At 72.2% G+C, this 57,671-nt stretch carries 45 protein-coding genes and 1 pseudogene (1 of these 46 only partly in view); 10 read left to right on the top strand and 36 right to left on the bottom strand.

Going from position 1 to position 57,671, the window contains the following annotated elements:
• Window positions 1-43: 43 nt before the first annotated feature.
• Entirely contained in the window at window positions 44-667 is a 624-nt protein-coding gene (locus ACWGJ2_RS24190) for a TetR/AcrR family transcriptional regulator (RefSeq protein WP_453348282.1), read from the top strand.
• Window positions 664-1,848 carry an FAD-dependent oxidoreductase gene (locus tag ACWGJ2_RS24185; RefSeq protein ID WP_453348281.1) on the top strand — a complete coding sequence of 395 codons (1,185 nt, stop codon included), beginning with the start codon at window positions 664-666 and terminating at the stop codon, window positions 1,846-1,848. The genes ACWGJ2_RS24190 and ACWGJ2_RS24185 overlap by 4 nt, the downstream gene beginning before the upstream one ends.
• Window positions 1,849-2,009: 161 nt before the next feature.
• Here ACWGJ2_RS24185 and ACWGJ2_RS24180 read toward each other — a convergent pair whose 3' ends face one another.
• On the bottom strand, window positions 2,010-2,948 hold the full coding sequence (locus tag ACWGJ2_RS24180; RefSeq protein ID WP_453348280.1) for an alpha/beta fold hydrolase: 939 nt from the start codon (window positions 2,946-2,948) through the stop codon (window positions 2,010-2,012).
• A 133-nt stretch (window positions 2,949-3,081) separates the two neighbouring features.
• Here ACWGJ2_RS24180 and ACWGJ2_RS24175 point away from each other — a divergent pair, with 133 nt between their 5' ends.
• A complete protein-coding gene (locus tag ACWGJ2_RS24175; protein ID WP_453348279.1) occupies window positions 3,082-3,696 on the top strand; it encodes a TetR/AcrR family transcriptional regulator in 615 nt (204 codons plus the stop codon).
• Window positions 3,697-3,717: 21 nt separating this feature from the next.
• On the top strand, window positions 3,718-4,389 hold the full coding sequence (locus ACWGJ2_RS24170; RefSeq protein ID WP_453348278.1) for a phosphatase PAP2 family protein: 672 nt from the start codon (window positions 3,718-3,720) through the stop codon (window positions 4,387-4,389).
• 52 nt (window positions 4,390-4,441) lie between these two features.
• Here ACWGJ2_RS24170 and ACWGJ2_RS24165 read toward each other — a convergent pair whose 3' ends face one another.
• The 22 genes from ACWGJ2_RS24165 to ACWGJ2_RS24060 form a co-directional block, all read right to left on the bottom strand.
• A complete protein-coding gene (locus tag ACWGJ2_RS24165) occupies window positions 4,442-5,776 on the bottom strand; it encodes a glutamate-1-semialdehyde 2,1-aminomutase (protein WP_453348277.1) in 1,335 nt (444 codons plus the stop codon).
• Between the two features lie 7 nt (window positions 5,777-5,783).
• Window positions 5,784-6,335 (bottom strand): dTDP-4-dehydrorhamnose 3,5-epimerase, encoded by a 552-nt coding sequence (gene rfbC / locus ACWGJ2_RS24160; protein WP_453348276.1) that lies wholly within the window; start codon window positions 6,333-6,335, stop codon window positions 5,784-5,786.
• Window positions 6,332-7,594: a polysaccharide pyruvyl transferase family protein gene (locus ACWGJ2_RS24155; protein ID WP_453348275.1), complete on the bottom strand. Its 1,263-nt coding sequence runs from the start codon at window positions 7,592-7,594 to the stop codon at window positions 6,332-6,334. Before ACWGJ2_RS24155 ends, rfbC begins: the two co-directional genes overlap by 4 nt.
• Window positions 7,591-8,547 carry a glycosyltransferase family 2 protein gene (locus ACWGJ2_RS24150; protein ID WP_453348274.1) on the bottom strand — a complete coding sequence of 319 codons (957 nt, stop codon included), beginning with the start codon at window positions 8,545-8,547 and terminating at the stop codon, window positions 7,591-7,593. Before ACWGJ2_RS24150 ends, ACWGJ2_RS24155 begins: the two co-directional genes overlap by 4 nt.
• The gene (locus tag ACWGJ2_RS24145) at window positions 8,544-9,845 is read right to left on the bottom strand and encodes a hypothetical protein (protein ID WP_453348273.1); all 1,302 of its coding nucleotides are present in this window, start codon (window positions 9,843-9,845) and stop codon (window positions 8,544-8,546) included. Before ACWGJ2_RS24145 ends, ACWGJ2_RS24150 begins: the two co-directional genes overlap by 4 nt.
• Window positions 9,842-11,125: a DUF4910 domain-containing protein gene (locus ACWGJ2_RS24140; protein ID WP_453348272.1), complete on the bottom strand. Its 1,284-nt coding sequence runs from the start codon at window positions 11,123-11,125 to the stop codon at window positions 9,842-9,844. The genes ACWGJ2_RS24145 and ACWGJ2_RS24140 overlap by 4 nt, the downstream gene beginning before the upstream one ends.
• Window positions 11,113-12,138, bottom strand: coding sequence for an NAD-dependent epimerase/dehydratase family protein (locus ACWGJ2_RS24135; RefSeq protein ID WP_453348271.1), 1,026 nt, complete (start codon window positions 12,136-12,138; stop codon window positions 11,113-11,115). The genes ACWGJ2_RS24140 and ACWGJ2_RS24135 overlap by 13 nt, the downstream gene beginning before the upstream one ends.
• A gap of 3 nt (window positions 12,139-12,141) precedes the next feature.
• A complete protein-coding gene (locus ACWGJ2_RS24130; RefSeq protein WP_453348270.1) occupies window positions 12,142-12,789 on the bottom strand; it encodes a PIG-L deacetylase family protein in 648 nt (215 codons plus the stop codon).
• Window positions 12,786-13,607: a glucose-1-phosphate cytidylyltransferase gene (locus ACWGJ2_RS24125; RefSeq protein WP_453348269.1), complete on the bottom strand. Its 822-nt coding sequence runs from the start codon at window positions 13,605-13,607 to the stop codon at window positions 12,786-12,788. The genes ACWGJ2_RS24130 and ACWGJ2_RS24125 overlap by 4 nt, the downstream gene beginning before the upstream one ends.
• Complete coding sequence (locus tag ACWGJ2_RS24120; RefSeq protein WP_453348268.1) at window positions 13,604-14,866, bottom strand: methyltransferase domain-containing protein; 1,263 nt, start codon at window positions 14,864-14,866, stop codon at window positions 13,604-13,606. The genes ACWGJ2_RS24125 and ACWGJ2_RS24120 overlap by 4 nt, the downstream gene beginning before the upstream one ends.
• Window positions 14,863-16,149, bottom strand: coding sequence for a glycosyltransferase (locus ACWGJ2_RS24115; protein WP_453348267.1), 1,287 nt, complete (start codon window positions 16,147-16,149; stop codon window positions 14,863-14,865). Before ACWGJ2_RS24115 ends, ACWGJ2_RS24120 begins: the two co-directional genes overlap by 4 nt.
• A 2-nt stretch (window positions 16,150-16,151) precedes the next feature.
• Window positions 16,152-17,426: an O-antigen ligase domain-containing protein gene (locus ACWGJ2_RS24110; protein WP_453348266.1), complete on the bottom strand. Its 1,275-nt coding sequence runs from the start codon at window positions 17,424-17,426 to the stop codon at window positions 16,152-16,154.
• A 1-nt stretch (window position 17,427) separates the two neighbouring features.
• Window positions 17,428-18,993 (bottom strand): right-handed parallel beta-helix repeat-containing protein, encoded by a 1,566-nt coding sequence (locus tag ACWGJ2_RS24105; RefSeq protein ID WP_453348289.1) that lies wholly within the window; start codon window positions 18,991-18,993, stop codon window positions 17,428-17,430.
• Window positions 18,994-19,010: 17 nt separating this feature from the next.
• Entirely contained in the window at window positions 19,011-21,035 is a 2,025-nt protein-coding gene (locus tag ACWGJ2_RS24100; protein WP_453348265.1) for an alginate lyase family protein, read from the bottom strand.
• Window positions 21,032-23,311: a bi-domain-containing oxidoreductase gene (locus tag ACWGJ2_RS24095; protein WP_453348264.1), complete on the bottom strand. Its 2,280-nt coding sequence runs from the start codon at window positions 23,309-23,311 to the stop codon at window positions 21,032-21,034. The genes ACWGJ2_RS24100 and ACWGJ2_RS24095 overlap by 4 nt, the downstream gene beginning before the upstream one ends.
• Before the next feature lie 25 nt (window positions 23,312-23,336).
• Window positions 23,337-25,265 carry an asparagine synthase (glutamine-hydrolyzing) gene (asnB, locus tag ACWGJ2_RS24090; RefSeq protein WP_453348263.1) on the bottom strand — a complete coding sequence of 643 codons (1,929 nt, stop codon included), beginning with the start codon at window positions 25,263-25,265 and terminating at the stop codon, window positions 23,337-23,339.
• A 3-nt stretch (window positions 25,266-25,268) separates the two neighbouring features.
• Window positions 25,269-26,810 carry a Wzz/FepE/Etk N-terminal domain-containing protein gene (locus ACWGJ2_RS24085; protein WP_453348262.1) on the bottom strand — a complete coding sequence of 514 codons (1,542 nt, stop codon included), beginning with the start codon at window positions 26,808-26,810 and terminating at the stop codon, window positions 25,269-25,271.
• On the bottom strand, window positions 26,807-28,201 hold the full coding sequence (locus ACWGJ2_RS24080) for a Wzz/FepE/Etk N-terminal domain-containing protein (RefSeq protein ID WP_453348261.1): 1,395 nt from the start codon (window positions 28,199-28,201) through the stop codon (window positions 26,807-26,809). Before ACWGJ2_RS24080 ends, ACWGJ2_RS24085 begins: the two co-directional genes overlap by 4 nt.
• On the bottom strand, window positions 28,198-29,472 hold the full coding sequence (locus ACWGJ2_RS24075; RefSeq protein ID WP_453348260.1) for a glycosyltransferase family 4 protein: 1,275 nt from the start codon (window positions 29,470-29,472) through the stop codon (window positions 28,198-28,200). The genes ACWGJ2_RS24080 and ACWGJ2_RS24075 overlap by 4 nt, the downstream gene beginning before the upstream one ends.
• A complete protein-coding gene (locus ACWGJ2_RS24070; RefSeq protein ID WP_453348259.1) occupies window positions 29,465-30,829 on the bottom strand; it encodes a nucleotide sugar dehydrogenase in 1,365 nt (454 codons plus the stop codon). The genes ACWGJ2_RS24075 and ACWGJ2_RS24070 overlap by 8 nt, the downstream gene beginning before the upstream one ends.
• 73 nt (window positions 30,830-30,902) lie before the next feature.
• Entirely contained in the window at window positions 30,903-32,336 is a 1,434-nt protein-coding gene (locus ACWGJ2_RS24065; protein WP_453348258.1) for a sugar transferase, read from the bottom strand.
• Between the two features lie 709 nt (window positions 32,337-33,045).
• Window positions 33,046-35,496, bottom strand: a complete 2,451-nt coding sequence (locus ACWGJ2_RS24060; RefSeq protein WP_453348257.1) for a HelD family protein — start codon at window positions 35,494-35,496, stop codon at window positions 33,046-33,048.
• A 484-nt stretch (window positions 35,497-35,980) separates the two neighbouring features.
• Here ACWGJ2_RS24060 and ACWGJ2_RS24055 point away from each other — a divergent pair, with 484 nt between their 5' ends.
• Window positions 35,981-36,694 carry a class I SAM-dependent methyltransferase gene (locus ACWGJ2_RS24055; protein WP_453348256.1) on the top strand — a complete coding sequence of 238 codons (714 nt, stop codon included), beginning with the start codon at window positions 35,981-35,983 and terminating at the stop codon, window positions 36,692-36,694.
• 126 nt (window positions 36,695-36,820) lie between these two features.
• Here the strand turns inward: ACWGJ2_RS24055 and ACWGJ2_RS24050 are convergent, their stop codons facing one another.
• Window positions 36,821-37,462, bottom strand: a complete 642-nt coding sequence (locus ACWGJ2_RS24050) for an SDR family NAD(P)-dependent oxidoreductase (RefSeq protein ID WP_453348288.1) — start codon at window positions 37,460-37,462, stop codon at window positions 36,821-36,823.
• A 110-nt stretch (window positions 37,463-37,572) separates the two neighbouring features.
• Window positions 37,573-37,716, bottom strand: coding sequence for a hypothetical protein (locus tag ACWGJ2_RS24045; RefSeq protein ID WP_453348290.1), 144 nt, complete (start codon window positions 37,714-37,716; stop codon window positions 37,573-37,575).
• Here ACWGJ2_RS24045 and ACWGJ2_RS24040 point away from each other — a divergent pair.
• Window positions 37,708-38,139: pseudogene (locus ACWGJ2_RS24040) on the top strand (class II aldolase/adducin family protein); the annotation flags it as partial. The gene ACWGJ2_RS24045 and the pseudogene ACWGJ2_RS24040 overlap by 9 nt on opposite strands.
• Window positions 38,140-38,331: 192 nt before the next feature.
• Entirely contained in the window at window positions 38,332-39,024 is a 693-nt protein-coding gene (locus tag ACWGJ2_RS24035; protein ID WP_453348255.1) for a nuclease-related domain-containing protein, read from the top strand.
• Between the two features lie 66 nt (window positions 39,025-39,090).
• Here ACWGJ2_RS24035 and ACWGJ2_RS24030 read toward each other — a convergent pair whose 3' ends face one another.
• On the bottom strand, window positions 39,091-40,410 hold the full coding sequence (locus tag ACWGJ2_RS24030; RefSeq protein WP_453348254.1) for an exo-beta-N-acetylmuramidase NamZ family protein: 1,320 nt from the start codon (window positions 40,408-40,410) through the stop codon (window positions 39,091-39,093).
• Between the two features lie 150 nt (window positions 40,411-40,560).
• Between ACWGJ2_RS24030 and ACWGJ2_RS24025 the strand changes: the two genes are divergently transcribed.
• A complete protein-coding gene (locus ACWGJ2_RS24025; protein ID WP_453348253.1) occupies window positions 40,561-41,070 on the top strand; it encodes an O-acetyl-ADP-ribose deacetylase in 510 nt (169 codons plus the stop codon).
• 22 nt (window positions 41,071-41,092) lie between these two features.
• Here the strand turns inward: ACWGJ2_RS24025 and ACWGJ2_RS24020 are convergent, their stop codons facing one another.
• On the bottom strand, window positions 41,093-42,274 hold the full coding sequence (locus ACWGJ2_RS24020; protein ID WP_453348252.1) for a questin oxidase family protein: 1,182 nt from the start codon (window positions 42,272-42,274) through the stop codon (window positions 41,093-41,095).
• 104 nt (window positions 42,275-42,378) lie between these two features.
• Window positions 42,379-43,437 carry a multicopper oxidase domain-containing protein gene (locus ACWGJ2_RS24015; RefSeq protein ID WP_453348251.1) on the bottom strand — a complete coding sequence of 353 codons (1,059 nt, stop codon included), beginning with the start codon at window positions 43,435-43,437 and terminating at the stop codon, window positions 42,379-42,381.
• A 209-nt stretch (window positions 43,438-43,646) separates the two neighbouring features.
• Here ACWGJ2_RS24015 and ACWGJ2_RS24010 point away from each other — a divergent pair, with 209 nt between their 5' ends.
• Together ACWGJ2_RS24010 and ACWGJ2_RS24005 are read left to right on the top strand one after the other, a co-directional pair.
• Complete coding sequence (locus ACWGJ2_RS24010) at window positions 43,647-46,088, top strand: ThuA domain-containing protein (protein WP_453348250.1); 2,442 nt, start codon at window positions 43,647-43,649, stop codon at window positions 46,086-46,088.
• 251 nt (window positions 46,089-46,339) lie between these two features.
• On the top strand, window positions 46,340-48,226 hold the full coding sequence (locus ACWGJ2_RS24005; protein WP_453348287.1) for an OmpL47-type beta-barrel domain-containing protein: 1,887 nt from the start codon (window positions 46,340-46,342) through the stop codon (window positions 48,224-48,226).
• Window positions 48,227-48,323: 97 nt separating this feature from the next.
• On the opposite strand, the gene ACWGJ2_RS24000 is transcribed toward ACWGJ2_RS24005, so the two are convergent.
• The 8 genes from ACWGJ2_RS24000 to ACWGJ2_RS23965 form a co-directional block, all read right to left on the bottom strand.
• On the bottom strand, window positions 48,324-49,160 hold the full coding sequence (locus ACWGJ2_RS24000) for an ABC transporter ATP-binding protein (RefSeq protein ID WP_453348249.1): 837 nt from the start codon (window positions 49,158-49,160) through the stop codon (window positions 48,324-48,326).
• A gap of 137 nt (window positions 49,161-49,297) precedes the next feature.
• A complete protein-coding gene (locus ACWGJ2_RS23995) occupies window positions 49,298-49,942 on the bottom strand; it encodes a LutC/YkgG family protein (protein ID WP_453348248.1) in 645 nt (214 codons plus the stop codon).
• Window positions 49,939-51,558: a lactate utilization protein B gene (locus ACWGJ2_RS23990; protein WP_453348247.1), complete on the bottom strand. Its 1,620-nt coding sequence runs from the start codon at window positions 51,556-51,558 to the stop codon at window positions 49,939-49,941. Before ACWGJ2_RS23990 ends, ACWGJ2_RS23995 begins: the two co-directional genes overlap by 4 nt.
• Window positions 51,555-52,280, bottom strand: coding sequence for a (Fe-S)-binding protein (locus ACWGJ2_RS23985; RefSeq protein ID WP_453348246.1), 726 nt, complete (start codon window positions 52,278-52,280; stop codon window positions 51,555-51,557). Before ACWGJ2_RS23985 ends, ACWGJ2_RS23990 begins: the two co-directional genes overlap by 4 nt.
• On the bottom strand, window positions 52,271-53,713 hold the full coding sequence (locus ACWGJ2_RS23980; protein ID WP_453348286.1) for a rhamnulokinase: 1,443 nt from the start codon (window positions 53,711-53,713) through the stop codon (window positions 52,271-52,273). The genes ACWGJ2_RS23985 and ACWGJ2_RS23980 overlap by 10 nt, the downstream gene beginning before the upstream one ends.
• Window positions 53,714-53,942: 229 nt before the next feature.
• Window positions 53,943-56,012 (bottom strand): bifunctional aldolase/short-chain dehydrogenase, encoded by a 2,070-nt coding sequence (locus ACWGJ2_RS23975; RefSeq protein WP_453348245.1) that lies wholly within the window; start codon window positions 56,010-56,012, stop codon window positions 53,943-53,945.
• A gap of 8 nt (window positions 56,013-56,020) precedes the next feature.
• On the bottom strand, window positions 56,021-57,211 hold the full coding sequence (gene rhaI, locus ACWGJ2_RS23970; RefSeq protein WP_453348244.1) for an L-rhamnose isomerase: 1,191 nt from the start codon (window positions 57,209-57,211) through the stop codon (window positions 56,021-56,023).
• Window positions 57,212-57,348: 137 nt separating this feature from the next.
• Window positions 57,349-57,671, bottom strand: the end of a protein-coding gene (locus ACWGJ2_RS23965) for an alpha-L-rhamnosidase (protein ID WP_453348243.1). 2,926 nt of this gene lie beyond the right edge of the window; 323 of the gene's 3,249 nt are visible here — the last part of the coding sequence; the start codon falls outside the window, past its right edge; it ends in the stop codon at window positions 57,349-57,351.

Genomic DNA, 57,671 nt, shown 5'->3' with positions numbered 1-57,671 from the left:
CCAAACACCATGCGACAAAAACACCATGCGACAAGGAGCCGACATGACACCGCCCGCCGCGCCCCGTACGAGCCAGGAGGTGCGCCGACGGCTGCTGGAGGCCGCGGCCGGGCTGATCGCCGAGCGCGGCTGGGGCGCGGTCAGCACCCGCACGGTGGCCGCCCGCGCCGGGGTGGGCCCCGGGCTGGTGCACTACCACTTCGATTCACTCCAAGCCCTGTTGAGGGAGGCGGCGGTCGGGGTGATGCGCGCGCTGACGGGCGAGCTGACCACCCTGCTCGACGACGCAGGGACACCCGAGGAGGGGCTGGAGCTGATCGTCAGCTCGCTGTTCCGCTACGCGCCCGAGGACCCCACCTCGCTGCTGTTCGTCGAGGTGTATCTGGCCGCCACCCGTGACGAGGTGCTGCGCCGCACGATCGGCGAGGTCATGGGCGAGGCCGACGCGCCGCTGGCGCGGTGGCTCGCCGGGCACGGCATCCCCGCCGCCGAACGGACATCGACGGTGCTGCTCGCCGCGCTCGACGGGCTGATGCTGCACCGCGCCCTGCGCCCCGGCCTCACCGCCGAGGACGTTCTGCCCGTCCTCGCCCGCACCCTCCACTCCTCGGCCGGGGAGCCGCCCGGAATGCAGCACTCGACAGCAGAAGGAAGGCACCGCGCATGAAGGCCGTGATATGCGGGGCCGGGATCACCGGACTCGCCCTCGCACACCGTCTCGACGCCCTGGGCTGGGAGGTGACCGTTCTGGAGAAGGCGCCGGGACCCCGCACCCAGGGCTACATGATCGACTTCTTTGGCCCCGGCTACGACGCGGTGGAGGCGATGGGCCTGCTGCCGCGGATCCAGGAGCGCGGCTACCGCGTCGAGGAGGCCGACTTCCTCGACGCGACGGGGCGGCGCCGCGCCGGGCTGAGCTACGGCCAGTTCGCGAAGGTCGCGGGCGGCAGGATGCTCAGCGTCATGCGCCCCGACCTTGAGCAGGCCCTGCGCGAACAGCTTCCCGACAGTGTGGAGTTGCGCTTCGGCACCGGGCCCGTCGCCCTCGCCGAGACCGGCGAGGGCGTACAGGTGGAGCTGAGCGACGGCACCGTACTGCGGTCGGATCTCCTGGTGGGCGCCGACGGTATCCACTCCACGGTGCGCGATCTGGCCTTCGGGCCCGAGGAGCGCTATCTGCGCCATCTGGGCTTCCACACCGCCGCGTTCACCTTCCGGGACCCGGAGCTGCACGCCCGGGTGCGGGGCGGTTTCTGCCTCACCGACACCATCGGCCGGCAGATGGGCTTCTACGGTCTGCGCGACGGACGTGTGGCCGCCTTCGCCGTACACCGCACGCGGGAGACCACCCTGCCCCGCGACGCACGCGAGGGCCTGCGGCACGCATACGGCTCCCTGGAATGGGCCGTCCCCCGCGCCCTGGCCAACTGCCCGCCGCACGAGGAGATCTACTACGACCACGTCGCCCAGACCTCGGTGCCCCAATGGAGCCACGGCCGCACGGTCCTGGTCGGCGACGCCTGCCACGCGGTCTCCCTGCTCGCCGGGCAGGGCGCCTCCCTCGGCATCGCCGGCGCCTACGTCCTGGGCGAGCACCTCACCCGCAGCGACACCCTCGCCCAGGGCCTGGAGGCGTACGAGCGTATGTGGCGCCCCGTGGTGGAGGAGAAACAGCGCATTGCCCGGAGCGGAGCCCACTGGTTCCTGCCTTCCTCCCCGCTCCAGCTGCGCGCCCGCCACGTCATGATGAAGCTCTCCCGCATCCCCGGCGTCGACCGCCGCATCGCCTCCGCACTGATCGGAAAGACCACGGGGGTGATCACCCAACTCGCCGCCGCACACCGGTGACCGCTCTTCCTCCCGGCGGCGGCCTGCGGGCCCGGCGGGCTGGAGGACCGCGAAGGCGCGCGCCGTGTGACGCTTACCCGGCCCTGTCGCCCTACGACGTGGTGCCCGGCCCCTGCGGTGGGCGCTTGTCCGTCAGGGCCAGGGCCAGGGCCAGGACGGTGTCACATGTGCTGGCGGGTCAGGAAGGCCGTCAATGTGGTCAGCGTCTCGTCGGGGGCCTCCTCCGCCGGGTAGTGCCCGCTGGGGAGGGAGACGCTCTCGACGTCGTCCGCGGCCAGGCGCATCGTCGCGCCGACGCGCTCGCCCAGGTTCGCCGCTCCTCCGATGGCCAGGACGGGCAGTCGCAGGCGCCGGGTCATGCGGCGCTGGTTCTGGGCGGTGGTGGTGTCGAGGGCGCGGTAGGGAGCGAAGCTCGCGCGGAGGGCGTCGGGGTCCCCGGTGAGGGTGTCGATGTAGTGCCGGACGGCGTGGTCGGGCAGTGGTGTGGCCGCCTTCGTCGCGAACTGGCCGCCGAAGAAGAGGTGTTCGCGGCCCTGGACGAGTTGTTCGTTGAGTTCGGGGAGCCGGTTGAACGCGAAGTGCCACAGGCTGTCGTTGGCCGTGGCGCCGCCGAACAGGGGCGGTGGCGGGGTGAGCCCCGGTATGAGGGCTTCGGCGACGGCGAGGCGGTCGACGCGGTCGGTGTGGTCGGCGGCCAGCGCGTAGCCGACCCACGTGCCCACGTCGTGTCCGGCGACGTGGAAGCGGTCGTGTCCGAGTGCCGTCATCACGGCCGCCGCGTCGTGCGCGAGGGTGCCGGTGTCGTAGCCCTCCAGTGGCTTGTCGGACAGGCCGACTCCGCGTGCGTCGAGCGCGACGACCTGGAAGTCACGGGCGAGGGCCGGCATCAGCAGACGCCAGGCGTACCAGGTCTGGGGCCACCCGGACAGGAGCAGCAGCGCCGGTCCCGCGCCGCCGGTGACGGCATGCAGGCGGACCTCGCCGGTGTCGACGTAGCGGCTGGTGAAGGTGCGGGCGAAGCCGTCCGGGAGGTGTGGCGCGCGGGAGACGGAGCCGGGGCCTTCGGCGGTGAGCGGTTCGGCGGGAAGGGGGGTCATCATCGGTCGCTTTCGCTGGAACGGGACGGCGGGCGCGACGCCCATCATCTTGGAACGGTTAGTCAAACATAGTTGGACCGAACGGTCCAGCATTGGGTAGGCTCGGAGCGGAACCCCGCGAGGAGAGGTGGACGGTATGTCCGGCCGGAAGCAGTTCGACGTCACGGCTGCCCTGGACCAGGCCATGCGCGTGTTCTGGCAGCAGGGGTACGAGGGTGCCTCGCTCGACGCGCTGGGCTCCGCCACCGGCCTCGGGCGCGGCTCGCTGTACGGCACCTTCGGCAACAAGGACGCCCTCTTCCGGCAGTGCCTCGACCGGTACGTCTCGATCTACGGCGCCCACCAGGAGGAGGCGTTCGCGGCACACGCCGGGAACCCCGTGCGCGCCGTGGAGGCGTTCTTCGACGTGACCCTGGCCCGGATCGCCGATCCGGCGGTGCCGGACGGCTGCCTCATGGTCCAGTCCGCCGCACAGGCACCGGCTCTCAACGAGGAGAACGGCGCGCATGTGCGCGCTCTGGTGGAAGCCCAGCGCGCACGGGTGCGCGGGGCACTGGACGGTGCGATGGTCGGGCCCCGCCTGCTGGACGAACTCGCCCTGTATGTCGTCGGCGTCAACCAGTCCCTGGCCGTACTCAGCCGGGCCGGTGTGCCGGAGAGGGAACTGCGCGGCGTGGCACGGCTGGCGTGTGCGACGGTGGCGGACACGCTGGCCCTGGCGCCCGGACGGGGCGCCGACGACACCCACTAGGAGGGCATTTTGCCGCCGCGAATGACGGATACTCCCGTGCTGCCCCCGCCGCTGCGCGCGTGGCTCGGGCTGATCGCGGCCCTGGCCGCGCTGGTGGTCGTCGTGCTCGGGGTGCTGTACGCGGGTCACAGCGAGCCCGGAACGGCGGACACGTGGGTCGCGCCGGAGGTGGGGGGCGTGGGGCCGCCGTGGCGGGACGTCGCGCTGGCAACGGACTTCCTGGGGGAGCCGGTGGGAGCGGCGGCGCTAGCGGTTGCCGCCGTCGCGGGCTGCCTGCTGCTGCGGTGTCCTCGCGCTGCGGTGCTCGTCGTCGTGGGCGCCACGCTGACCGTGGGGGTGGCGACGCTGCTCAAGCCCGTGGTGGGACGCACCATCCACGACGGCCATCTGTCCTACCCGAGCGGGCACACCGCGTTCGTCACCGCGCTCGCCCTCGTGGTGGCGCTGCTCGCGACGAACCGGCTCGGCCTCGGCAGGACGGGCGGCACGCTGCTCGTACTCGCCGCCGCGCTGGTCGTCGGCGCGGCCATGGGCTGGGCGCAGGTCGGGCTGGGGGCGCACTATCCGACCGACGTGCTCGGCGGCTGGTGCACCGCGCTGGCGGTGATACCGGCGACCGCGTGGCTGGTCGACGAGGTGGCCGACCGGCTGTTCGACGGGGTGGCCGGAGCTGGTCGGCGACAGCACCGCTGACGCTGCGTCACATCACGTCACGCCGCAGCACCTCACCGCACCTCATGTCACCTCACACCAAGCGGCGGAACACGGGCTTGACCGGCCGCCCGCCCAGCCAGGGGGAGGGGTCGGTCGCGTCCAGTGCCTTCCGGTACACCGCACATGCCTGGGCCACCACATCGACGGTGTGGTCGATGTCCTCGTCGCTGAGCGCGGCGCTCACCACGAACGACGGGGCCAGCACCCCGCCCGTGAGGAGACGGCGCAGGAACAGGGTGCGGTACCGCTGCGACGGCCGTCCGTCCTCGTCGAGGGTGGCGAAGACCAGGTTGCTGGCCCTGCCCCGTACCACGACATGGTCGCCGACACCCATGCTCGCCGCGGCGTCGCGGACACCGGCGGCCAGCCGCTCGCCGAGGGTGTGCAGCCGCGCGGTGACACCCTCCTCGACGTAGGCGGCCTGCACGGCCATCGCCGCTGCCAGCGAGTGCGTCTCCGCACCGTGCGTGGTGGACAGCAGGAACACCCGCTCGCCTGAGTGCCGCAGCCCGCCCCACTCCATCAGCTCGCGGCGCCCGGCCAGCGCGGAGACGGCGAACCCGTTGCCCAGCGCCTTGCCGAACGTGGACAGGTCGGGGACGACGCCGTACAGGCCCTGGGCGCCCGCCTCGGACCAGCGGAAGCCGGTGATCATCTCATCGAAGACCAGCACACAGCCGTGCCGGTCGGCCAGCTCGCGCAGCCCCGCGAGGTACCCGGGCGGGGGCTCGGTGTGTGCGGCGGCTTCGAGGATCAGGCAGGCGACCTCGCCCCGGTACCGGGTGAGCAGCTCCTCCGTCGAGGCCAGGTCCCCGTACGGGAACGCCACGGTCAGCTCGTTGGTGGCCGCCGGAATTCCGGCGGACATCGGCGTGGTGCCGATGAACCAGTCGTCGACGGAGAAGAACGGGTGGTCGCCGCAGACGGCCACCCTCGGGCGCCCGGTGACGGCGCGGGCGAGGCGCACCGCCGCGGTGGTGGCGTCGGAGCCGTTCTTCGCGAACTTCACCATCTCGGCGGTCGGCACCGTGGCCAGGAAGCGTTCCGCGGCCTCGGCCTCCACGATGGACGGCCGGACGAAGTTGCTGCCCCGGTCGATCTCCCGGCGCACCGCCTCGGTCACACGGGGGTGGGCGTGGCCGAGGCTGACCGACCGCAGCCCTGACCCGTATTCGATGTAGCGGTTGCCGTCGACGTCCCACACATGGGCACCGTGGCCGTGGCTGATGACCGGGGCCAGGTTCTCGGGGTACTGGTCGTCGCCCTTGGCGTAGGTGTGCGCGCCCCCGGGGATCATGGCGTGCAGCTTCTCGTTCGCCGCCCGCGACCGGGGTAGGTCGAACTCTTCCGCGTCTTGTGTGGTCACGCCGGGGTCATCCTTCCTTCTGCTTCAGGACCTCGGCGAGGCTCGGCGCCTCCCGGTCCCGCTGGGACATCGACGTGGCGGGCAGCGGCCAGGGTATGGCCAGCTCCGGGTCGTCGAAGGCGATCGTCACGTCCTCGGCGGGATCGTGCGGGCGGTCGATCCGGTACGAGGTGTCAGCGGTCCCGGTCAGCGCCTGGAATCCGTGCGCGCACCCCGCCGGTATATAGAGGGTCACCTGTGTCTCGTCGGACAGCTCGAAGAAGGCACGGGCCAGGTACGTCGGCGAGTCAGGGCGCAGGTCCACGACGACGTCGAAGATCCTCCCGTACGAGCACCGCACCAGCTTCGCCTCACCCGCGCCGGAACGCAGATGCAGGCCGCGCAGCACACCCCGGGCCGAGCGGGACACACTGTCCTGGACGAACGCGTACGGGTCCAGGCCCACCGAGCGGATCACGTCGGTGTCGAAGGTGCGGCAGAAGAAGCCGCGTTCGTCGGCGTACGGTGTCGGCTCGAAGAGGTACGCGCCCGCGATCTCCGGGACTTCGGTCGCTTTCATGGTGTCTCCTGCCGTACGTGGGCTCGCGCGTGGCCGGTCGTCGGGAACGCCGTCGGGAACACGGCATCGGTCAATTCGGTGAACTGGTCCCGGAGTTGGCGCGCCGCGTCCAGGTTCCGCTCGGCGAGGGTGCGCCGCAGCTCAGCCGACCGCCGCTCCAGTTCACGGAACTGCTCCAGCAGCCGGTCGGTGTCGGTCTCGCGGGCCGGGTGGCAGTAGGCGCCGAGGCCCATCCGGTCCATGAGCGTGTCGCTCTTCGCCGCGTAGCTGAGTGCGAGCGTCGGTGTGCCCGCCTTCAGCGCGCAGACCAGGTTGTGGTAGCGGGTCGCCACCACGGTGTCGGCGGCCGCCGTCTCCCTCATGAGGTCGGCCAGTGAGGCCGCCTCGGCCGCGGTGACCAGCGGCGAGTCCACCGCGTCGAGGATCGCGTCGGCCACCGGCGCGTCGCACTCGTCACCGGTGAGCAGCCGGACCCGCCTGCCGTCCTCGGCCAGCGCGCGGACGAACCGGGTCGTCCCGTCGAGATAGCGCCGGTGGATCTCCTCGGCCCGCGCGCGGTCGTCGTCGCCGCCGTGGAAGGCCATGACGCCGACGCAGACCGTGCCCGTGCCCGAGGACGCCCCCGCAGGCGGCGGTGGCGTCGGCGGTGTCGGCAGGGCGAACGCCAGGTCCGGGTAGACCCCGTCGCGCGATGTGTCCACACCCATCGCCCGCATCGCGTCACGGGACAGGGCGTCCCGGTACGACCGGTACGTGGCCAGCCGCGCCGACCGGCGCACCAGCGCCCGCGTCAGCCGGTTGCCGATCGGCGCCGCGCCGACGCTGACCAGCGCGACCCGGGTGCGCAGCAGCCGCCCGCTCGCGCACAGCAGGAACAGCGCGTAAGGGAAACCCCAGGGGCGCAGCGGCAGTGTGGCCTCCAGAACACCCATGCCCGGCACGATCACCACATCGTGACGGCGCACCCAGGCGGCGGTGCGGAAGGCGTCGACGAGTTTGCCCAGGCCCTTGCCCGCGACCGCGCCCGCACGTGACGCGGTCCGGTACTCGCCCCGGTACCAGTGCAGCCGCGTCGCGGGGATCCCGTAGCGGGCCGCGACGGTCTCGGGCCCGCCGCACAGCGCGTCCACGACCGCCTCCGGGTGCTCGGCGCGGAGATACCCGAGCACGGCTTCGAGCGACCCGTCGTTGCCGAGGTTGCCGGAGCCGAGCAGGCCGAACACCCCGACACGCACCGGGGTTACGCGCGCCGGCGTCATGCCCGCCGCCCCTCGCGCCCGGCGACGAGCGCGTCCACGGAGACGGACTGTGCGCCCTCTCCGCCCTGCCCTGCCGGGACCCGGTCCTCGACCCGCTCGCCCGCGCCGGGCCGGGCCCGGCTGGCCATCCACGCGGCCAGATGGCCGTAGCAGGCGCGCCGGTCGGCCGCGGACAGCGGCGCCCGCCGGATCGCCGAGACGAAGCCCCAGACGTACTCGGCGAGCAGCCGCGGCGTCGGGTGCAGCACGCCCGCGCGGCGCGGGTCCAGGTTGACGCACCGGGAGCGCTTCGACGGGTTGGCGCGTTCGGCGCGGGTCGGGTGGTCGCGGCGGAAGTACAGCAGCTCCGGCACCTGGTGGAAGGGCCCGTGCAGGGCGATCTCGGCGACGAACGTGCGGTCCGCGTGGTGGTAGCTGTCGTGCGGCTTCACGCGGCGCAGCACGTCGGCCCGCAGCACCCCGTAGAAGTCGTCGCCTCCGGGCTCGAACAGCATGCTGCGGAACCGCTCGGGCGCCCTCGGCGAGTCGGTGGCGAGCGTGTACTCGTACGGGACCTTCACCTTGCCTTCGCCGTCGATGACCGCCTGGCCGCTGTGCGCGAGGACCACGTCGGGGCGTTCGTCGAGCGCCTCCACGCAGCGCCGCAGCAGGTCCCGGGCGTACAGGTCGTCGTGCGAGGCCCACTTGAACAGCTCGCCGCGGCACTGGGTGAACACGTAGTTGTGGTTCGGTGCCGCGCCGATGTTCCGGGGCAGCCGGAGGTACCGGATGCGCGGGTCACGCGCGGCGTACTCGCGGCAGATGTCCTGGGTCTTGTCGGTCGAGGCGTTGTCGGAGATGACCAGCTCGAAGTCCTCGTAGGTCTGGCCGAGCAGCGCTTCGAGAGCCTCGGCGAGATACTCCTCGCCGTTGTACACGGGCAGGCCGATGCTCAGCCGGGGTTGCGCTGTCATGTGGTCCTCACTTCGGGAATGGGGTTCAGGGGGCGGCGCTCGCGCAGCGCAGAGCGCAGGTGCAGCCACCACACCGCCGAGCCGCAGCCGGTCGCGGCGGCGACGCCCCACGCCGAACCGGCCGTACCGGCCATGACGGCGCCGCCGAGCCCGCCGACGACGTAGCAGACGGAGGCGAACAGTTGGCTGCGCAGACTGCGCCTGGCCGCGCCGAGCGCGCGCAGCCCGGCCGCAGCGCCGGTGCCGAGCCCCGCGCCCGCGACGCCGAGCGTGACCGGCACGATGAGCTGCGCGGCGGAGTGCCAGACGTCGCCGAGCACCAGCTCACCGGCCCGCCCCGGCACCAGCAGCAGCGCCCCGCCCCACAGCAGCGCGGCGGCGGCCTGCCCGCCGCCCAGCACGAGGCAGAACACGCCGAGCCGGTGCGGGGCCCGCCGCAGCACCCGTGCCGCCTCCGCGACGGTGACCAGCGAGAGCCCCATCAGCAGCGCGAGGAACGGTCCGAGCAGCAGCTCGGCGCCCCGGATCACACCCACCGCGCCGACCCCGACGATCGCGCCGAGCCCGTATGCCCGGAGCTGGCTCGCGCCGCTGTTGCTGACGTTCTCGACCAGATACCGGTAGCCGAGGTCGCGGTGCTCGCGGAGCCACGCGCGCGCTCCGGTCAGCCGGGGCCAGATGCCGGACTGGAGGCAGCCGTACGCGGCGGCCACCGCCGCGGACCCGCCCCACGCGAGCACGAAGGCGGGCACGCTGCCCACGTGGGTCGCCACCACCATGGCCGGGACGAGCGCGACGCCCCACACCATGTCGTTGACGAACGCCTTGCGCCCGGTGCCCGCGGCGAAGAACGCGAACCGCCAGGCGTCCTGCAACAGCAGCGCCGGCAGCACGACGCCGAGGCAGGCGAACGCGGGCCCCACCCGGCCGCCGAGGGCCAGCCCGGCCACCAGACACGCCCCGCCGAGCGCCGCGCCCACACCGAGCGCGGTGCCCGAGGCGCGGGCCACCGCCGCGCGCCAGGACGCGTCCGGCACCCCGCTGAAACGCACCATGAGCGGGTCGGTGGCCAGCCCTCGGGAGACGTTGAGCACCACGCCGTAGGTCACCCAGGCCAGGCTGAACACACCGAAAGCGGCCAGCCCGAGCGAGCGTGCCACGTAGATGCCCACCGCGAAGTTGGTCAGGCTGGAGGCCGCCTGGTCGGCCAGTCCCCAGGACAGCCGCCCGACCATGGCGCGCTTCGCGGCCCCCGCCTTCGGCGTCGTCTTCTCCTCCTGGGCGGTCATGGGCGTCATGCCTTGATCAGCCCGGCGCCGTGCAGCGCCTCGGCCGCGGCGGCGACGGTGTCGAAGGGCAGCCCGGCCCGCTCGGCGATGTCCAGCAGACTGTGCTCGCCCTCGGAGAGGCTGAGCACCCAGAGCATGGCCATCTCGGTCTGCTTCGCGTCGCTGCGTCCGCCGAGCGCGTCGTACAGCCCGCGTCGGCCCAACTGCGGCTCGCCGTAAGGGCTGAGGTTGACGTACCGCCGGTTGCGGTCCAGCACGGCGAACGCCTCGCGGCAGACGGCGAGCGTGTCCGCCATCGCCTCCGGGGAGACGAAGTCCAGGTTGTCCGCCGACGTGTGGTACTCCGGGTAGCGGGCGTACGGGGTCCTGCTGAGCGAGCCCACGCCAAGGTCGAAGCCCGGCGAGCAGAACTGCCGCTCGTCGTAGCCGTACGGGGTGAACTCGGCGATGTGGTGCGGCCGTTCGGAGGCGGCCAGCACATGCCGCAGCACCCGGTCGATGTCCGCGTCGCCGCGCCTGCTCCGCTTGTACGTCAGTTGGCCGGGGTCGCCCGCGCAGGCCAGCACGAGGCCGTGCTTGACCTGGCCGATCCGCTCCCTGTTGCGGGCCAGCCACGTAATGGCGCCGATGGTGCCGGGCGCGAAGATGAACCGGTAGGTGTAGTACGGCGTCCGCTCAGCCAGCGCCCGGGCCAGGAACGCCGCCACCGCGATGCCCGCCAGGTTGTCGTTGGCGAGCGACGGGTGGCACACATGGCAGGAGACGATCACCTCGTCGGGGACCTGCCCGGGGACGACGTGCTCGGCGTAGGTGAGGTGGCCGTCCGCGAGTGTGGAGTCGATACGGACCTCGTACTCGCCGTCCGGCAGCGCGTCCAACGTCTCCTGGGCCAGGCAGAACCCCCAGTCCGGCTTGTAGTAGCTGGTGCGGTACGGCACCCAGGACGGGTGCTCCGGCAGGGTGTGCAGGTGTGCGCGCAGCTCGGCCAGCGGCATGGTCCGCGCCACCGGGACGCTGTAGCCGAGCACGTGCAGGCTGGACGCGGCGAAGTCGACGACGCGGTTGCCCGAGGCGTCGGCGATGTACGCGTCCCGGATGTTCCACTCCTGCGGCACCGTCCAGTCGAGCACCTGGGTCCCCGTCGGCACCTCGTGCGTCCGCAGCGGAACGTACTCGCCGACGATCTCCAGGGTGGCGCGCACACCGTCCCCCGTGATGCTCCGGCAGAGCGGGTACAGCCGCTCCACCAGTGCGTACATCTCCTCGCCCGCCGTGGTCACCGTCGCCACCGCAGGGTGTCGTCGACGGCACCGGTGTCCGACGCCGCGCGCAGCACGGCCAGCCGGGTGAAGCGCTGCTCGAAGTCCTCCCGGGTCAGGCCGTGTTCGCGGTAGGCGTCGGCGAGTTCGAGCGCGCCCTGCTTCACCGTCCACTCGCAGTCGAAGCCGTCGGCGGCGGCGCGGAACCGGGAGAAGTCCACCCGGTACGAGCGCGGATCGGCGCCCGTCTCCCCGGTGATGTTCACCTTCGAGCCGGTCACCGCTGCGGCGACCTGCTCGGCGATCTCGGCGACGGTGACGTTGTTGACCTCGCTGCCGATGTTGAACGCCTGGTCGTGCACCGCTTCACGCGGCGCGGTCAGCGCCGCCGTGAAGGCACGTGCGATGTCGGCGGCGTGCACCAGCGGGCGCCAGGGCGTGCCGTCGGAGAGCACCAGCACCTCGCCGGACAGGAGGGCGTGGCCCACCAGGTTGTTCAGCACGATGTCGGCGCGCAGCCGGGGCGAGTAGCCGAAGGCGGTGGCGTTGCGCATGAACACGGGGCTGAAGTCGCCGTCGGCCAGCGCGTGCAGATCGTCCTCCACCCGCACTTTGGACTCCGCGTACGGGGTCACAGGGCGCAGCGGTGCCTCCTCGGTCACCAGCTCGTCCCCGCCCGCGGCGCCGTAGACCGAGCACGTCGACGCGTACAGGAAGCGCCGCACCCCGGCGTCGCGGGCCAGCCGGGCCAGGCGCACGGAGGCGTGATGGTTGATGTCATAGGTGAGCTGGGGGGCCAGCGAGCCCAGCGGGTCGTTGGAGAGCGCGGCCAGGTGGATCACGGCGTCCACCCCGGCCACGTGCTCGGCCGTGACATCGCGCAGGTCCACCCGGTGGCCCTGGGGTTCCTCGGGTATGGGGCCCAGCACACAGTCGGCGAACAGGCCGGAGTCGAGGCCGACGACCTCGTGTCCGGCGGCCGTGAGGACCGGGGCCATCACGGTGCCAAGGTAGCCCTGGTGTCCGGTCAGCAGTACGCGCAAGGTTCAGTCCCCCAGGTCGAGAGTGAGTTTGGTGACGGCGAACGCCTCGGCGTAGCGCGCGTGGCATTCGATCCCGCGGATGCGGGCGAGCCCGAGGAATGCCTCCCGGTCGTACCAGGGCCTGTGCCGCTGCGAGGGGTAGTGCTCCTGCAACAGCCGCACCTTCTGTTCGGCGACCTCCGGCGACAGCGGCTGGTACGCCGCCATCCGGCCGAGATCGCCGTCCCACTTGACGATCTCGTAGCCGAGCACGAGGTGGTCGCGGAACGCGGTGGGCACCAGTCGCGCCAGGCCGCGGTGGTCCTGGTGCGCGTCGTCGGTGCGCGGGGCCAGCACCAGATCGGGCTCTGTGCGCTCGCGCAGCTCCTCGACGGCGGCCTTGGCCTCCTCCCAGTGCGCGGGCATGCGGCCGTCCGGCAGCTTGAGGACCGTCAGCCGCAGATCGGCGCCGGGGCAGAAGGCGGCGAGCGCGGCCCGCTCCTCCTGCTCCCGCTCGCCGCCACCGCCGGAGAGCACCAGCGCGTCGACGCGGATGCCGGGGCGTGCGAGGCACATCGCGAGCAGCGTGCCCCCGGCGCCGATGGCGATGTCGTCGCAGTGCGCGCCCATCGCGGCGACCCGGTCCAGGCGCGCGCTCCCGAGCGGGATCACGCCCGCACCCCCGCTGCTTCCTTGCCACCGGCCTTGCCACCGGCGGCCCGCTCCCACACGGCCCACGGGCGGTCGCCCCGGGTGTAGGCGTCGTCGAGCGCGGCCCGCTCCTTCACGGTGTCGGTCGGCTTCCAGAAGCCTCGGTGCTGATGCGCCACCAGCCGCCCCCGCTTGGCGAGTTGGGCGCATCCGTCGGCGACCAGGTCCCCGCCCTCCGGTATGTGGTCGAAGACCTCCTGACGGAGCACGAAGTAGCCGCCGTTCTCCCACAGCGGCAGTTCGCTCACCGCGGTGATGCCTCCCACCAGGCCGTCCTCGCCCAGGTCCACGCAGTGGAACGAGGACTGCGGCGGCACCACCATCATCGACGCACCCGCGTCGCGCCGGGCGAAGTTCTCGACCATCTGGGGCAGCGGGGCGTCGGTGAGCACGTCGGCGTAGTTGGCGAGGAACATCTCGTCGCCGTCCAGATGGTGCCGCACCCTGCGCAGCCGCTCACCGATCGGCGACTCGACGCCGGTCTGCACGAAGGTGATCGTCCAGTCCGAGATGTCGGTGGAGAGCAGCTCGGTGCGCCCGCCGCGCAGCACGAAGTCGTTGGACGTCGTCTCCTCGTAGTTGAGGAAGAAGTCCTTGATGTGGTGTGCACCGTAGCCGAGGCACAGGATGAACTCGGTGTGCCCGTAGTGCGCGTAGTAGCGCATGACGTGCCAGATCAGCGGTCGTGGGCCGACCATCGCCATCGGCTTGGGCACGTCGTCGGCGGCACCGCTGCGCATCCGCATCCCGTAGCCGCCGCAGAACAGTACGACCTTCATTCTGTGCCCTCTTCCAAAGACGTGGCCTCGACGATGCTCAGTTCGGGGACGGGGAAGACCAGCCGTCCGCCCCAGTCGTGCACGAAGGAAAGCTGCTCGATCAGCTCCTCCCGCAGGTTCCACGGCAGGACGAGCACGTAGTCCGGCTTGTCGGCGGCGATCCGCTCGGGCGGCAGGATCGGGATGCGGGTGCCCGGGGTGAACCTGCCGTGCTTGTACGGGTTGCGGTCGACCGTGTACGCGAGCAGGTCGGGCCGGATGCCGCAGTGGTTGAGCAGGGTGTTGCCCTTGCCGGGGGCGCCGTAGCCGACGACCGTCTCACCGCGCTCGGCGGCCTCGATGAGGAACCGCAGAAGGTCCCGGCGCACCTTGGCCACCCGCGTCGAGAACTCGGTGTACCCGGACAGTTCCTGGAGCCCGGCGGCCTTCTCCCTGTCCAGCACCTCGGCCACCCGTCGGCCCGGCTCACCGGCCACCTCTGCGGGCCGGGCCCACAGCCGGATGGAGCCGCCGTGCGTGGGCAGCAGCTCGACGTCCACGAGCGCGAGCCCGCCGCTCGCCAGCGCCCGGATCGCGGACGCGACGGTGTAGTACTGGAAGTGCTCGTGGTAGATCGTGTCGTACTGGTTCTCCTCGATCAGTGTCAGCAGGTGCTGGACCTCGATGGAGACCCAGCCGTCGTCGGCGACCAGCGCGCGCAGACCCTGGGTGAACCCGACCACGTCGGGGATGTGCGCGTACACGTTGTTGGCCACGACGAGGTCCGCCGGGCCGTGTTCGGCGCGGACGGCCGAGCCGGTGTCCTGGCTCAGGAACTCCGTGAGCGTGGGCACACCCGCCTCGCGCGCGGCTGCGCCGACGTTCACCGACGGCTCGATGCCGAGGCAGCGGATCCCCCGGTCCACCACATGCTTCAGCAGATACCCGTCGTTGCTCGCGACCTCGACGACGAAGGCGTCCTGCCCCTTGGTTTCGAGCCCCACCCGCGCCGCCGCTTCGTCGACGAACGTGCGCGCGTGCTCCACCCACGAGGTCGAGTACGAGGAGAAGTACGCGTACTCCTTGAACGTGTCCTCCGGCGTGATCAGCGGCGGTATCTGCGCCAGCCAGCACTCCGTGCAGACCCGCAGATGCAGCGGGTACGCCGGTTCCGGCTGGTCGAGTTGGTCAGCGGCGAGGAAGCTCTCGCACGGCGGTGTCGCCCCGAGATCGACGACGCTCGCCATCGCTTCCGAGCCGCAGAGTCGGCATCGTGTCATCTGATGTCCCCATCCCCCCTGCTCGCGCGGGCCCCCCGCCGCGAGTCAGCGCTTTCGTTTCCCGTCGGCGGCGGGCCGTCCCCGCCGCCGGACCGACCCGCGATCGCGGTGCGGTACTCCTCCACCAGGCGCTCCAGGCCGACGGCCGGGCTGAACCCCAGCTCGTACCGGCGCCGGGCCGCCCGGCCCATCTCCCGGTTGCGGCCCGGATCGGCCGCCGCCCGGCGTATGTGCGCCGCGAGCGAGGCGGGCTCGCCCGGCTCGTGCAGCAGCCCGGTCACCCCGTCCTCGACGAGTTCGACGAAGGCACCGTGACCGGCGGCGACGGCCGGGACCCCGGCCGCCATCGCCTCCACGACCACCAGGCCGAACGCCTCCAGCCACGTCGAGGGGGCCACCACGGCGACCGACCGCGCGATGGCCTCCCGGCTCTGCGCCGCGTCGTACAGGCCGACGTACCGCACGTCGTCCCGGCCCGCCGCCCACTCGGTCACCTCCCGCTCCAGCGGCCCCGTACCGGCGATCACGAGCGGCACGCCCACACCGCCGCCCGCCGTGATCTCGTCCCACGCGGCCATGAGCAGCCGCACACCCTTGGCCTCGGCGAGACGGCCGAGGTAGAGCAGATGCTCGCCGTCGCCCGTCCGGCGTGCGCCCGGCTCCGGCACGAAGTTGTGCTTCACCACCAGCCGCTCGGGCGGCATGCCGGACCGCACCAGGACGTCGCGCTGCGCGGCGGAGATGCACAGGAACCGCTCCACCCCCGACCACCACAGCCGCCGGTTGGCCGACAGGCTGACCGCGAGCGGCACCGTCGCCAGTCGGGAGCCGCGGTAGCAGCCGTGCCGGACGGCGGGCAGCGGTGCGAGCGGCGCGGAGCCGACGCAGTCGGTGCACGGGCGACCGTCCCGTTGCAGCGTGCCGGGCGGGCAGACCTGCGTGTAGTTGTGGAGCGTCGCGACGGCGGGCACCCCCGCGTCGGCGCAGGCGGCGAGCACCGCGGGCGACAGGAGCGGGAAGACGTTGTGGACGTGCACCACGTCGGGGCGCGAGGCGCGGAGCAGGGCGGCGAGTTCCTTGCGGACCGCCGGATTCCACGGCACCAGCAGCGGAATCGCGGCCTTGCTCAGCAGGTTCCGCGCCGCGATGTCGTCGCTGCGCCGCTCGAACATCTCGACCCGGTGGCCTGCCGCGCGCAGCAGCGCCACCTCCTGGTCGACGACCTTGTTCTCCCCGCTCGGCTGCGCCGAGGCGTAGCGGTTGTGCACCACGAGAATGTGCATGCTCAAGGAACCTCTGATCTCTGGGCCCATCGCGGGACACGTCGTCGTGGGACTGCGGGCTTCGGGAGGGTCGTGGCCGGGGCAGGCGCGGCGGGCGCCGCCAACAGCGAGGCGGCCAGGGCCAGATGCAGCAGGTACGGCGAGGCGTCGCCGAGACCTGCCTCGGTGTACGACGCGATCGCGCAGTAGCTGATCAGGAAGATCGCGCAGGCCCTCGACAGCGACGGCGGCCGCAGCAGCGCGACACCGCCGAGCACGAGGAAGACGGCCGCCACGAGCGTGACGCCGGTCAGGCCCTGTTCGTGGTAGACGGCCAGCCAGCTGTTGTCGATCGGCAGCCCGCCGAACGACTTGTCGCCCAGGCCCACGCCGAACAACTGCTCCCCGGCCGCCCGGGGCGCCGCCAGCAGGGCGTCCCATACCTTGGCCCGCCCTGTCAGGCTGGTGAGGTTCTCCTGGCTCTGCCCGCGCAGGAACCAGTCCTGGAGCAGGGAGGCGAACCCCACCGCGGCCACCGCCGCGATCAGCACCGCCCAGGTGAAGAACCGGCGCGCGGCGGCGCTGGTCAGGACGAGCGAGCCGATCGCCAGCGCCAGCCCGATGAGCAGGCCGAGGGTGGCTGTGCGGGTGTGGGTGAGCGCGAGCAGGACGAGGGAGGGCACGATGACCACCGCCGCACTGGCCCTGTCGGTCCTGCGGCCCAGTACGAGCAGCACGGCGAGCCCGATGATCACCGCGGCGTACTGTCCGATCTGCGGCGGGGTGAGCGGCCACAGCGCGCCGACCAGCCGCCCGCCGTACAGCTCGGGCATGGCGGCGCCGGGTGAGATGAGCAGGCCGGCGGCCACCGAGCCGAGCACCGCGAAGTACATCCGGATGTGGTGCCGGACGAACGTCAGGCCGCCGTCCCACCAGCGGCTGAGCAGCCACAGCGTGCTGACGAAGAGGGCCAGCCGGGTGCAGCGGAACAGCGCCCCGAACCCGGACTCCAGGTGTGCGCTGGAGACCACGCTCGGCACCAGCAGCATGGTCAGCAGGAACAGGAAGGCACTGGCCCGGATGCGCAGCGGGAGGTTGAGCGCGAGCGCCAGCGCGAACGCGGCGACGAGCGCGCCCATGGTGACCAACTGGATGAGGGAGCGGGGGAGCGGGATGATGGTCACCGCCCCGGCGGAGCCGAGGGTGTTGAGGATCAGCAGCCCCCAGACGATCCCGACGGCCTTCGGTGTCCCGGTCCTCGGTATGCCGGTGGCCTTCGACGTGTCGGCGGAACCCATCTCAACCACCTGCCTGCGGCTGGAAGGTGCTGCCCGCGTCCTGCTCGTACGGCGTGCCCTGCCACTGCCCGGAGTCGAGCACCTTGCTCGGGTCGTGGGCGACGAACTTCCACGGTCCGAGGTAGACGTTGTCGTGCCAGCGGTTGTGCTGCTTGTGGGTGATCGCCTCGGCCACCCGCTCGCCCTTGTACGGCGACCAGTCCGGATAGGTGCCGTAGTTGGCCAGCACCGCCATGCGGTCGCACTGCTCCGTGCACTCGACGACGGACGTGTCCAGCACGAAGCGGTTGCCGTGGATGTCCACGCGCTGGGTCTTCCACCGGCAGTCGGCGTAGAGCGGCGCGGTGGCGATCCCGGGCCGCTCGCAGCGGTCTGCCTCCCGCACCAGCAACGTGCAGTCACCGGAGGAGGTGTTGGCCGGGCTGTTGCAGAACCGGTCGGCGTTCTCCCACAGGGTGATGCCGTTCCAGTTGTTCTCCAGCACGTTCTGGTAGATCTCGATCTTGTCGGTGCGGGCGGAGATGCGTGGCTCGCCGCCGGACTCGGACAGATAGACGGTCGCGAACGGGAAGTTGTCGCCACGGTCGGCGTATCTGCGGCCCTCGGCCCAGTTGTTCCGCCGGATGGTGTTCTTGCGGATGACCGCGTTGTAGCTGGTCTCGTAGATCAGCGCCGCACCGTCGTTGGTCTCGATCACGTTGTTCTCGACGCGGAAGTCGTTGTTGTTGGTGTCCGCCCACAGCCCGGTTCCACGGTTGTCGTGTACCCAGTTGCCGCGCACGTCGGCGCCGTCGACGGCCCAGAACTTGATGCCACCGGTGCAGCCGCAGCCCTTGCGCCGCCGCTCCCAGTCGTCGGTGTTGTTGCCCGTGATCTCGTTGCCCTCGACGACCAGATCACTGACCCCGCCGTCGGCCTTGTACGCGTTCATGCCGTACTGGCCGTTGTCGCGCAGGCAGCTCGCGCGCACCCGCTGGCGGGCACCGGCCATCAGACCGGCACCGGAGTTCTTCTGGATCGTCGCGTGCTCGATCACCCACCCGTCGGCCGAGTCATGGTTGACCACACCCTCGTTCTGCGGCGCGACGAAGCCCTGCACGGTCAGATGGCGGATGGTGACGTCGCGGGCGCCGCCGCCGAACGCGTACTGGTTGGTCTTCCGGCCGTCGAGCACCGCGCCCGGCGCGCCGAGGTAGCGGTTCCCCTTCTTCGGGACGACCTGGGAGTAGCGGTCCGGATCGAGCCGGTGCTTGCCGGGGCGGAGCCAGAACGTGGTGCCCGGGGGGTTGCTCTTCGTCTTCGCCGCCAGGTCACCGACCTTCGCGGGATCGACGGTCACCGCGCCCGCCGGTGCCGTCGCGAGCCCGCTCGCGGGCTTGTCGCACACCCGGGCCACGGGCCGGGCCACGGACGTGGACGGCGCGGCGGTCGGCTCCGCCGCCGGGGCGTCCGGTGTGCTCACACAGCCCGCCGTCGCCAGCAGGGCAAGCGCCAGCAGGGCCAACGCCAGAGGCGCCGTCGGCAGCGGTGCCGCCGGCGACGTCGAGTGCCGCCGCTTGATCCCCACGATCCCCACGCGTCCTCCTAACCCCGGAACCTGAGTACGGTGGTGAACTCCCCCGCCGACGCGGTGCCGTCGGTGAATCCGGTGCCGACGAGCGTGGTGGAGGGTTCCTTGCGTCCGAAGCCGGGGGAGTACCAGCCCAGCGGAGGATCGGTCTCGCCGCGATGCGCCCGCCAGCTCAGTTGTCCTGGCAGGTCGAGCACCGCGAAGCGGTCCTCGCCGTCCCGCGTCCAGGTGAGCACTGCCCAGTTGCCCACCAGGTCAGCGGCGATCGCCGGGCCGAGGTGGAACGCCAGGTGCACGGCACGGCGCGGGCCGCGTACCTCGTCGGTCACCCTCAGCTCCTGCTCGGCGGCCGTCAGCTCCACCCGGCGACGGTGCACGGAGCGCCCGTAGCCGTCGTGCTCGGCGCACCAGCGGGCCACGCCCCTGCCGGAGGCGCCGGAGGTGTCCGCGGTCCCGGGGGTGTCCGGGGCGGCGCCGGAGGTGTCCGCGGTCAGGACGCGGCTGCGGGCATGCCGGGTCCAGAGGAACGGGCCGCCGGAGACGGACTGGTCGGCGCCGTCCAGTTGCAGGGTGTTGTGTCCGAGCGTCGACCGGAAGTACCGCCGCCACTCGGGCTGCCCGTGGTAGCAGAACGTGCCCGGGTCGGCGAGCACGTCGACCCCGTCGTGCCGGACCTCCACGGACAGCGCGTCCGCGTGGGCGTGCGCGGCGATGGACAGGAAGCCGTGCGGTCCGCCGTCGCAGCGGCACCAGATCTCCCCGGTCTTCCCCGGACCGCGCAGGATGGTCATGCCCGCGTCGGCGAAGTGCGCCGGGCGGGTCGCCGGACGCGCCACGTCAGGTGCGCTGCCGTCCTTCGGGTACGGCCGGATGAGCGCGGCCAGCAGCGGGGTGCGCACATCGGTGCCGGTCACCGTCGGCCACCAGGGGCGAGAGCCGAACACGGCTTCCCCGGTGGCCAGCAGCGAGGCCCAGCGGTCGGTGCCCGCGCCGTCGACGATCAGACCGTGCCCGTCGTCCGCGTCCCCCTGGCGCGGTGGCCGCGTCCGGCTGTCCACGACGGCCGCGAGCGCGTCGGTCATCCGCAGCAGCACCAGCCGGACCGGAGCGGGGACCGGCACGTCGGCGGCGTCCGCCTCGGCCACCGCGGCGAGGCCCAGCTCCAGCACCAGACCGTGGTACTCGGTCGCCAGCTCGCGGTTGAGCCCCGAAGCGAAGGTGTTGCCCCGCAGATGCCGCTCCAGCGACCGCAGCGCGTCGGCCCGCCAGCGCGCGGAGGAGGGGAACCAGCCGAACGCGCAGGCGGCGGCGAACTGCCCGGCGGCCTCGGCGATGACGTGGTTGTTCGCCGACGAGCCCCGGCTGGGGAAGGCGGCCAGCCAGCGCTGGTGGTGCCAGATCTGGTTCAGCGCCACCGGGTTGTCCTCGAACAGCCCTGCCGCGCCCGGCCAGTTGTCGAGCAGCCGCCGGATCCACACCCACGACAGCAGCCGGATGCCCAGCTCGATGCCGCTGATCCAGTGCACCCCGCGCAGCGGCGGGTTGCCCGCCCACCACGAACGCAGGTGCGCGGCCACCCGCTCGGCGTACCGGTCGTTGCCGGTGATGGCGTAGGCGACAGCGAGCACGGTGAGGTACTGATGCCGGGACGGCTCCCAGATCTGCTTGATGTCCCCGACCGCGTCCTCGTCGCGGTACGGCACGTCGAAGGCGTAGCCCGGCGTGGCCCGGCGCCCGGTCTTCGGGTCGTACCACCAGTCAGGGTCCGCCAGATCGTCGCGGTGCACGCCGAAGTATTCGGCGTGCCCGTCCATCAGCCGGTCAGCGTCCGCGACGAGACGCTTCGCGGCGTCCGGTGGTATCGCGGCGAGCGCCTCGGCGGGCAGCGCCGCCGTGAAGCGGGCGCCGGACACGCCCGGGCACTCAGGGGGTGCCGAGCGCCACCGCCGTCTGCGCACCGCGTCGCCCACCCGGCCGCCGACCTCCCGCGGCCCCATCCGGGAGAGCCGCCGCAGGTACCAGCCCGCGTTCACGCTCATCGCGCTCTCTCCAACGTCACGGGCACGCCGCTGGTCAGAGCGGTCCGCACGGCGAGGGTGGCCGCGGTGGTGGCGGCCAGCGACTCCAGCGGCACCGGCATCGGCCTGCCGGACCTGACGGCCTTGACGAACGCGGCCAGCTCGGCTTCCTGGCCCTTGTCCCGCGCCTTGGGCAGCCGCGAGCTGACCCACTTCTTCTGCCCGTACACCGATGCACGCGTGAAGTCGTCGAGCCGCAGCACCTTGCCGTCGGCGGCGAGGTCCAGCGTCTCCTTGGGGAAGCCCGCCGCTCCGGTGGTGACGTAGCTGATGGTGGCGGTGGACCCGTCCGGGTAGCGGAGCACGGTCTGGACGTCGCCGCTGCCCTCGTTGCCGGACGTGGCGACCGCGTACACCGAGACCGGGTCGGCCCCGAGCAGCCAGCTCACCGTGTCGATGAAGTGCCCGCCCTCGCCCGCGAACCGCGAGCCCTCGGTGCCCTGCCGCAGGTACCAGCTCCCGTGCTCAAGGCGGCCCGCGTTGATCAGGTAGCGGACGCTCGCCGGTCCTGTCCGGGCGCCGAACCGCTTCCTGGCCTCTTGCAGCAGCGGCGCGAACCGGCGGTTGAAGCCCACCTGTATCCGGTCGTTGCCGGACTCCTCCACCGCCGCGAGCACGCCGGACAGCTCGTCCTCGGTGAGCGCGAGGGGCTTCTCCACGAACACCGCCTTGCCCGCCAGCAGCACCCTCCGGGTCAGTTCGGCGTGCGTGCTGTGCCGGGTGACCACGAACACCGCGTCGATGGACGGGTCGCCGAGCACGGCGTCGAGATCGGTGGTCGCCCCGGCGAAGCCGAACTTGCGCTGCGCGTTGGCCGCTGACAGCGCCGTGGTGGTGACGACCGTGGACAGCTCGACGCCGTCGCGCTGCGCGAGGTGCGGCAGCAGCATCGACGTCGCGTAGTTGCCCGCGCCGACGAACGCCAGCTTCACCGGCGCCTTGGCGGACCGGGCGGCGGCCGGGGCGGACGCACCGCCGCCGGGCCGCTTCACCGAGGGCACGGTCACCGCCGGGGCCTTGGTCTGCGCCGGGGCCTCCGCTTCCGCCTCCGTTTCCGCTCCCGTCGGCGCCTCCGTCCCCGTCGAAGCCTCGGCCTCCGCCGCCTGCTCAGCGGGCCCCGGATACCGGAACAGCACGGCCACGGCCTTCAGATCGCCGTCCTTCAGCCGCTGGTACGTCCCGACGGCGTCGTCGAAGTCGGCGATGTGCGAGACCAGGGGCTCCACGTCGACGCGCCCCCGGGCGCAGAGGTCGAGGAAGCACGCCAGGTTGCGGCGCTCCGTCCAGCGCACATAGCCGATCGGGTAGTCCCGCCCCTCCAGTTCGTACTCCGGGTCGTAGCGCCCGGGGCCGTACGAACGGGAGAACCGGACGTCCAGCTCCTTCTCGTAGTACGCGTTCCACGGCAGGTCCAGACGGCACTTGCCGATGTCCACGACCCGGCCCCGGTCCCGGCTCAGCCGTGCCGCCAGCTCGACGGGCTGGTTGCTGCCGCCGCCGGCGGCCAGATACACCTGGTCGACGCCGTGTCCGCCGGTCAGCTCGGCGACGGCGGCCTCCACGGCGGCGGACGCGGGATCGCCGCAGGCCGCCGCGCCCGCGCGCTCGGCCAGCTCGCAGCGCGCCGGGTCGGGGTCCGCCCCGACGACGCGTACTCCCGAGGCGGCCAGCAACCGCACCACCAACTGCCCGATCAGCCCGAGGCCGATGACCAGCGCCGAGTCGCCGAGCTGCGGTTCGCCGCGCCGGACACCCTGCATCGCGATCGCTCCGACGGTGCCGAAGGCCGCGTGCCGCGCCGCGAGACCGTCGGGCACCGGCGCGTAGAGGTTCTTCGGCACCCAGTTCAGCTCGGCGTGCAACGCGTGCTCGTTGCCCGCGCAGGCCACGAGGTCCCCGGCCTTCACCTCGTCGATCCCGGCGCCGACCTGCTCGACCACCCCGCACAGCGAGTAGCCCAGCGGGGTGTAGGAGTCCAGCTTGCCCATGACCTTGCGGTAGGTGGCGGGCAGCCCGTTGGTGGCCACGCTCTGCATGACCTTGGCCACCTGGTCGGGGCGGGAGCGGGCCTTGCCCACCATCGACATCCCGGCCTCCGACACCTTCATCAGCTCGGTCCCGGTGGAGATCAGCGAGTAGGCGCTCCGCACCAGCACGCCGCCCGGCTTGCACCCCGGCACCGGCACGTCGAGCAGCGCCAGTTCGCCGCTCTTGTAGTTCTGCACAACCTGTTTCACCCGAGCTCCTCTTGTTTCCACGCTGTCAGGCCGCCCGGCTCTGGCCGGAGCCGGAGATCGCGTCGCGGTACCAGTACTCCAGGGTCAGCACGTGCCACAGATGCTTGGAGAAGTCCCGCTGCCCGGCGGCGTCCTCCGTGACCATCCGGGCCAGCGCGTCGCGGCGCAGGAGCCCGGAGTTGACGAGCACGCCGTCGTTCACCACCTCGCGCACCAGCGGAGCCAGGTCCCGGCTCATCCAGGCCCGCAGCGGGGCGCTGAACAGGCCCTTGGGCCGGTACACGATCTCCCGGGGCAGGACGGAGGTGGCCGCCTCCTTGAGGACGGCCTTCCCCTGCCGTCCGACGATCTTGCGGTCACCTGGCACGGCGAACGCCGCCCTGACCACCTCGACGTCCACGTACGGCACCCGCACCTCGGTCGAAGCGGCCATGCTGGAGCGGTCCGTGTACGCGAGGTTCAGGCCCGGCAGGAACATCCGCGCGTCGCCCAGGCACATGCGGTTGACGAAGTCGTCCAGCTCGTTGTCCTCGTAGACGTCGGCGTGCTCCGTCAGCACGTCCTCGACCGTCCCGGCCAGGTCAGGATCGACCAGGGCGAGCAGCTCCTCCTGGTCGTACATGGTGTAGCTGCGCCGGAACGCGGTCTCCTCCGGCAGCTCGGCGAAGGAGAGGAACCGCTTCGCGAAGCGCACGGAGCGGTACCCCCGGCGGGCCGACGCGACCGGCAGCCGGTCCACGGCCCGGGACACCCCGCGCCGCAGGGGACGGGGGACGCGCTGGTAGCGCAGCGCGAGCAGGTTGGCCAGGTGCTTGCGGTACCCGGCGAACAGCTCGTCGGCGCCCATCCCCGAGAGCATCACCTTGACCCCGGCCTCCCGGGCGGCCTCGCAGATCAGGAACGTGTTGATCGCGGCGGGGTCGCCGATCGGCTCGTCCAGGTGGTACGTCATCCGCGGCAGCAGGTCGAGCACGTTCGGAGCGATCTCGATCTCGTGCAGGTCGACGCCGAACCGCTCGGCCACCTGCCGGGCGTAGCGCAGGTCGTCGGGCATCGCCTCGAACCTGGCGTCCTCGGCGCGGAACCCGATCGTGTAAGCGGAGATCCCGGGCTGGTGGCGGGCCGCCAGCGCGGTCAGATAGCTGGAGTCGAGACCGCCGGAGAGGAACGTCGCCACGGGCACGTCGGAGAGCAGGTGCTGCCGGGTCGACTCCTCGACGATGGCGGCCAGGTCCGGCAGTTCGCCGCTCCGGGCCCGCTCCCGCCCCTCTGCCGCGACGTCCTTGAGGTTCCAGTACCGGCCGCGCTCCACCCGCCCGTCGGGGCGGCACCGCAGCCAGCTCCCCGGCGGCAGCTTCTCCGCCTCGCGGTACGCGCAGCGCGAGTCCGGCACCCAGTAGTACAGCAGCGAGGCCACCAGCGCCCCGTGGTCCACCTCCAGCGAACCGCCGGTCACGGCGGCGAGCGCCTTCAGCTCGGAGGCGAACACCAGGCCCCCGCCGCGCCGGAGCAGGAACAGCGGCTTGATGCCCAACTGGTCGCGGGCGAGGACCAGTTCGCCGGTCCGCTCGTCGAAGACACCGAAGGCGAACATGCCGCGCAGCCGGGGCAGGCAGTCCGTGCCCCAGCGCCGCCACGCCTCCAGCACCACCTCGGTGTCGGAGGTGCCACGGAACCGCACCCCGGCGGCTGCCAGTTCGGCACGCAGCTCGGGCGCGTTGTACAGCTCGCCGTTGTACGTGAGGGCGAGGCCGCCCGAGACCATCGGCTGGGCGCCCGTCTCCGACAGGTCGATGATGGCAAGACGGCGGTGCCCGAGGTGGACCTCGCCGTCACCGGCGGGGTGGCCGTAGCGCCCTGCCCCGTCCGGACCGCGGTGGGCCAGGACGTCGGTGAGCCGCTCGGTCACGGCCTTCCCGTCCGGCCATCGGTATGTGCCTGCGATGCCACACATGTGTTACCTGGCCTCCTGGTCGCTGTACGGGACTCTTGCGGCCGGCTTCGACGGCCGCTCCGTCCGGGGCCGGTCTGTCCCGTGCTGCCGGGCCGGTCGGTCAAAAGGGCCGCGCAGTGCCGTGTGCGGCCCGTCCCACAGCGTGCCGTCGGTACGGTCACGCGGATCGGGGTCGACCAGCACCACACCGACCACCGGAATGCGCTGGTCGGCCAGCTGCCGCGCCACGGTGTGCAGCCACGCGGCACTGGCGTGCCCGGCGCGCACGACGAGCACGGTACGGGCGCCGAGGTAGTGCAGGTCGGTCCACGCGGTGCCGGGTGCGACCGTGCCGACGCCGAGCCTGCGCGTCTGATGTGGCACGGCTGCGGCACGCTCACCGCTGACGACGCTCGGATCCCCGGGCTTCTGGCGGCTGTTGGCCAGCTCCGTGCCCGGCAGGCCGTCGATGACGACCACCGGTCCCTCCGCCGTCAGCGCCCTGGCGACGTTCAGCGCGATCGTGCTCGTGCTGCGCGCGCAGCCCAGCTCCAGCAGCGACAGCGGTTCCGTCGAGCCGCGCACGGCGCGGGCCAGGATCGCGGTGATCCGTTCGCCCGCGGCGCGGGACCGCCGCCACTGCCACAGCCGTACCGGCAGGCGGGGCGCGCGGCGCAGCTCCGCGACGACCGAGGCCCCCAGGTTCGCCGCGATCTCCCGGCGCAGCACGGGGCGGTCGGCCACGACCACGCCGACCGCGGCCAGCGCGAGCCCGAGGACGAGCCCGAGGACGAGCCCGATCCCGGCGTTGGTGACGGCTGTCCTGGGCAGCGAGTACGGCACCGCGCGCGGGGTGTCCACGATCTTCGTGCCGGCGACGAGCCGGGGTGTGCCGGTGCGCGCCTCCTCGGCCCGCTGGTCGAAATCGGTGATCTTCGACTTGAGTTCGGCCCGGCGGGCGAAGAGCGACTCGGTGCTGGCCGACCCCTTCGGGCCGCCCTCCGCCGACCGGTCCTCGATCGTCTTGTTGACCTCGTCCAGCTCTTCCCGCATGCGGTCACGCTGGTCGAGCAGTGCCTCGGCCTCGGCATTCGCGGTCTCCCGCATCCGCCGCACATGGTCGGCGACGAAGGCATCGGCCAGCGCCCTGGCCCGGGCCACCGCCTGGGTCTCGCTGTCACCGGTCGCATCGATCTGGAGCAGGTTGTTGGTCAGCCCTGTGGCCCGGTAGTCCTGCATAAGGTCTTCCGGCTTCTCCCCGGACTTGAGGTACTTCAGGGCCAGTTCGGCGATCCGCGTGGTCCCCAGCAGCTCGACGTCGGTGCGGATCAGCGTTCCCGTGTCGTTCGGCTGGTCCTCCTGGTGCGCGACCAGCACCTTGGTCACCGCGGTCGGCGGTGGCGGCATCAGAACCGCGACCAGCATGCCGGCCAGCAACCCCAGCAGCGCCAGTGAGCACCAGAGGCGGCGGCGCCTGCGCACCGCCACCACCAGCGACTGGAGGTCCAGCAGCGGGGTGGTCGTCGACGGTTCGGCGATCGCGTCGGCGGTCGTGCTCGTCGTCACGCCGGACCTCCCGCCGTGTGGCCGCGCTCCGGGGGCGCCGTGGCGGCGTTCTCCGGAGGGTCGCCGCCGGTCCGTGCCGGACGGTCCTGGACCGGGCAGGCGACGACGGTGCCGACGACCTCGTGCCGCGCGTCCGCACACGCCTCGGCGATACCGGCCAGCTCCTCCGAGGTGCGGCTGCCCGCGCTGAGCACGACCAGGGCACCGGACTCGGTGTCGCGGTCCGGCACCAGCGGCCGGGACACCGAGACCTCCACCACCCGCAGCAGGGGGTATCCCTTGCCCGAGGGACCCGGAGCTGTGCTCCCGGCCTCGGTGACGAGCTGCCCCGCCGCCCTGCGGGCGATGTCGTCGCCGTCCGGCACGACGACCAACAGCCGCCGCGAGACGGGCAGTTGACTCCGGAGGCGGGCACACACCCGCCGGTAGCGGAGCTGTCTGCCGGCCTCGTCGACGGACGCACGCGGCTCCGGCATGTCCCACCGGATGTCGGCGCCCAGCAGTCTGCGGACCCGGGCCCGCGCACCACCGCCCTCCGGCCGGTGCGCGGCCCTTTCGCCCGGCACATCGACGGTGCCCAGCAGCGCCGAGCCCAGCGCCGCCGCCACCTCCGAGCCGGTGCGCGGCCGACGGTCGGCGCGTGCGGCGGCGAGATGGCCGACGACCGCGAGCAGGAAGAACAGCAGTGCCCCGCCGGCGATGAGCTGGGTCCTGGTGGGCGGTGCCGCGCCGGTCGGCGGGGTCGCCGGACCCATGACGACCATGTTGGCCTTGTTGTTCGCCGGGTCGGCCTCGTCCAGCTTCTTCATGGCCTCTTCCAGCGAGGTGCGCAACTGCTCCAGCGAGGTGCGCGTCTGCACGCTCTCCACGGTCTGTCCCGGATCGGCCGCCTCGGCCAGGGCCGTGATGTGGCGGTTGGTCTGCATCACCTTCTGCCGCAGCGCCTCGGGGCCCGCCGCCGTTTCGGGGTCGGTGCTGTCGCCCGCTATGCGCGCGGTGAAGCTGACGAACTGCTGGGCCACCTGGTCGGCGAGCCGCTGCGCGTGCTCCGGGGTGTCGGCCGTGCCCGAGATCTGGACGATGTTGCCCTCGGTGGCCTCGGCGCTCACCTGGTCCCGCAGTTCAGTGCCGCTGACGCCTCCCCAGTTGAGCGCGGCGGCCGCGCGGTCGACCACAGCGGAACTGGACGCGATCTGCGACTGGGTCAGCAGCTCGCGCTCCTCCCACTGCCCCGGCAGCAGTACCGATGCCGATGTCGTGTAGCGCGGCGGAAGCACCAGCGAGGTGCCGTAGCCGACGAGCGCGCCCACCACGGCGGCGACGGCGAGCAGACGCCAGCGCCGACGGAAGATCCGCCCGATCGTGACCAGGCGTATCGTGTCCTCACTCAACGACGCGCCTTCTTCCCGGTTTTCCCGGTCCGGACCGGAGCGCCCGCCGACACCGGAGGGTGTCCCTCGCAGGCGGCGGCGTAGGCGGCGAGCAGCGAAGCCTGCGAGTTCCGCCAGGAGAGCTGCCCGCTGATCCGCTCCTGGCCGATCTTGCCCATCCGGGACCTCTCCTCCGGATCGTCCAGCAGCCGCGCGATGTGTCTCGCGAACTCGGCCTCGTCGTTGGCGGGCGCGTAGACGGCGGCGTCACCGGCGGAGACCCGTGCCTCCCGGAGGTCGAACGAGACGATCGGGCGGCCCATCACCATGTACTCCAGGACCTTGTTCATCGTCGACACGTCGTTGAGCGGATTGCGCGGGTCGGGGGAGAGGCACACGTCCGCCGTGGACAGATAGCGCACCAGATCGGCGTCCGGAACCCGCCCCGTGAAGTGCACCTGCTCCGAGAGCCCGAGCTGCCGGGACAGCTCCACCATCGCGTCGAAGGTGTCGCCGCCGCCGACGAACACGGCGTGCCAGTCGGTACGCCCCAGCTCGTCGCGCAGCTTCGCGAGGGCACGCAAGGCGTAGTCGACGCCGTCCTGCGGGCCCATCACGCCGAGGTAGCACAGCAGATGGGGCTTGCCGCGCTTCAACTCGGGCTCGGGCGGCACCGGGTGGAACCGGTCGATGTCGGGTGCGCTGCGCACCACGAACACGTCCTCGGGCCGCTTGCCGCCACGCACTTGCGCCACGTCCCGGTAGCTCTCGTTCGTGGCGAGCACGACGTCGGCGGCACGGTAGGTGAGCCGCTCCAGCCCGCACACCGCGCGGTAGAGCAGGTCCTTGCCGCGGCCGAACCGGGAGAGGTACAGCTCGGGCACCAGGTCGTGCTGGTCGAAGACGAACCGCGTGCCGCGCCGCTTCAGCCACAGCGCGGGCAGGAACAGCAGGTCCGGCGGGTTGCAGGCGTGGACCACGTCGACCGGGCCGACCCTGCGGGCCAGCCGGAGCGTGTGCCACAGCGCCGAGCCGTACTCCCGCAGATAGCCGGCCGGTCCTCCGGTGGCGGCGCGCAGCGGGTAGCGGTGGATCCGCACCCCGTCGACCAGCGCCTCCGGCTCCGTGTCCCGCTTGCTCCCCCGGGGACAGATGACGTGCACTTCCCAGCCCGCGTCGCGCAGCGTCGTGCACTCCTGCCACACCCGCCGGTCGAACGGCACCGACAGGTTTTCCACCAGGATCAGCGCGCGCCGGGCAGGCCCGGCGCCGCTCGTCGCGTCATCAGACAAGGCTCACGTACCCCGGTTCGGCCCGGCGCGCCTCGGCGTCGGGAAGGCGGATGAGGTCGACGATCACAGGCCCGTCGGCGTCGCCGTGGGGCAGTGCCGACAGCACGGCCGGGTCCCTGGTGCCGACCAGGCACACCTCGGCGTGCTCCAGCACCTCGTCGACGGAGTCGGCGAGCAACTGCGCCAGGTGCGGCAGCCGGGTCTCGATGTACTCGCGGTTCGCGCCGAGGAGCCGGGAGAGGCTCACGTTGGGGTCGTAGATCCGCAGGTCGTACCCCTTGCCGAAGAGCCGCTCGGCCAGTGCGACGAGCGGGCTCTCGCGCAGGTCGTCGGTGCCGGGCTTGAAGGACAGCCCGAACAGCCCGGCCCGGCGCTTCCCCGTGCGCTCGATCAGCTCCACCGCGCGCTCCAGATGGTCGGCGTTGGAGGGCAGCACATGGGCGAGGATGGGCACCGACACATCGGCCCGCCGTGCCGCGTGGACCAGGCCGCGCAGGTCCTTGGGCAGGCAGGAGCCGCCGAAGGCGAAGCCCGGCCGCAGATAGGCGGGGCTGATGTTCAGCTTGCGGTCGGCCAGGAACACGTCCATCACCTGGTGCGAGTCCACCCCGAGCGCCTGGAACACCGCGCCCAGCTCGTTCGCGAAGCCGATCTTGAGGCCGTGGAACGCGTTGTCCGCGTACTTGATCGCCTCGGCCACCGGGACCGGCACCGGGAACACCTCGCCGGGCAGGCCGTCGTACAGCGCCGCCACCACGTCGCCGCTCGCCGGGTCGAGGCGGCCGATGACGGTCTTGGGCGGGTCGAAGAAGTCCCGCACGCTCGTGCCCTCGCGCAGGAACTCCGGGTTGACCGCGACCCCGAAGTCCACCCCGGCCGTGCCGCCGACGTACTTCTCCAGGATCGGCACCAGCAGGTTCAGACAGGTGCCCGGGAGCATGGTGCTGCGGAACACGACGGTGTGCCGCCTGCCCCGCCCCTCGCGCTGTCCCTCGCCCTGCGCCTCGTTCTGTCTCTCGCGCTCCGCCAGCGCCGCACCGATCTGCTCGGTGACCCGCTCCAGATACGCGGTGCTCAGACTGCCGTTGGGCTCCGACGGTGTGCCCACGCAGACCAGCGACACCTCGCTGCCCATGACCGCCTCGTGGACATCGCCGGTGGCGCGCAAAGCGCCGGTCCGCACGACCTCGGCGATCAGCTCGCCGATCCGCTCCTCGACCACCGGGGCCTTGCCGTCGTTGACCAGGTCGACCTTCGCCTGGTTCACATCCACCCCGACGACCTCGTGCCCCAGGCTGGCCAGACACGCGGCCGACACGCAGCCCACGTAGCCGAGCCCCAACACGCTCACCTTCATGACGCGTTCCTCCCCCCGGACAGGCCCTTGTGGCCTGCCATCCGTGCGCCGGCCAGCCGGCGCCCCCCGTGCATCAGTAGGCCCCCTGACCCTGAAGAACCGCACGCAGCGTCTTCCACAAGATCACTGTGTCCAGGGCGAGCGACCAGTCCTCCACGTACCGCAGGTCCAGCCGGACGGCTTCCTCCCACGGCAGGTCGCTGCGCCCGCTGATCTGCCACAGGCCCGTGAGCCCGGGCTTGACGAGCAGCCGCCGCCGGATGTCCGGGCCGTAAGCGGCGGACTCCTCCGGCAGCGGAGGCCGCGGGCCGACGAGCGACATCGAGCCGGTGAGTACGTTGAAGAGCTGCGGCAGCTCGTCGATCGAGTACCGGCGCAGCACAGCCCCCACCCGGGTCACCCGCGGGTCCCGGCGGAGCTTGAACAGCAGCCCCGCGCCCTCGTTGCGGTCGGTCAGTTCGGCACGTGCCGCGTCGGCACCGGTGACCATGGTGCGGAACTTGAAGATGGTGAACACGCGGCCGTCCTTGCCGACCCTGTGCTGCCGGTACACCGCCCCACCCGGGCTGTCCGCCACCACGAGTATCCCGACGAGTACCATCAGCGGCGCGAACACCATCAGCAGGACCGCCGAGCCCAGCCGGTCGACGACCTCTTTGATCACCCGGCGGCCCCCGATGAAGACCGGCATGCTGACGCGCAGCAGCGGTATCCCGAGCACCGCGTCGATGTGCAGCCGCGGGCCTGCCACCTCCATCAGCACGGGGGCCACGACCATCTCGGCATCGCTGCCTTCGAGGTTCCAGGCCAGCCGTTGCAGCCGCTCCGGTGACCAGTGCGCGTCCGGTGTGATCGCGACGACGCGGTAGCCGTCGCGGCTGACATGGCTCGCGACATCCGTCAGCCGGCCGACGACCGGCACGCCGTCCAGGTGGTCACCGTCACCGTCGGACCCGAGACCGTCCGTTGTGCACACCGCCTCCACACGCCAGCCGAGGTGCGGGAACCTGCGGACCCGGGTGATCAGGTCGCGCACGGTCTCCGGGCTCCCGGCGGCGAGCACCGGTCTCAGGCACCGCCCTTCCTTGCGCTGTCTGTGCAGCCAGAGGCGCAGCAGATACCGCACTGTCATGGTGACGAGTGCGATCGCGGGGATCGCGACGAAGATCCAGAGCTTGATGTTGCGCGAGGTCAGGGCGATCCCGCCCAGCGCCAGCACGACGACCGCCGCGAAGAGCGAGCGTCCCAGCCGACGGAACTCCTCGGCGCCCTGGCCGAGCACGGCCGGAGCCCACGCCCGCGTCGCCGCGAGTGCTCCCAGCACCAGCAACTCGGTGCCGAAGGCGAGAATCCCCCAGTTCTCGTGCCAGTTGGCCGCGTCCCTGACCCCGAAGAAGCCGCCGATCGCCATCACCACGAAGGCGGTGGCCCCGGTGTCCCCGGCGATCACGGTGCGGCGGTACCGCTGCTCCCAGTCGATCGCGGGCTGACTGAGTGACCCGTCCACCGGCCGCCCGCGCACCGGTGGAAACGGGCTGACTAAATCCCCCTGCTGAACCGACCCCCCCGGGTCGCCAGTGGGCTCGACGCGTTTGCTCCCCACGGTTCCTCCCCCCGGGAGGCCCCCGCCTCCCGCACAAATGACATATCCCGGCTGTTGCAGCGCTACGTGAACACCCCGACAGACGGCAGCGGACTCGCGAGTCCTGCCGGCTCTTGAGGTGCGCGGGACCGTCGAATTCCCCGGGTGCTCCCCACACCCAGGGCCCCCTCTCAGGTTCCAGGAACTGAGCACTCCTCTGTCCGGCGTCGGGGACACGATCGCTGGTCATCCGTGTCATCGGACCTATAGATCGCTATTTGTCGCCTCGTGTCCAAACATGAGAAGCAGGGTCAATGTAGACCATCGGAACCCGTTTGGAGAGGGGGATGTGTGCAACTTGTGATTAAACGTTGAAGTCGCATCCATCAAACGATGGCCGAATGCGAGTGCCTCGGCGACGAAGGCATGCCGTGTGACCTGTGGTGACGGGATCTCCGGGCCGCCGGGGCGGCAGCCCCGGGCGGCCATTCCCAGTGGTGTGACCAATGACGGGACCAATGGCGGAGCCAGCGGCAGTGGGGCGACCGTCCGCACAGCGGTCCCGGGGCGGAGAGGGCCCGCGCGTCACAGGGGGCGCACGGACATCCCCGGTTCACGGACATCCCCGGTTGGTTCAGGGAACGCCTTCGTCGTCGCGCCGGAGCGTCATGCGGTCGACCGCGACGGGCGGGGGCCCGGTGTGGAGGACGCCGAGGCGCTGGGTGGCCCGGGTGAGCGCCACATACAGGTCGCTGTGCCCGTGCGGCGTGGCGAGGATTCCGGCCGGGTCGGCGACGAGGACGGAGTCGAACTCCAGGCCCTTGGCCTGTGCGACGCCCAGCACCACCACGCGAGCCGTGAGATCGGGGTGTGCGCCGAAGGAGGCGCCGGGCAGGGAGCGGGCGACCGCTGCGGCCAGTTCGCCGGTACGGCGGTCGGGCACGATCACCGCGAGGCGCCCCTCGCCCAGCAGCCAGGCCTCCCGCGAGGCGAGCCTGGCCAGCCTGGTGGGCAGTGCCCCGCTGGTGGTCCGCAGACGCCAGGGCGGCACCCCGGTCCTCCGCACCGACCGGGGCGGCTCGGTGCCGGGGGCGAGGGTGGTGAGGAGGCCGGAGGCGACGTCCATGATCTCTGCCGGGGTGCGGTAGTTGACCGTCAGCCGGGCGAGACGCCACCGGTCGCCGACGTGGGGACGGAGCAGCCGGTCCCAGGAGCCGACGCCCTCCGCTCCGGCGCTCTGGGCCATGTCCCCGACGAGGGTCATCGAACGGCCGGGACAGCGCCGCATCAGCAGCCGCCAGGCCATCTGCGACAGTTCCTGCGCCTCGTCCACGATCACGTGCCCGAAGGCCCAGGTACGGTCCGCCGCGGCCCGTTCCGCGACGGTGCGGTGTGCGGTGTGGCGGTGGCGTGCCGCGAGGTGTCCGGCATCGAGCACATCGACGGGCGTCAGCGTCTCGCGGGTGCCACTGGCGCCACCGGCACCACCGGTGTCGCCGTCGTCGCCGGAGTACGCGTCCGCGGTGAGGTCCAGCACCTCCTGGGCGTAGGCGGACTCGCGCGCGTGCGCGCGTGCGGTGCGCGCACGCGCGGCCTGGCCGTCCACGCCGAGCAGTTCGGCGGCCTCGTCCAGCAGGGGTATGTCGGCCGGACTCCAGCCGCCCGGTGCACGCGTCAGCAGGGCCCGCTCGGACTCGTCGAGGCCCGGTGCGGCACGGGCGAGCAGGTCCGGGTCGGCGAACAGCTCCGACAGCAGTTGTCGGGGCGTCAGTTCCGGCCACAGTGCGTCGAGTGCGGTACGGAGAGCGGGTTCCGCCAGCAGCTCGCGGCGGACAGCGGCGATGTCCGCCTCGTCCACCACATCCGGCACCGCCGCCTCCCGCACGCTCTCAGGATCCCCGCCGAGACGCGCGAGGTCGCCCCGGACCGCACGGTCTATGTCGGCCTCGGCCAGTACGTCGGCGACCTCCTCCTCCAACCGGTCCGCGAGCCGGCGAGTCTGCTCCGCGAGGCGGCGGGCGAGCCGGCCGGTGACCTCCCGGACGAAGACCTGCCGGGCCTCGTTGTGCGGCAGCCCTGTGGCACGGGCCTGCCGCGCCGCGCGCTCACAGACGTCCCGGTCCAGGCCGAGGGCGTCGCCGTCGCGGGTGATGAGGGTGCCGGTACCGGGAGGTGCCTGCCGCTGGCGTACGGCGGCGGCGATCACCTCGGCCAGCACGACGCGCCCCTTGAGCGCGGACGTCGCCGCCGGTTCCGCACGGTCGGGGAGGACGCCGGGGAACAGCTCGCCGACCGTCGAGAGCAGCACACCGGTCTCTCCCAGGCCGGGCAGCACCTGCCCGATGTAGGTGAGGAAGGTGGTGCTGGGCCCCACGACCAGCACTCCGCGTGCCGCCAGGTGCGGCCGGCTGTGCAGGAGGTAGGCGGCACGGTGCAGGGCGACAGCGGTCTTGCCGGTTCCTGGCCCGCCCTGCACGACGAGGACCCCGCGGTGGTCGGAGCGGAGGACGGCGTCCTGCTCGGCCTGGAGGGTCGCGACGACGTCGTGCATCCGGCCGGTGCGCCCGGCGTCCACCGCCGCCAGCAGAACGCCCTCCCCGGACAGGTCCTCGTCGCCGTCGAGCAGCGCGCTGTCGAGGACCTCGTCGTCCAGGTCCACGACCCTCCGGCCGCGCGTGACGATGTGGCGTCTGCGGCGTACTCCCTCCGGTGCGGCGGGGGTCGCGACGTAGAAGGGCCGTGCTGCCGGGGCCCGCCAGTCCACCAGCAGCGGGTCCCGCCCGTCATCAAGCGCGGCCCGCAGCCCGATCCGGCCGATGTAGTACCTGCTGCCGTCGCGCAGGTCCAGGCGCCCGAAGCACAGCCCGTTCTCCGCGGCCTCCCACCTGGCCAGCGCTCCGGAGAGGCGGGCATGCGCGGCGTCCCGCTCCGTTCTGGCCTGCGCGGTGCCCCCGCTCTCCCGCAGCAGCGCGGCCAACTCGGCCGACGTCCGCGCGCGGAGTTCGTCGACGCGCCGGTACAGCATCGACACGTATGCCTGCTCACGTCCGATCTCGTCGCGGCGTACCGGGTTCCGAGGTGGCATGTGGCACCGCCCCTCCCTGTCGCTGTTCTCGGGGCCGGGGCCAAGAATGCGGGAGGAAAATCCGGAACGGCAGTCTTGTTCTTTCGGGGCGCGTCAGCCGTGCGGTTCGGGCCGTCCGCGCGGTTCCGCTGTCGCGAGGCTCAGGCGCGAGTCACCTCGGCAGACAGGCAGGCCCCCGCCTGTCTGCGAGACCCGGACCGCCGCCCGCGGGGCGGGATCTGGTGGCCGAGCTGGTGGAGGTCGACCGGCGCTGGAACGAGGCCGGACACACGAAGCCCATGCTCGACCTCGGGACCTCCTGAAGGAGAGGGGGCGCGCAGACGAAGGAGAGCTCTTCCACCGCCGTCAGGCCGGGAGGGCGGGAGGGCAGGTCACAGTGACACATCGGTTCGCCCCGAGAGCACGTGCGCATCGGCGCGACCGCGGTACACCGGAACCGAACAGGGTTCAGGATTCACCTTGTCGCCGTTTTCAGGAGGTCTCCATGGCCGTATCGAGCAGCTTTCAGTCGTGGGAGGGCTTCTGGCGCGACGCGCCGAGCGGCCGGGGCGAGGTCCTCTGGGACGCCGACCCCGAGTTCGTCGCCGCAACCCATCTCCCGCTCTTCGAGCCGTACTTCGACGCCTCCCTGCCCGTGGTCGACCTGGGGTGCGGAAACGGCACGCAGACGCGCTTTCTCGCCCAGCGGTACGGACGCACCCTGGGCGCCGATCTGTCCTTCGCGGCGATCCTCCAGGCGCGGGCGGGAGACCCGGCGGGCTCGGCGGAGTACCGGCAACTGGATGCCGGGGACGTCGCGACCCTTCAAGTCCTGCACAGAGAACTGGGCGACAGCAACATCTACCTGCGCGGCGTGCTGCATCAGGCGCTGCCGGAGGACCGGGCGGACATCGCGCGCGGCATCGCCACGCTCACCGGGGCACGGGGGCGTGTCTTCGACGTCGAGCCCGCGCCGACGGCCAAGGACGTGTTCGCGACGCTCATGCGGCGCCCGGAGGGGCCGCCCGCGAAGCTGCGGGCGATCTTCGACCATGGCATCACGCCCGCCGAGGCCGGGGACGAGGAGTTCGAGCGGCTGCTGTGCGAGGCGGGGCTGACGGTGCTGGCCGCGGGGGAGCTTCCGCTGAGCACGACGGTGCTCGCGGCGGACGGCTCGCGCATCGAGCTGCCCTCCCGGTGGCTGGTGGCAGGCCAGTGACGAATGCCGATCGGCGCGACCGGGTGGTGTGAATGCCCGGTTCCCTGCTCGTTGCTCAGAAGGGCCCCGCCACCTGCTAAACCCCCAGGCCAGCAAGCCTGCTCCCCGCGCACGCGTGGGCGGTGGTCACCACGGGACGGGGCCCTGGTCGTTGAAGAAGCCGCCAGTGGGTCCGTCGGCGGTCAGTGTGGAGAGGTCCACGATGATGCGGGCGCCCTCCTCGACGGTGCGGGTGCCGCGGTGCTGGGTGAGGTCGGTGGCGGTGTAGCCCGGCGTCGCTGAGTTGATCTTGATGTGGGACAGCTCCGGGTCCTTGGCGGAGGCGTGCGCGTACTGGACGGTGAGCATGTTCAGGGCCGTCTTCGACGAGGAGTACGCCATCCGGCTGGCGGCGTCCCCGCCGAAGTCGGTTCCGCCGCTGGTCATCCCCATGGACGCGGTGGTGCTGGACACGTTGACGATCCGGGGCGCCGCCGAGTTCCGCAGCAGGGGCAGCATGGCGTGGATGACGGTGACCACGCCGAAGGTGTTCACCTCGTAGTTCTGCCGCATCTCCGCTGCCGCCTCGACGTCGGCGGTCTCGGTCACGTCGAGCCGTACGGGCACGGCCCGCCCCTCGGCGTCGAGCCGCTTGGCCGCGACGGCGCCGCGCTCCGGGTCACGGCTGCCCATCACCACGGTCATCCCGCGGTTCAGCAACTGCCGGGCGGTCTCCAGGCCCAGCCCCTTGTTCGCTCCGGTCACGAGTGCCACCTGGCGGTCGGTCATGACCACGGCGATCGTCGGGCCTTTTCTCGCGGGTGGTGCCGTGTACGCGCCGGTGGGCAGGGCGTGCGCCGTGGAAATTTTGATCAGTCCGGCCGAGTCGAGTGCCTCGTTCATTTCCCGGTGGTCGAACGCGGCGACCCCCAGCATGCTTCGTGCTGCCGCTGGAAGTACCGGTAGAGCGGCTCGGGGGACCGGCGGTAGGTGAGCATCGTGAACGTGCCGCCCTTGCCCAGAAACCTGCCGATCTCGCGCACAGCCACTCCATACACGGGCGGGCACTGTCCTCGCTCGGCGTGCCGGTGGAGCCCTTCACCCAGGACGCGTGCGCCTTCTTCGGGGACCAGGGATACCTGGACGACTACACGGGGGTGGTGCTCGACGAGGCCGAGGGCAAGCGCCTGGCCGCCGCGCTCGGGGAGGCCAAGGGCGTGATCCTGCGCAACCACGGCCTGCTCACGGTGGGCGAGACGGTCGACGCGGCCACCTGGTGGTTCATCTCCATGGAACGGTCCTGCCAGGCCCAGTTGCTGGCCACGGCGGCGGGGGAGCCGGTCCGGATCGACGAGGAGAACGCGGCGCGCACGCGTCAGCAGCTCGGCGGCGAGTTCGTCGACTGGCTGAACTTCCAGCCGCTCTACCACCAGATGGTGCACCAGCAGCCCGACCTGCTGGACTGACGCCCGCCCGTCAACCCGTTCGCCAGTCCGGCCTCCGTTCCTGTCCCCTCCGCACCCTGCCCCGTCGCGTCCCCCCGACGGGGCAGGGGCCCTGTGTGCGACCTCTGCCATGGGCTCGACCCCGGCCTCCTCCGCGGCGGATCCTTGTCGTGTCACGCAGCACGGGGGAGAAGCACGAGGGGGTGCCGCGGCATGAAGGAGTACGGGGACGCGCAGGGCTGGCCCCACGAGGGCGGACCGCTGTTCCTCCATCCCGACGACGACCTCGCGCCCAACCGCCCCGGCGAGGCGCTGCACGCACGGCTGGCCGCGCTGGGCGTGCCGCGTCACCCGCGCCTCGCCGCCTGTGCGCGTGCGCTCGGGAGGCTGGCGGGCAGACCGGACCAGCGTGCGGCGCTGCGTCGCGCGCTCGACGGGGAGCAGCGGGTCGGCGAGGAACTGGAGCGGCTCACCGGGGGCGGCTGGCGTGTGCTGCACTCGGTTCCGGTGCCGCCCGCGGCCGCCGTACCGCATCTGCTGATCGGTCCGGGCGGCGTCTTCACCCTGCACACGGCCTGTCGGCGCGGGGCCCGGGTGCGCGTCGGCACGGACGCCGTGCTCGTGGCGCGCGGGCGCGCCGAGCCCTGGGTGCGGCTCAGCCGCCGCGAGGCCCGCCACGCCGCGCTCGCCCTCAGCCGCGGCTGCGGCTTCCCCGTCACGGTCCAGGCGGTGCTGGCCCTCGTGGGCACGGCCGGGTTCGCCGTCGCCCCGGAGCTGGCGGACGTCCTGGTGGTGAGCGACCGTCAGATCGCCGGCCTGGGCGCGGGCCGCGCGGTGCTCGGCCCCGCCGAGGTCGCGCGGGTGTACGCGGTGGCGCGCGACCGCCGCACCTGGCTGGCCCTGTGACGGGCGGGACATGCGACGGGCGGGACATGCGACGGCGTGGCCCGTGCCCGGTGGAGCGGACCGGGCTCAGCGGTAGAGCAGATACGGGCGCCGCTCGGCTTCGAACGCGCGGACCTCACGCTCCCACGCCGCGCTGACCGATTCCGCGGACGCGCCCTGGTCGATCATCTCGCGCAGCCGGGGCGAGCCGGACAGCTTGTCGATCCAGTACGGGCGCTCCTTGTCCCAGTCGTCCTTGCGCCAGGCGAAGCCCTCGTACCCGCGTGCCTCCACCAGCATGGCGACGGCCGTCTCGACGGGCCGGTAGCGCCGTGGGTCGGTGAGGTGGATCTGGACGCCCGCGCAGGTCTTGCCCGTGAACTTGCTGAACGTCGGCACGAAGTAGCCCTCGCGGAAGCGGACGCCCGGCAGCCCGTGCGCGTTGAGGCGGTCGCTGTAGCGGTGGTCGAGGTAGGGGGCGCCGATGAACTCGAACGGGCGGGTCGTGCCACGCCCCTCGGAGAGGTTGGTGCCCTCGAACCAGCCGGTTCCCGCGTACACGGTGGCGGTGTCGGCCGTGGGCATGTTGGGGGAGGGCGGCACCCACGGCAGCCCGTGGTCCTGGGCGAGGGAGTCCGGGTTCCAGCCCTGGACGCGCACCACGTCCAGCTCGACCTGCCCACCGGCGCCGTCCTCGGGCAGCAGCTTCCCGTTGAAGTAGCGGGCCAGCTCCCCGACGGTCATCCCGTGCTGCTGGACGACCGGCTTCAGCCCGACGCCCGACGTGTACTCCTCCGTCATCATCGGCCCGTCGGCCCTGCGCCCGATCGGGTTGGGCCGGTCCAGGACGAGGAAGGAGGCACCGGTGGCGCGGGCTGCGGTCATCGCGTGGTACATCGTCCAGATGTAGGTGTAGAAGCGGACGCCGACGTCCTGGATGTCGAAGACGATCGTGTCGGCCCCGGCCTTCCTGAACAGCTCGGCCATCTTCTTGTCGTCCGCGCCGTACGCGTCGTAGACCGTGAGCCCGGTGCGCGGGTCCTTGAACTCCGGTTCCGACTCGCCCGCCTGGGCACTGCCCCGGAAGCCGTGTTCGGGGCCGAAGACGCCGACGATGTCCAGCTCGTCGCGGGCGGCCATCGAGTCCACGATGTGGCTGGTGTCGCGCAGGACCCCGGTCGGGTTGCTGATGACGCCGACCTTGCGCCCGCGCAGCATCCGCCACCCCTGCGCGGCGGCGACATCGGCACCGGGCGTGACGCGCCGGGTCCCGTCCGTCGCGTCCGTGTCCGACGCCGTGTCCGTCGGGTCCGCCGCCGACGCCGGGCCCTGGCCGAGCAGCGGGGCGCCGAGCGCCGCCGTGGCACCGCCGACGAGGAGCGAGCGGCGGGAGGGGATACGGGGCATCGCGGACTTCCTTCCGGTGGCGGGACGGCGCAGGCGGGCGGGAGAGGGCCGGTGGCGAAAGCTATCCGAACGTGACGGTGCCAGCCAGAGTGCGCGCACACCGCCACAGGTGCGCGCAATGACAGGCGCGGCGGTGCGAGGATGACCCGTATGGCCAAGCCGAACATCACCCTGGTCCAGGGCGACATCACCGAGCAGGACGTCGACGCCGTGGTGAACGCCGCCAACTCCTCACTGCTCGGCGGCGGCGGTGTCGACGGCGCCATCCACCGCAAGGGCGGGCCCGAGATCCTCGCGGAGTGCCGCGTGCTGCGCCGCTCCCCGGAGTACGGCAAGGGGCTGCCGACGGGGCAGGCGGTGGCCACCACGGCGGGACGGCTCCCCGCCACCTGGGTGATCCACACGGTCGGCCCCGTGTGGTCGCAGAGCGAGGACCGTTCCGAACTGCTGGCCTCCTGCTACCGCGAGTCCCTGCGCGTGGCCGACGAACTCGGCGCCCGCTCGGTGGCCTTCCCCGCCATCTCCACCGGCGTCTACGGCTGGCCCCTGGACGACGGCGCCCGCATCGCCCTGGAGACGGTGCGGCAGGCGGACACCGAGGCCGAGGAGATCAGGTTCGTCCTCTTCGACGACCGCTCCTACGCCGCGTTCGCCTCGTAGCCCGGCGCGTTCGGCCCCTGCCTCACCGGAACACGGACCCGCGCCCCGGTACGGGAAACAGCGGCTCGATCAGTTCCACGGCGCGCAGCACGGCGCCCAGTGTCGGGCCGTCGTCGGCGCCGTAGGCGGAGACCACGTCGAGGGCGGTGTCCGCGAGTTTGACGGTGTGTTCGTCGCCGTGTGCCGCCGCCAGGGCGAAGACCTCCTCGGTCGTCGCGGGACCGTGCCCCGATCCGTGAGCGGGCGCGGGGGCGCCCTCGGCGGGACCGTAGGCGGCCACGATCGCCGTGCTCACCGTCCAGGCCGCGTCGAGGCTGGGCAGCCACAGTGCGCGGGGGAGCGCGGGGAGGGTGCGCAGCACGGCGTTGGGCGCGGTCGCCGCGTGGACGAGCATGACGGGCTGGCCGTGTGCGTGGGTGGCGTAGCGGTGGGTCGCGGCGCGGACGAGTGCGGCCAGCGCGGCCCGTGTCTCCTCGGGTCCGGGGGAGTGGGGTCCCGGCCGCCGGGGTAGCGCGCCGATGCGGCCGAGACGTTCCTGGATGCCGCCGCTCTGCTCGCAGATGCGCGGTACGGAGGCGAGCACGGCCCCCGCCGGGTCGGCCCGGTCGGCCTGGTCGGCCGCTCCCTCGGTGCCCTCGGCCGTGCCCCCGCTCGCGCCCTCGTCGGCGCCCGTGTGCAGCGTCCCGACGCCCGTGAGGAAGTGGTGCCGCGCGGCCCAGTAGCCGAGGGCGTGGGCCAGTTCCGCGCGGCGCGGCGCTGTCTCCTCTCCGTCGAGCAGGGTGCGTACGGCGTGCCCCGTACGGATCACGGGGTGGGTCGCGCCGCCGGAGATGCCGGGCAGCAGTCGGGGCCACCACTCGGCGAGCACGTCGCGCCAGGGCGACTCGGCGAGCCGCCTGGTGAAGTGGACGGTCCAGTCGGCGAGGCGCCGGGGATCGCCCAGCGCCTCCTGCCAGTTGTCCTCCGTCACCGGTGAGGCCAGCTCCGGCATGTCCTCCAGCTTGTCCCGGTAGCGGTCGATCCAGCGGTGCACGGTCCCGGCCTGTCCGTTGCGGACCAGCGCCTCCACGGCCATGGGCGCGTGGTTGCTCAGCCAGCCGTCGCGTTCGGGGCCCGAGGCGTGCAGCCGCTCCAGTGCCTCGTCGAGGGTGCCGGTGCGGTCGGGAAGGGGTGGCGGGGGCGGTGTGGGCCGGTGTGTCTCCATGGGGCCGACGGTAGGTGCCGCGCGCGGGGAACGTAACCGGCCGCGGACCTAGGCCCTTCGCCCGAAGGACCCTGACCTGCGGACCGGCTCAGGAGCCCGGCCCCTCAGTGGTGACCGTGCCCGGCGCCGTGCTCCCCGCCCGCGTCCGAGCCCGGGTCCCCGCCCGTATCCGAGCCCGAGTCCGTGTCCGAACCCTGTCGCGCGGTGTGTCCTCCGTGCCCGCCCCCTCCGCCGCCCGGCACGTCGCCGTTCTCGTCCGTCACGATGAAGAGCCCGGCCATGCCCATGTCCGAGTGGCTCTGGACGTGGCAGTGGTACATCCACTTGCCGGGGCCCACGTGTTCACCGGCGAGCACCTGGAAGCCGAAGGAGTCGGCCGGGCCGGTGATCTTGTTGTCGATGACGCGGCTGGGGTCGTCGGGCCCGGTGAGCAGGCCCGTGCGGTTGTCGGCCCAGCGGTGACCGTGGATGTGGAACGTGTGGTAAAACTCGCCGTGCGTGATCGAGATGAACTCGACGCGCTCCCCGATCTTCGCCGTGAAGTCCGGCGCCGCGTCGCCGGGGCGCCCCGTCCGGTTGTTGATGGTCATGTCGTTGAAGACGATCGTGAACTGCTTGTCGGGGAGGATGTCGCCTCTGCGGCGCACCACCAGCGGGCCGTAGAGCCCCTTCTGGAGCCCGCCGGTGCCGTGCTCGGTGCCGACGATGTGGTCGTGGTAGTGCCAGTAGCCCGCGCTGCCCGGCATGTACGAGCCGTCGGCGCGGCGGCCCGGAGCGTGCGTCTTCCAGACGTACGTGCGTCTCTCGCCCGGCGCCACCGTGCTGCCGGTCAGCTTGGTGCCGTCGCTGGTGATCTCGTAGTCGACGCCGTGGACGTGGAGGCTCGCGGTGACGTCGAGGTTGTTGACGAACTCGATCTCCATCGTGTCGCCCTCGTACATCTCCAGCAGCGGCCCGGGGATGGTGGCCCTGCCCGGTTCCAGCCCGTAGCCCATCTGTCCGTCGGGAAGCGCTTCGGCGTAGAGGGTGATGCTCCGGTCCTTGGTGGGGGCCGCCGTCGCCTCGTTCCGCTGCGAGGCGGCGGCGGTCAGGGTGGCCGGAGCGAGCGCGGCGATGGCCGCTCCGCTGGTGAACGAGCGCCGGGAGAAGCGGGGTCGCGACATGCGCTGGCCTTCCTCGGTCGTCCTTGGCCGCCCTCCGGGCTCGGTCGCCTTTCGGGGGGCTCTGACGGCGCTTCATGTTAGGAACTGATCGAGAGTTTGCCCACCCTCTGGACAAAGTTCTGTCTTTTACGGTCATAGCCATTGGCGTACCGGCAAAAGGGGTCTAGCTTCCTTTGGCGTTGCTGTCACCTATGAGAGGTGGGCGAACCATGCGGCACAGACGAGGCGTTTACGCGCTGGCCGCCACCGTGATCATGTCGCTGCTGGGAGGTGCGCCTGCCCTGACCGGGCAGGCAGGAGCGCAGGAGCCGAAGCAGACAGGGCAGGCACGGGAGGTGCCGGGCGGCGAGGACGCCCGGATGCTGGTCTTCCACGGCAAGGACGCGCCACGCGAGCGCACGGAGGCCGCGGTTTCGGCGATCCTGAAGATCGGGAACGACGCTCCGGCGGCGGAGCGCATCAGGGTCGACGTCACCAGCGACCCCGGAGTCTTCAACCAGCGCGAGTTGCAGCAGTACAACGCGGTCACCTTCCTCTCGGCCGAGGGCGACCTGCTCAACAGTGACCAGACGAGGGCGTTCAAGCGCTACGTCCGTGCGGGCGGCGGCTTCCTCGGCCTGCACGACGCGGCCCGCGCCCAGCCCGGCGACGAGTGGTTCACCGGACTGTTCGGGGCCCGCCCCGAGGAGGGCGCGGCGCCGGCGGCGCAGAAGGCCGTCGTCGAGGTCGGGGACCGCACGCACCCCGCGACGGAGGACCTGCCGCTGGAGTGGAGCCGCAAGGACAGCTGGACCAACTGGCAGAAGAACCCCAGCGGTGAGGTCCACACCGTGGCCAGGGTGCGCGAGAGTTCGTACTCTCCGGGCGAGGGCGCGGAGGGCTGGGACCACCCCGTCTCCTGGTGCCGCGACTACGACGGCGGACGGTCCTTCTACAGCGGCATGGGCGGCACCGCCTCGACGTTCACCGAGAACAACTTCCGCAAGCACCTGCGCGGCGCGATGCTGTGGACCACCCGCCTCGCGCGCGCCGACTGCCAGGCCACCATCACCGCGAACTACGCGGCCGAGCGCGTCACCCAGCCCAACACCGGCGACCAGCTCGACCAGATCGGCGAGCCGCACGGGCTCGACATCGCCGACGACGGCCGCGTCGTCTACATCGGCCGCGGTGGCGGCATGCCCAACGCACCCGTGGTCACCGACTGGAACGACCCGAAGATCGGGCTCGGCCCCGGCACCGTCCACGTCTACGACCCGGAGACCAAGAAGGTCATCCAGGCCGGGACCCTCGACGTGTTCGGTAACAAGGGCGGGGGCGAGGAGTTGGTCAAGAACGAGGAGGGGCTGCTCGGCATCGCCCTCGACCCGGACTTCCTCGACAACGGCTGGGTCTACCTCCACTGGACCCCGCACTCCGGCATCGACCGGACCGCGCACATGGCCGAGCGCCGCGTCTCCCGCTTCACCCTCGACCCGGCCACCAACAAGCTCGACGTGGCATCCGAGAAGACGCTGCTGAAGTGGCCCGTGCAGATCCACAGTTGCTGCCACGCGGGCGGCGGCATGGACTGGGACTCCAAGGGCAACCTCTACATCGCCACCGGCGACAACAACTCCTCGCAGTTCAGCGGCGGTTACTCCGGCAACAACCCGGAACCGCAGTTCGCCGGCACCTCCTTCGCCGACGCGCGCCGCACCGCGGGCAACACCAACAACCTCAACGGCAAGATCCTGCGCATCCACCCCGAGAGCGACGGCACCTACACCGTCCCCGAGGGCAACCTCTTCACCGGCGAGGAGGAGGGCGGGGGCAAGACCCGCGAGGAGATCTATGTGATGGGTGTGCGCAACCCGGCGCGGATCTTCGTGGACAAGAAGACGGACTGGCTCTACGCGGGCTGGGTCGGCCCCGACGCGGGCGAGCCCAGCACCACCTGGGGCCCCGCGAAGTACGACACGTTCGCGGTGATGACCAAGGCGGGCAACCAGGGCTGGCCGTACTGCATGGGCAACAAGCAGCCCTACCGCGACCGCAACCTGCCCGACCCCAGCAAGCCCCTGGGCTGGTACGACTGCGACCACCTCAAGAACGAGTCCCCCAACAACGACGGCCTGGTGAACATCCCGCCGGCCCGCAGCAACAACATCTGGTACTCGCCGCAGGGCGGCGCCCCCGACTTCCCGCGCGACGCCAACGGCGTGCCCAGCTACAAGCTGGACGAGCAGACGCTGCGCCTCCCGTGGCTCAAGGGCGGCGGCCAGGCCACCATGAACGGCCCCGTCTACCGCTACAGCGAGAAGAGCGACAGCGACGTCAAGTGGCCCGCCTACTGGGACGGCAAGTGGTTCGTGGGCGACTTCTACGACGGCGACCAGCCGCGGCACGGCGTCGTCCTCGATCCCGGCAACGCGGCCAGCGGCGGCCTGCCCGTCCACGCGGAGAGCCTCGACAAGATCATCCCGGCGGGCGAGGGCGGCATCCGCAACCTCATGGACTGGCGCTTCGCACCCGACGGTTCGCTCTACGTCCTGGACTACGGGCGCGGCTTCTTCAACGCCGACTCCGCCTCGGCGCTGTGGCGCGTGACGTACAAGGGCGGTCCGCCCACCCCGCTGTCCAAGGACTACCTCGGTGAGCAGGGATCGTGAGTCGTGAGGAGGAGGGAGACGCGATGCGAGTGACACGAGCGAAGCGGGCGGGCCTGCCGTCCCTGACGGCGGTGACGGCGGTGACGGCGCGGTGGCGCGGGCGCCGAAGAGAGGGCGCGGCGACACGCCAGGGGAGCGGCGGCCGTACGCCGCACGGACGGAGACCCGGACCGGTCCCCGCGCGAGGGCCCGTACGGGGAACCGCGCGAGGACCCGTACGGGGGCCCGCGCGTGCGCGCCGGATCACCGCGCTGCTGGCGGCCCTGTGCGCCGCCGCGCTCTGCCTGGTCGCCCTGCCACCGGCCCAGGCGCAGCAGCCACCGGGGGCGCCCGACGGGGCGGCGGCAGCGCAGACGCTGACGTGGACGGCGGGCGACAGCATCACCGAGTACACCTCGGCACCCGCCACGGCCGTGGCGGGCGAGGCCACCCTCGTCTTCGAGAACAGCGCGGCCACGGGCAACACCACGAGCATGCCGCACACCCTGACGTTCACCACGTCGGACCCCGAGTACAACAACGACGTCAACGTCAACATCCTCGCCAACCCCAACGACGCCAACGGCGGCAAGCACGAGACCACCGTGACCCTCACCCCCGGCGTCTACCACTACTACTGCGCCATCCCGGGACACGGCACCATGCAGGGCGAACTCGTCGTCACCGGCGGAGGCGGCGAGGACACCACGGCGCCCGAGGTGGCCGCCGAGGTCGCGGGCGAGCAGAACGCCGACGGCGCCTACGTGGGCGCCGCGACCGTGACACTCGACGCCACCGACGACTCCTCCGGCGTCGACAAGGTGGAGTACGCGCTCGACGGCGGCGCCTACACCGCCTACACCGCGCCCGTCGTCGTCAACACCCCGGGCGAGCACACCGTCCGCTACCGCGCCACCGACAAGGCGGGCAACGTCTCGGCCGAGAAGACGGAGACGTTCACCGTCGTCGCGGCACCCGAGGACACCACCCCGCCCCAGGTGACGGCCAGGGTCGACGGAGAGCGCAACGCGGACGGCGACTACGTCGCCATGGCGACGGTCACCCTGAACGCGACGGACGCGGGCTCGGGCGTCGACGCCGTCGAATACGCCGTCAACGGCGGCGAGTTCACCCCGTACTCCGCCCCGTTCATGGTCCACGCCGTCGGCGACCACACCGTCACCTACCGGGCCCGGGACAAGGCGGGCAACTCCTCCGAGGCGAAGGAGACCCGTTTCACCATCGTGGAGGACGGCGGCAACCCGCCGGACCCCGAGTGCCCCGAGCGCGACGACCGGCCGCTGGTCGCCGTCGGCGAGAAGATCACCCAGGTGCCCAACCGCGAGGTGCGGGAGGGGTGCAGGATCAACGAGGTGATCGAGGACGAGCGCGCCTGGAAGACCACCACGGCCTTCCTGCGGCACGTGCGCGAGGTGACCGCGGAACTGCTGGCCGACGGCTTCGTCGACGAGGCCGAACGGACGAAGATCATCCAGGCCGCCAAGGACTCCGGCATCGGCGACGGCAAGGGCTACGAGAAGATCTTCGACGGCACCCCCGCCTCCTTCAACAACTGGGCACAGGCGGGCGGCGGAGGCTTCGAGCTGGAGAGCGACGGCACGATGACCAGCAGCACCGACGCCGAGGGCATGGGCATGCTCTGGTTCCCGAAGAAGCGCTACGGGGACTTCTCGCTCAAGCTCCAGTTCCTCGACGCGGCCCCGGTCGGCTCCCGCGCCAACAGCGGCGTCTTCGTCCGCTTCCCCGACCCGCGCGACCACCCCGAGGAGCCGCGCCCGGAGTGGGCGGCCATCAAGTACGGACACGAGGTGCAGATCTTCGACGACGAGAACGGAGACCAGTACAAGACCGGTTCCGTCTACGGCTTCGACCTCGTCAACAGGGGAGACGCCCTGGTGACCCCCAAGGGCACCTGGAACGACTATGAGATCCGCGTGGAGGGCCAGCACTACTCGGTCTACCGCAACGGCACCCTGATCAACGAGTTCGACAACACCCCGGGCCAGCTCTTCTCGCCCCCACGCGACGACGACCCGGGCAGCGAAGGCCGCCTGCGCGACGCCGGTTACATCGGCCTCCAGACCCACAGCACGTCGGACGTCGTCTCGTTCCGCGACGTGCGGGTCAAGCCGCTGTGAGCGGGAGGAGACGGTGAGGCGGGCGTGAAGGGGGCCCCGCGAGCCCCGCGCTGAGAGGGGCTCCGTGGCACTCCGGGCGGCGCCGGGACAGTCCGGCCTAGCGTCGCCCGGAGCGGGCCAGCCACCGGCCGTCCTGTCGGGTGACCTCGATGGGGCGGCCGAAACACGCGGTCATCTCCTCGCCGGTGAGGACCTCATCGGCCGGGCCCCGTGCCCGGGTCCTGCCCTCGCGCAGCAGCAGGGCGTGGCTGGTCGTCGGCGGCAGTTCCTCCAGGTGGTGGGTGACGGTCACCGTCGCCAGGGCGGGGCGCTCGGCGGCCAGGCGGCGCAGCGCGTCGATCAGGTCCTCGCGCGAGGGCAGGTCGAGCGCGTTGAACGGCTCGTCGAGCAGCAGCAGCGAGGGGTCCGGCATCAGGGCGCGGGCGATGAGGACGCGGGCGCGCTGACCGCCCGAGCACACGCCGAAGGGCCGCTCGGCCAGTTCCTTGCAGTCCAGCTCGGTCAGCAGCTCGTCGGCGCGCTGCCGTGTCTCGTCGTCGTACGCCTTCCACAGCGGCTGCACCGTGCCCGTGGCCCCCGTGAGCACCACCGTGTGCGCGCTCGCGTCCTGCGGGACCCGCTGAGCGGTGGAGACGTGGCCGATGTGGGCGCGCAGCTCCCGTACGTCGACCCGGCCGAGCCGGTGCCCGAGCACGGAGACGGTGCCCTCCGTGGGGTGCATGGTGGCGCCGATCAGCTTGAGCAGGGTGGTCTTGCCCGCGCCGTTCGCGCCCAGCAGCGCCCAGTGCTCGCCGGGGCCGACGCTCCAGTCGATGCCGTCGAGGATGACCTGCCCCGTGGTGAAGCGCCGGACGCCGACGCCGTCGAGGGCGACGACCGCCGGGCTCTGCCGGGCCCCCGTGGCTTCGGCGGCTTCAACTGGGGACTGGTCCATGGCTGCCTCCCGTGACGAGCGTGGTGCGGGCCGGTGCGGGGCCGGGGCGCCCCGCGCGGGTGCGGCCGTCCGCACACGAAGACTAGCTGTAGGATGCAGCGGCCTTGCGCGGAGCCCCCGCCCTCGCCCCCCGTCGGCTACGCGTCCTCCACCAGGACCACCTCAAGGGTGCGGGGGCCGTGCACGCCCTCCACGCGGTCGAGTTCGATGTCGCTCGTCGCGGAGGGGCCCGAGATCCAGGTCAGCGGGCGTGCCGGGTCGAGCCGCTCCAGTGCCTGCGGCACGGACTCCACGACCTGCTCCGGCACCCGCACCACGCAGATGTGGTGGTCGGGGACGAGCGTGACGCGCCTGCGTCCCTGGTCGGGACCCGCGTCCAGGACGAGGGTGCCGGTCTCGGCGATGGCGACGGCGCAGCCGGTGACCACGCTGTCCACGGCGTCGAGCGCGACGGGCGTCGCGTCGGCCGCGTCCGCGACCCGTTCGATGTCGTCCGGCAGCCACGCAGCCGGTACCCCGTCGGGCGCGACGACGCTGCGCGTGCCGCGCGCCCGCAGCAGCCCCGCGAGGGTGGCGGACAGCCCGGCCGCGTCGGTGCGGTGGACCAGTGCGCGGTAGTCGGCCAGGTTCTCCGCGAGGAGGTCGGCCGTCTGGGCGGGGGTGCGGGTGGCGTGCGTGCGGTGGTAGTCGCGGGGGACGGCGGCCTGGTCCGGGCGCTCGTCGCGGGGCACGTCCGCCAGCGCGCGGCGTACCCGGTCGAGGACGACGTCACGGCTGCTCACGGCGTGTCCCCCTCGCTGTCCCGTGTGCTCCAGGCTCGGGCGGCGGAACCGGTACGGCCGCTTCCAGCGCCCCCTCCGCTTCCAGCGCCCCCTCCGCTTCCAGCGCCCCCTCCGCTTCCGGCGCCCCCTCCGCCGCCGCGCCCGCCCGGAGAGCCCTCCCCGCGCGTGCGCCGCCACCAGTCGCGGAACGGCTCGGCGGGCAGCGCGGGCAGATCGCGGGAGTCCGTCCACGCGCTGCCGGGCCCCGGCAGCCGCCGCGGCTCCAGACGGCGCGCCCGCGAGGCCAGCCGCTGCCCCGCGCGCAGCACCCGCGGCCGGTCCAGCGCCCACCGCGCTGCGCGCATGGCCGCACGCTCCGCCGCGTGCCCCTTCGCGGGCTTGACCGTCGTCCGCTGCCCGCGCACCGTCACAGGCCCGCCCTCGACCACCCGGCTGCGCAGATGCACCAGCACCTCGGGAATGTCGATGGCGACGGGACACACCTCGTAGCACGCCCCGCACAGCGAGGAGGCGTACGGCAGCGACGCGTCCAACTCGCTTCCCACGCCGCGAAGTTGAGGTGTCAGGATCGCGCCGATCGGCCCCGGGTAGGGCGACCCGTAGGCGTGGCCTCCCGCGCGCTCGTAGACCGGACACACGTTCAGGCACGCCGAGCAGCGGATGCAGCGCAGCGCCTGGCGGCCCACTGTGTCGGCGAGGGTGTCGGTGCGGCCGTTGTCCAGCAGCACCAGGTGGAAGGTGCGGGGGCCGTCGCCGTCGGTCGTGCCCGTCCAGGTGGAGGTGTAGGGGTTCATCCGCTCGGCGGTCGAGGAGCGGGGCAGCAACTGGAGGAAGACCTCCAGGTCCCGCCAGGTGGGCACGATCTTCTCGATGCCCACCACCGAGATCAGGGTCTCGGGCAGCGTCAGGCACATCCGCCCGTTGCCCTCGGACTCCACCACGACGAGGGTGCCGCTCTCGGCCACCATGAAGTTGGCCCCGGAGACGCCGACCTTCGCGCGCAGGAACTTCTCCCGCAGATGCAGCCGCGCCGCCTCCGCGAGCTGGGCGGGTTCGTCGGACAGGTTCTCGGGCGCGGGACGGCCCCACTTGCCCATATGACGGCGGAAGATGTCGCGGATCTGGTCGCGGTTGCGGTGGATGGCGGGGACGAGGATGTGCGAGGGCAGATCGTCGCCGAGCTGCACGATCAGCTCGGCCAGGTCCGTCTCGTACGCGCTGATCCCCGCCTCCGCCAGCGCCTCGTTGAGCCCGATCTCCTGGGTGGCCATGGACTTGACCTTGACCACCTCGGTCTCGCCGGTCTCCCGCACGAGCCGGGTGACGATCCGGTTGGCCTCCTCCGCGTCGGCCGCCCAGTGCACCTGGCCGCCTGCGGCGACGACGGCCTCCTCCAATTGCTCCAGGTAGTGGTCCAGATGCCGCAGCACCCGGTCCTTGACCGCCGCGCCCGCCCGCCTCAGCTCCGCCCAGTCGTCCAGCTCCGTGACGGCGCGCTCGCGCTTGGCGCGGATGGTGTGCGTGGCGTGCCGCAGGTTGCCGCGCAGTTGCTGGTCGCGGGTCGACTTCTCGGCCGCCCTGGGGAAGGACGGCATGCCCAGATACGTACCGCTCACAGCGGGGCCTCCTCGGTGCTGGCCAGGATCTCGGCGAGGTGGACGGAGCGCACCCCGGTGCCGCGCCGGGCGCGCCGGGACAGGGTGCCGCCGATGTGCATCAGGCAGGAGTTGTCCACCGCGCACACGGCGTCCGCGCCGGTCTCCTCGATGTGACGGGCCTTGTCGGTGCCCATCGCGGCGGAGACGGCGGCGTTCTTGACCGCGAAGGTGCCACCGAAGCCGCAGCACTCCCGCGCGCCTTCCAGCTCCCTCAGCTCCAGCCCCTTCACGGCCTCCAGCAGCTTTCTGGGCCGCTCGCCCAGGCCCAGCATCCGCAGGCCGTGACACGTCGGGTGGTAGGTGACGGTGTGCGGGTAGTAGGCGCCCACGTCCGTCACACCCAGCACGTCGACGAGGAACTCCGTCAGCTCGTACGTGCGCGCCACCACATCGGCCGTACCCCGTGCGTCGACGCGCGGGTAGTTGTCCCGCACCATCGCGGCGCAGGACCCGGAGGGGACGACGACGTAGTCGTAGCCACGGAAGACATCGGAGTAGCGCTTCACCAGGGGTGCGGTCTGGCGCTTGTACCCGGTGTTGTACTGCGGCTGGCCGCAGCACGTCTGCTCCTGCGGGAAGTCGACCTCCACACCCAGGCGCTCCAGCAGGGTGACGACCGCCTGGCCCGTGCGGGGGTAGAGCGTGTCATTGACGCAGGTCACGAAGAGGGCTACCCGCACAGCCCCTCCTTCCGTCGGTCCCGGCCGGCGAGCCGGGCCGCGGCCCGGCCCCACGCCGCCGGAGTTCCATGATCGCCTGATGAGGGTTCATACTGCCGCAGCGGCTGGGTCTTGTGAAGCAGACGTCGCAGCTCTGGCATGTCGCCGTGCAGCACACCGCGGGCCCTCGCCTGGACGAGCACATTGCCGAGCGCCGCCGCCTCCGCGGGCCCCGCGACCACCGGCAGACCGCAGGCGTCGGCCGTCAGTTGGCACAGCAGCGCGTTGCGCGCTCCGCCGCCGACGATGTGCACCGTGTCGACGTCGCGCCCCGACAGCTCCCGCGCGTCCTCCAGGGCCCTGCGGTGCGCCAGCGCCAGCGAGTCCAGGACGCACCGCACCGTCTCCCCGTCCGTACGGGGCACGGGGTCGCCCAGCTCCCGGCACGCGTCGGCGATCCGCTCGGGCATCCGGCCCGGCGCGATGAACGCGGGGTCGCCCGCGTCGACCACCGAGCGCAGCGGGGGAGCGGCGGCGGCCTCGCGCAGCAGCGCGTCCAGGTCGTGGCGCCTGCCGCGCGTCTCCCAGTCGCGCAGGCACTCCTGGAGCAGCCAGAGCCCCATGATGTTGCGCAGATAGCGGACGGTGCCGTCCACGCCCAGCTCGTTGGTGAAGTTGGCGCGGCGGCTCTCCTCCGTCAGCACCGGCGCGTCGAGTTCGAGCCCGGCCAGCGACCAGGTGCCCGTCGCGATGTACGCGAACCGCTCGCCCGTCGCGGGCACCCCGGCCACGGCGGAGGCGGTGTCGTGCGAGCCGACGGCCGTGACCGGCACGGGCCCCGGCAGCCCCGTCTCCTCCAGCACGGCGGGCAGCAGCTCGCCCGCCGGGTCCCCGGGCCCGCGCAGCGGCGGGAAGAGGGACAGGGGGATGCCGAGCGCGTCGGCCACGGCGGGGGACCAGTCGCGGGTGCGGGGGTCGATGAGCTGGGTGGTGGAGGCGTTCGTCAGCTCGGTGCCGCGCTCGCCCGTCAGCCAGTACGTCAGCAGATCGGGGATGAGCAACAGGGCGTCTGCTGCGGCCAGTTGGGCGCTGCCTTCGGCCGAGGCGAGCTGGTAGACGGTGTTGAACGGCAGATGCTGGAGCCCCGTGGCCGCGTACAGCTCGGCGGGCGGCAGCACCCGCGCCACCCGCTCGGACACACCCTCGGTGCGCGCGTCGCGGTAGTGGACGGGGTTGCCGAGCAGCGCGCCGTCGGCGTCGAGGAGGCCGTAGTCCACCGCCCACGAGTCGATGCCCACGGACGCCACGGGACCCGCCGCGCGCAGCCCGTCCAGCACGCCCGCGTACAGCGCGAGGACGTCCCAGTGCAGGGTGCCGCGCGTGCGGACGGGGCGGTTGGGGAAGCGGTGCGCCTCCCGCAGCTCCAGCGCGTCCGGTGCGACGGTGCCGACCATGACACGCCCGCTGGACGCGCCCAGGTCGACGGCGGCGAACGCGCCGGAACGGGAAAGTGTGGCGGCAGCAGCCGCCGCTGGTTTACGGGAAGGTGGCACGGCGGACCTCACGGGAACGGTGGGCGCTGACCGGTGGCCGACGGTCCCCCACAGACCTGTCGGCCACCGGGGTTCGGGACCGGAAGGGGCGCAGCACCCCAGCGATGCGGACGGCGCGGACGGCCTCCGCTCAGCGGAGGAAGGCGGCTGCCACCCCCGCGTCGACCGGGATGTGCAGCCCGGTGGTGTGCGAGAGATGGCCGCCGGTGAGCACATAGACCGCGTTCGCCACATGCTCGGGCAGCACCTCCCGCTTCAACAGGGTGCGCTGTGCGTAGAACTCGCCCAGCTTCTCCTCCGGCACCCCGTACACGGCCGCGCGCTGCGCCCCCCAGCCGCCGGCGAAGATGCCGGAGCCGCGCACCACCCCGTCCGGGTTGACCCCGTTGACGCGGATGCCGTGCTCGCCCAGCTCGGCCGCGAGAAGCCGCACTTGGTGTGCCTGATCGGCCTTCGTGGCGCCGTAGGCGATGTTGTCGGGCCCCGCGAACACCCCGTTCTTGGACGCGATGTAGACGATGTCACCGCCCATGCCCTGCGCCGTCATCACCCGCGCCGCCTCACGCGAGGCCAGGAAGGAGCCGCGCGCCATGATGCCGTGCTGACGGTCCCAGTCCTCCGCCGTGGTCTCCAACAGAGGCCTGGACAGCGAGATGCCCGCGTTGTTGACGAGCAGGTCCACCCCGCCGAAGGCCAGCACCGCCTCCCGGAAAGCGGCGGCGATCTGCTCCTCGCTGGTGACGTCCACCGCGACCGCGACCGCCTTGTCCGCGCCGCCCAGCTCCTCGGCGACCCGCTCGGCGCTCGACGCGTCCCGGTCTGCCACCGCCACGCACGCGCCCTCGGCCACCAGCCGCTCCGCTATGGCCCGCCCGATGCCCGAAGCGGCGCCCGTCACCAGCGCCACCCGGGTGGCCAGCGGCTCGGGCGCGGGCATCCGGCGCAGCTTGGCCTCCTCCAGCTCCCAGTATTCGATGCGGAACTTCTCCGACTCCTCGATCGGCGCGTACGAGGACACCGCCTCGGCGCCCCGCATGACGTTGATCGCGTTGACGTAGAACTCGCCCGCGACCCGCGCCGTCTGCTTGTCCTTGCCGAAGGAGAACATCCCGACCCCGGGCACCAGCACGATCGCCGGGTCGGCGCCGCGCATGGCGGGCGAGTCCTCGTCCGCGTGCCGCTCGTAGTAGGCGCGGTACTCGGCGCGGTACTCCTCGTGCAGCTCCCGCAGCCGCGCGACGGCCTCCTCCAGCGGCGCGTCGGCCGCCAGGTCCAGCACGAGCGGACGCACCTTGGTGCGCAGGAAGTGGTCGGGGCACGAGGTGCCCAGCGCCGCCAGCCTCGGGTGCTCGCGCCGGGAGAGGAAGTCCAGCACCACGTCGGAGTCCGTGAAGTGCCCGACCTGCGCCCTGTCGGTGGAGGCCAGCCCCCGCACGACGGGCGCGAGCGCCGCCGCCCGCTCCCTGCGCGCCCCCTCGGGCAGCGGCGCCCACCCCTCCCTCACGGGCCCGAACGGCTCCGGCCTGCCGCGCTCCGCGAGGAACGCCTCGGCGGTACGGATGATGTGCAGCGAGTTGCGCTCGCACTCCTCGGAGGTGTCACCCCACGCGGTGATGCCGTGCCCGCCCAGCACACAGCCCACCGCCCGGGGGTTGGCCTCCTTCACGGCGGCGATGTCCAGGCCGAGCTGGAAGCCGGGGCGCCGCCAGGGCACCCACACCACCGTGTCGCCGAAGCACTCGGCCGTCAGCTTCTCCCCGTCGGCCGCGCAGGCCAGCGCGATACCGGAGTCGGGGTGGAGGTGGTCCACGTGCGCGGCGTCGACGAGCCCGTGCATGGCCGTGTCGATGGACGGCGCGGCGCCTCCCCTGCCGTGCAGGCAGAAGTCGAAGGCGGCGACCATCTCGTCCTCGCGCTCCACGCCCGGATACACCCCGGGCAGCGCGCGCAGCCGGTCGAGGCGCAGGGCAGCGAGCCCGCCGGCGGTGAGGGTGCCCAGGTCGCCGCCCGAGCCCTTGACCCACATCAGCTCGATGTCCGAGCCGGTGACCGGGTCGGTCGCGGTGCCCTTGGCGGAGGTGTTGCCGCCCGCGTAGTTGGTGTTGCGCGGGTCGGCGCCCAGCCGGTGCGAGCGCTCCAGCAGGGCTTTGGTCTGCGCGGCTTGCGCGGTCTGCTCGGTGTGCGGGTTCCGGTCTGCCATCGTGTCCCTTACGCTCCCCAGCCGGCCTGCCGGCCGCCCTTGCGCTCTTCGGTGATCTTCTGGGCCCAGCCGGAGCGCGCGTACGCGCCCATCGGGTCCGGGTCCAGGCCCATTTCCTCGCGGATTTCGGCGAGCAGTGGCCGCACGTCGGTGTGGAACGCGTCCATGAGGGCGCCGTTCGCGCCGAGCACGTCGCCCGCGCGCTGCGCCGCCGCCAGTGCCTCGCCGTCCACGAGGAGTGCCTTGGCCGTGGCCTCCTGGACGTTCATCACCGAGCGGATGATGGCGGGGATCTTCGGCTCGATGTTGTGGCACTGGTCGAGCATGAAGGCGATGTCCGAGCCCGGTCCGTATCCTCCCCCACGCACGACCTCGTACATGATGCGGAAGAGCTGGAAGGGGTCGGCTGCGCCCGCCATCAGGTCGTCGTCGGCGTAGAAGCGGGAGTTGAAGTCGAAGCCGCCGAGCTTCCCCTCGCGCAGCAGCGTCGCGACGATGAACTCGATGTTGGTGCCCGGCGCGTGGTGCCCGGTGTCCACGACGACCTGCGCCTTCTCGCCGAGCTTGAGGCAGTGCGCGTAGGCGGTGCCCCAGTCGGGCACGTCGGTCGAGTAGAAGGACGGCTCGAAGAGCTTGTACTCCAGCAGCATGCGCCGGCCCTCGCCCAGCCGCTCGTACACCGCGCCCAGCGCCTCGGCGAGCCGGTCCTGACGGGAGCGGATGTCGTCCTGGCCCGGGTAGTTGGTGCCGTCGGCGAACCACAGCTTCAGATCGCGGGAGCCGGTCGCGTCCATGATGTCGACGCACTCCAGCAGATGGCCGAGCGCCTTGCGGCGGACGGCGGCGTCGGGGTGCGCGACGGAGCCGAGCTTGTAGTCGTCGTCCTGGAACACGTTGGCGTTGACGGCGCCCAGCGTGAGCCCGCGCTCCTTGGCGTAGGCCGCCAGCGCGGCGTAGTCGTCCACCTTGTCCCAGGGGATGTGCAGGGCCACCACGGGGGCGACCCCGGTGTGCTCCTGCACGCGTGCCGCGTCGTCGAGCTTCTCCTCGGGGGTACGGGGCACACCGGGCTGCGCGAACACCTTGAAGCGCGTACCGGAGTTGCCGTACGCCCACGAAGGGGTCTCGATCCGCTGGGACTTCAGCGCGGCCTTCACGGCCGAAGGGTCCGGCAGTCCGGACAGGTCTGGCTCTGACATGCGTCTCCTCGGTGCGGGCGGCGGCTGGGAATTCCATGAACCATGAAACGTTTCAAGAAAGCTAGTTGTGCAGGTGACCGCCGTCAAGAGGGTGCGCGGCGCGGGCTGTTGCGCTGCCCGCGCCGCGTCCTGCCCGGTCAGGTGCCGGTGGTGAACCTGTGGCTGCCGGAGCCCGCCGCGAAGACCGCGCAGCCGTCCTCTATACGGAGGAACCTGGCGGTCTCCTGGGCCACGTCGGACTCCTTCGCCGCGGGCACCCACACCCGCGCCGTCGTGTTGACCGGAACGCTCACCGTCAGCGTGAAGCGGCCCCCCTCACCGCGCGTCCAGTGCGTGGTGACGGGGCCGTAGAGCGAGTCGAACCTGCCGTCGGCCGTGCGCACCTCACCGCCGGGGCGCGGGCGTACGGTGATCTCGCGGAAGCCGGGCTCGCCGGGCGCGATGCCCGCGATGTTGCGGT

It is taken from the genome of Streptomyces sp. NPDC054796 (assembly GCF_053611545.1).
The sequence above is the reverse complement of the archived record's forward strand: the minus strand, read 5'-3'. Positions and strand labels throughout refer to the sequence as shown.

Bases quoted from the DNA above. Each gene is read 5' to 3' on its own strand.
- ACWGJ2_RS24190 (WP_453348282.1), top strand. From the start codon at position 44: ATGACACCGCCCGCCGCGCCCCGTACGAGCCAGGAGGTGCGCCGACGG.
- ACWGJ2_RS24185 (WP_453348281.1), top strand. From the start codon at position 664: ATGAAGGCCGTGATATGCGGGGCCGGGATCACCGGACTCGCCCTCGCA.
- ACWGJ2_RS24180 (WP_453348280.1), bottom strand. From the start codon at position 2,948: ATGATGACCCCCCTTCCCGCCGAACCGCTCACCGCCGAAGGCCCCGGC.
- ACWGJ2_RS24175 (WP_453348279.1), top strand. From the start codon at position 3,082: ATGTCCGGCCGGAAGCAGTTCGACGTCACGGCTGCCCTGGACCAGGCC.
- ACWGJ2_RS24170 (WP_453348278.1), top strand. From the start codon at position 3,718: ATGACGGATACTCCCGTGCTGCCCCCGCCGCTGCGCGCGTGGCTCGGG.
- rfbC (WP_453348276.1), bottom strand. From the start codon at position 6,335: ATGAAAGCGACCGAAGTCCCGGAGATCGCGGGCGCGTACCTCTTCGAG.
- ACWGJ2_RS24155 (WP_453348275.1), bottom strand. From the start codon at position 7,594: ATGACGCCGGCGCGCGTAACCCCGGTGCGTGTCGGGGTGTTCGGCCTG.
- ACWGJ2_RS24150 (WP_453348274.1), bottom strand. From the start codon at position 8,547: ATGACAGCGCAACCCCGGCTGAGCATCGGCCTGCCCGTGTACAACGGC.
- ACWGJ2_RS24145 (WP_453348273.1), bottom strand. From the start codon at position 9,845: ATGACGCCCATGACCGCCCAGGAGGAGAAGACGACGCCGAAGGCGGGG.
- ACWGJ2_RS24125 (WP_453348269.1), bottom strand. From the start codon at position 13,607: ATGAAGGTCGTACTGTTCTGCGGCGGCTACGGGATGCGGATGCGCAGC.
- ACWGJ2_RS24120 (WP_453348268.1), bottom strand. From the start codon at position 14,866: ATGACACGATGCCGACTCTGCGGCTCGGAAGCGATGGCGAGCGTCGTC.
- ACWGJ2_RS24115 (WP_453348267.1), bottom strand. From the start codon at position 16,149: ATGCACATTCTCGTGGTGCACAACCGCTACGCCTCGGCGCAGCCGAGC.
- ACWGJ2_RS24110 (WP_453348266.1), bottom strand. From the start codon at position 17,426: ATGGGTTCCGCCGACACGTCGAAGGCCACCGGCATACCGAGGACCGGG.
- ACWGJ2_RS24100 (WP_453348265.1), bottom strand. From the start codon at position 21,035: ATGAGCGTGAACGCGGGCTGGTACCTGCGGCGGCTCTCCCGGATGGGG.
- asnB (WP_453348263.1), bottom strand. From the start codon at position 25,265: ATGTGTGGCATCGCAGGCACATACCGATGGCCGGACGGGAAGGCCGTG.
- ACWGJ2_RS24070 (WP_453348259.1), bottom strand. From the start codon at position 30,829: ATGAAGGTGAGCGTGTTGGGGCTCGGCTACGTGGGCTGCGTGTCGGCC.
- ACWGJ2_RS24060 (WP_453348257.1), bottom strand. From the start codon at position 35,496: ATGCCACCTCGGAACCCGGTACGCCGCGACGAGATCGGACGTGAGCAG.
- ACWGJ2_RS24055 (WP_453348256.1), top strand. From the start codon at position 35,981: ATGGCCGTATCGAGCAGCTTTCAGTCGTGGGAGGGCTTCTGGCGCGAC.
- ACWGJ2_RS24050 (WP_453348288.1), bottom strand. From the start codon at position 37,462: ATGACCGACCGCCAGGTGGCACTCGTGACCGGAGCGAACAAGGGGCTG.
- ACWGJ2_RS24035 (WP_453348255.1), top strand. From the start codon at position 38,332: ATGAAGGAGTACGGGGACGCGCAGGGCTGGCCCCACGAGGGCGGACCG.
- ACWGJ2_RS24030 (WP_453348254.1), bottom strand. From the start codon at position 40,410: ATGCCCCGTATCCCCTCCCGCCGCTCGCTCCTCGTCGGCGGTGCCACG.
- ACWGJ2_RS24025 (WP_453348253.1), top strand. From the start codon at position 40,561: ATGGCCAAGCCGAACATCACCCTGGTCCAGGGCGACATCACCGAGCAG.
- ACWGJ2_RS24020 (WP_453348252.1), bottom strand. From the start codon at position 42,274: ATGGAGACACACCGGCCCACACCGCCCCCGCCACCCCTTCCCGACCGC.
- ACWGJ2_RS24015 (WP_453348251.1), bottom strand. From the start codon at position 43,437: ATGTCGCGACCCCGCTTCTCCCGGCGCTCGTTCACCAGCGGAGCGGCC.
- ACWGJ2_RS24010 (WP_453348250.1), top strand. From the start codon at position 43,647: ATGCGGCACAGACGAGGCGTTTACGCGCTGGCCGCCACCGTGATCATG.
- ACWGJ2_RS24000 (WP_453348249.1), bottom strand. From the start codon at position 49,160: ATGGACCAGTCCCCAGTTGAAGCCGCCGAAGCCACGGGGGCCCGGCAG.
- ACWGJ2_RS23980 (WP_453348286.1), bottom strand. From the start codon at position 53,713: ATGGTCGGCACCGTCGCACCGGACGCGCTGGAGCTGCGGGAGGCGCAC.
- ACWGJ2_RS23975 (WP_453348245.1), bottom strand. From the start codon at position 56,012: ATGGCAGACCGGAACCCGCACACCGAGCAGACCGCGCAAGCCGCGCAG.
- rhaI (WP_453348244.1), bottom strand. From the start codon at position 57,211: ATGTCAGAGCCAGACCTGTCCGGACTGCCGGACCCTTCGGCCGTGAAG.